Genomic DNA, 57179 nt, shown 5'->3' with positions numbered 1-57179 from the left:
CATCGGCGGCGGCCAGGATCGTGGCACCGCCCATGCCGCTGGTGTCATGGGTGTGGAAGTGGATCGGCAGGCCGACCTCTTCCTTCAGCGCCTTGATCAGGCTGCGCGCGGCGGCGGGCTTCAGCAGGCCCGCCATGTCCTTCAGGCCCAGCACATGCGCACCGGCATCCTTCAGTTCCTGCGCCATGCCGACATAGTATTTCAGGTCGTATTTCGACCGGTCGGGGTCCAGCATGTTGCCGGTATAGCAGACGGTGCCTTCGCAGATCTTGCCGCTGTCGATCACCGCATCCATGGCGACGCGCATGTTCTCGACCCAGTTCAGGCTGTCGAAGACGCGGAACACGTCCACGCCCGTCTCGGCGGCCTGCTTCACGAAGAACTGCACCACGTTGTCGGGATAGTTGGTATAGCCCACCCCGTTCGAGGCCCGCAGCAGCATCTGCGTCATCAGGTTCGGCATCTTCTCGCGGATGTCGCGCAGGCGCTGCCAGGGGCATTCCTGCAAGAAGCGATAGGCCACGTCGAAGGTCGCGCCCCCCCAGCATTCGACGCTGAACAGCTGCGGCAGGTTCGCGGCATAGCTGGGCGCCACGCGGATCATGTCGATCGACCGCATCCGCGTCGCCAGCAGCGACTGGTGACCGTCGCGCATGGTCGTGTCGGTGATCAGCAGCTGCTTCTGCGCGGCCATCCAGTCGGCCACGGCCTGCGCGCCCTGCGATTCGAGCATCTGGCGCGTGCCGGCGGCGGGTTCGGCCCTGGCCTTGGGCGGGACCGGCGGGCGGACCTGCGCCGGCGGCAGCGCACGGCCCGCGGTCTCGGGGTGACCGTTCACGCTGATATCGGCCAGATAGGTCAGGATCTTGGTCGCCCGGTCCTGACGCTTCTTGAAGTCGAACAGGTCATCCGTCGTGTCGATGAACTTGGTCGTATAGGTATCGTCGAGGAAGGTCGGGTGCTTCAGCAGGTTGATGACGAAGTCGATATTCGTGCTGACGCCCCGAACGCGGAACTCGCGCAGGGCGCGGTCCATCCGGCGGATCGCCTGATCGGGCGTCTGCGCCCAGGCCGTCACCTTGACCAGCAGCGAATCGTAGAATCGGGTGATGACGCCGCCCGCATAGGCCGTTCCGCCGTCCAGGCGGATGCCCATGCCCGTCGCCGTGCGATAGGCGGTGATGCGGCCGTAATCGGGAATGAAGTTGTTCTGCGGATCCTCGGTCGTGACGCGGCATTGCAGGGCGTGACCCGACAGGGTGACCTGGTCCTGGCTGGAATGGCCGGTGGCCTCGGCCAGGGTGGCACCCTCGGCGATGCGGATCTGGGCCTGCACGATGTCGATGCCGGTGACCTCCTCGGTCACGGTATGCTCGACCTGGACGCGCGGGTTCACCTCGATGAAGTAGAACTGCTGGCTGTCCATATCCATCAGGAATTCGACGGTGCCTGCGCATTCGTAGCCGACGGCGCGACCGATCTTCAGGGCCAGCGCGCAGACTTCCTCGCGCTGCGCTTCGGTCAGATAGGGCGCGGGCGCGCGCTCCACGACCTTCTGGTTGCGGCGCTGCACGGTACAGTCGCGTTCATACAGATGATACAGCTCGCCATGGGTGTCGCCCAGCAGCTGGACCTCCACGTGGCGGGCGCGCTCGATCATCTTCTCCAGATAGCCCTCGCCATTGCCGAAGGCGGCCTCGGCCTCGCGGCGGCCTTCGCGGACCTTCTCGACCAGCTCCTCGGGGCCGCGGATCGGGCGCATCCCGCGACCGCCCCCGCCCCAGCTGGCCTTCAGCATCAGCGGGTATCCGACCTCGGCGGCCTCGGCCTTGATCGCGTCGAAATCCTCGCCCAGCACTTCGGTCGCGGGGATGACGGGCACACCGGCCTTGATCGCCACGCGCCGCGCGCTGGCCTTGTCGCCAAGCGCGCGCATGGTTTCGGCCTTGGGACCGATGAAGGTGATGCCGGCCTCGACGCAGGCATCGACGAATTCGGGGTTCTCGGACAGCAGGCCGTAACCCGGATGGATCGCGTCGGCGCCGCTTTCCTTGGCGACCCGTATGATCTCGGGGATGGACAGATACGCGGCGACCGGGCCCAGCCCCTCGCCGATCCGGTACGCCTCGTCCGCCTTGAAGCGGTGGAGGCCCAGCTTGTCCTCCTCGGCATAGACGGCGACGGTCTTCTTGCCCAGCTCGTTGGCGGCGCGCATCACGCGGATCGCGATCTCGCCACGGTTGGCAATCAGGATCTTGTTGAACATGGTTATCAGAGCCCCCTTCTCGATTGGCGGCATCCTAGCGGTGCCTGCCCGACACGCAAGCGAGCGCGATAAGATTTCGCATGACGCCTGCCTGACGAACGACTATTGCGCCGCAACGCAGCAGACACAATGCCGCAGGCGCAAAAAGCCCTTCGTTCGCTGATTGTTCGCCCGCAACCTTGCGTTTGGGAACGCTTTGCCTATCTCATGCGCTTGGGCCACCGGGGGTATCAATGGAACAGAAGTTCATATCGGTGCGCGGTGCGCGCGAACATAATCTCAAGGGTGTCGACATGGACATCCCGCGCGACCAGCTGGTGGTGATCACCGGGCTTTCAGGGTCGGGCAAGTCGTCGCTGGCCTTCGACACGATCTATGCCGAAGGGCAGAGACGGTATGTCGAGAGCCTGTCAGCCTATGCGCGGCAGTTCCTCGACATGATGGGCAAGCCCGATGTCGATCACATCAGCGGCCTGTCGCCCGCCATCAGCATCGAACAGAAGACCACGTCCAAGAACCCGCGTTCGACCGTGGGCACCGTGACCGAGATCTATGATTATCTTCGTCTGCTGTTCGCGCGGTCGGGCACGCCCTTCAGCCCCGCGACCGGCCTGCCGATCGAGGCGCAGCAGGTTCAGGACATGGTCGATCAGGTCATGCAGATGCCCGAGGGCACGCGTGCCTACCTGCTGGCCCCCATCGTGCGCGACCGCAAGGGCGAATACCGCAAGGAATTCTTGGAACTGCGCAAGCAGGGCTTCCAGCGCGTCAAGGTCAACGGCGAGTTCCACGAACTGGACGAGCCGCCCACCCTGGACAAGAAGTTCCGCCAGAACATCGACGTGGTCGTGGACCGGATCGTCGTGCGCGAGGGGCTGGAGACGCGGCTGGCCGACAGCTTCCGCACCGCGCTGGACCTTGCCAGCGGCATCGCCGTGCTGGAAACGGCCACGGACGAGCCCGAGCGCATCACCTTCAGCGAAAACTTCGCCTGCCCCGTCAGCGGCTTCACCATCCCCGAGATCGAGCCGCGCCTGTTTTCCTTCAACGCGCCCTTCGGTGCCTGCCCCGTCTGCGACGGCCTTGGGGTCGAGCGGTTCTTCGACGAACGCCTGATCGTGCCCGATCATTCGCTGTCCATGGCCAAGGGGGCCATCGCGCCCTGGGCCAAGTCGAAATCGGCCTATCTGACGCAGACCGTGAACGCGCTGGCCAAGCATTACGGCTTCGACAAGAAGACCGCCTGGCGCGACCTGCCCCAGGAGGTGCGCGACATCTTCATGCACGGTTCCGGCGGAGAGGAGATCAAGTTCCGCTTCGACGATGCCGGCCGCATCTACGAGATCAGCCGCGTCTTCGAAGGCGTCGTCCCGAACATGGAGCGCCGCCTGCGCGAATCCGACAGCGCATGGGTCCGCGAGGAATTCGAGCGTTACCAGAACATGCGCCCCTGCGGTGCCTGCAACGGCTATCGCCTCAAGCCCGAGGCGCTGGCCGTGAAGATCGCGGGCAGCCATATCGGCAACGTGGTCGAGCTGTCGATCAAGGAGGCGCTGGCCTGGGTCGAGGATGCCCCGAACCACCTGTCGCGCCAGAAGAACGAGATCGCCACCGCCATTCTCAAGGAGATCCGCGAGCGGCTGGGCTTCCTCGTGAATGTGGGGCTGGACTATCTGACGCTGTCGCGCGCGGCGGGCACCCTGTCGGGCGGCGAGAGCCAGCGCATCCGCTTGGCCAGCCAGATCGGCAGCGGGCTGACGGGGGTTCTCTATGTCCTCGACGAACCCTCGATCGGGCTGCATCAGCGCGACAACGACCGCCTGCTGGGCACGTTGAAGGGGCTGCGCGATCAGGGCAACTCGGTCCTGGTGGTTGAACATGACGAGGATGCGATCCGCCATGCCGATTACGTCTTCGACATCGGACCGGGCGCGGGTGTCCATGGCGGCTCGGTCGTCAGCCACGGCACGCCCGAACAGATCGCCGCGGATCCGGGCAGCCTGACGGGGCAATACCTGTCCGGCCAACGAGAGATCGCCGTGCCGAACACCCGCCGCAAGGGCAACGGCAAGAAGATCAGCGTGGTCGGGGCCTCGGGGAACAACCTCAAGGACGTCTCGGCCGATTTCCCGCTTGGCAAGTTCGTCTGCGTGACCGGCGTGTCGGGCGGCGGCAAGTCGACCCTGACCATCGAGACGTTGTTCAAGACCGCCAGCATGCGCCTGAACGGCGCGCGCCAGACCCCTGCCCCCTGCGAACAGATCAAGGGGCTGGAGCATCTGGACAAGGTCATCGACATCGACCAGCGCCCGATCGGTCGCACGCCGCGTTCGAACCCGGCAACCTATACCGGGGCCTTCACGCCGATCCGCGACTGGTTCGCGGGCCTGCCCGAAGCCAAGGCCCGCGGCTACAAGCCCGGTCGCTTCAGCTTCAACGTGAAGGGTGGCCGCTGCGAGGCGTGCCAGGGCGACGGCGTCATCAAGATCGAGATGCACTTCCTTCCCGACGTCTATGTCGAATGCGAGACCTGCAAGGGCGCGCGCTACAACCGCGAGACGCTGGAGGTGACCTTCAAGGGCAAATCCATCGCCGATGTGCTGGACATGACCATCGAGGATGCGCAGCAGTTCTTCGGTGCCGTGCCCTCGATCTGCGAAAAGATGGACGCGCTGATGCAGGTGGGCCTCGGCTACATCAAGGTGGGTCAGCAGGCGACGACGCTGTCGGGCGGCGAGGCGCAGCGCGTGAAGCTGTCCAAGGAACTGGCGCGGCGTTCGACGGGCAAGACGCTCTACATCCTCGACGAGCCGACGACCGGTCTGCATTTCGAGGATGTGCGCAAGCTGCTCGAGGTGCTGCACGAGCTGGTGGACCAGGGGAACACCGTGGTGGTGATCGAACACAACCTCGATGTCATCAAGACCGCCGACTGGCTTCTGGATATCGGCCCCGAGGGCGGCGATGGCGGCGGCACCATGGTCGCCGTGGGCACCCCCGAGGATGTGGCCAAGGTCGAGGCCAGCCATACGGGCAGATATCTGCGCCCCATGTTGGAAACCGCCCGCATCAGGGCCGCCGAATAGGCCCTTCGACCGCCGCCCCATCCGGGCGGCGGTTTCGATTCCGGTATCCCTGCGGATCGAGCCGCCGCGATGGTCGTTTTAAATCTAAATAATTTCAGTGCGTTATAAGAAATTACCGAAAAAATCGTCATGCGATGCGATTTTCCTCTTGCAGCCCCCCGCTCAGTTCCGTAAATCCCCTCTCACCGAAGGCGAGACGGTCACCGGAAACGGAAACGGATCGCAGACGGAACGGAGCGGGCGTAGCTCAGGGGTAGAGCATAACCTTGCCAAGGTTAGGGTCGGGCGTTCGAATCGCCTCGCCCGCTCCAAAAACAAAAAGGCCGGGCCTCGTGCTCGGCCTTTTGTATTTGATCCGGTTCCTTTCCATACGAAGCCATTGACCACGAAGAGCCGCAGAAGCGGCCTTGGCAATACGAGGGAAAGCAGGACGAATGAAAACTTACACCAAGGCCGCAAACGGGCCGTCCGCCAGGGGGTACTGGTGTTCCGTCGATTCCGAAGGGTCGATCGGACGCTGCGGCAAACGGCCGCGCGGCTTTAATCTGTCAGTGCGCGTTGACAGTGTCAAGTTGTCGAAAGGGACCGGAAAATGACCGGTGCGGCATCCCGCTCATCACTGCGCGACCGGCTGATCGAGGCCGGATTGGAGATCCTGGACGAAACCGGGATCGAGGAACTGACCCTGCGTCGCGTCGCGGCCCGGGCCGGTGTCTCGCATGCAGCGCCTGCACATCATTTCGGATCGCTGTCGGGCCTTCAGAACGCCATCGCGATCTGCGGCTTCGAACGTCTGCGCGACAAGCTTGGGCTGATCGAGGACGCCTTGCCCGACGACATCGCCCCCTATGACAGGCTGGCACGGATCAACAACGGCTATCTTGAATTCTCGGCCACGCAACCCGGGCTGTTCCAGCTGATGTTCAGCCATGCGCGCCATCTGGATCCGAAACTGCAACGCGCTGCCAGCGACACCTGGGCCGTCCTGGAACGGGCCACGCAGTCCTGTGTCGCCCCCGACCGCCAGGAAACCGTGCGCACCGCCATCTGGGCGATGACGCATGGATATGCGGTTCTGGGCCTGAACCGTCAGCGCCCGAACGCACCGCAGACCGCCGCGCCCTTCGACGAACTGCTGCGCCTGCTGCTGCGCCCGGACGCGGCCTAGCCGTCGATCCTGATGCGGGCGTTCTGCGGGTCGTAGGGGCTGTCCTCGGTCACCTGGGCATCCCACAGCTCGCGGAACATCCGGACCTTCAGCCGCGTGCCGGGCTGGGCCAGGTCGGGGCGGACATATCCCATCCCGATCTGCTTGCCGAACGCCGCAGAATACCCGCCCGAGGTCAGGCGCCCCACCTTTTCGCTGTCGAGGAACAGCGCCTCGCGACCCCATGGGTCGGCATCGGCCGGCCCGTCAATCAGCAGGGTCACGCATCTGCTGCGGATGCCCTTGGCCTCCATCGCGGCCTTGCCCCGGAAATCCTTGGACAGATCGACGAACCGGTCCAGCCCGGCCTCGAGTGGGGTCGCGTCGCGGCCCAGTTCGGTCCCGAAGGCGCGATAGGACTTTTCCTGCCGCAGCCAGTTCTGCGCACGCGCCCCGACCAGCTTCAGGCCAAGCGGTTCGCCGGCCTCCATCAGGCGGTCGAACAGATGGTTCTGCATCTCGATCGGGTGGTGCAGCTCCCAGCCCAGTTCCCCCGTATAGGCGACGCGGATGGCGTTCACGGGCACCATTCCCAGTTCCATCCGGCGCGAGGACAGCCAGGGGAAGCGCTTGTTCGACAACGCGATTTCCGGCTGCGGATCGCGGATCAGCTTCGACAGGATCGCGCGCGATTGCGGCCCCGCGATGGCGAAGACGCCCCATTGCGTGGTCACGTCCTGGATCGACACGAAGCTGCCGCCCGCCTCCATGTAATCCTGCGCCGACTTGATCAGGTTGTCGGCGTCGTAATCCGTCCAGGCGCCTGCCGACACGAGGTAATAATCGGCATCCGCCAATCGGACGATGGTGTATTCGGTGCGCGTCGTGCCGGCCTCGGTCAGGGCATAGGTCAGGTTGATCCGCCCGACCTTCGGCAGCCTGTTCGTCGTCAGCCAGTCGAGGAATGCCGTTGCCCCCGGCCCCGTCACGCGATGCTTGGCGAATGCCGTCGCATCGATCAGACCGGCGGCATTTCGCAGGGCCTCGGCCTCGGATTTCGCGTATTGCCACCAACCGCCGCGCCGGAAGCTGCGGGCCTCGTGGTCGTCGAAGCCCATCGGCGCGAAGTAATTCGGGCGCTCCCACCCGTTCACCTGCCCGAACTGGGCGCCCCGCGCTGCCTGGCGGTCATAGGCGGGCGAGGTACGCAGCGGGCGCGCGGCGGGGCGTTCCTCGTCGGGGTGGTGCAGGATGAAGACGTGGTCATAGGCTTCCTCGTTCTTCTTCACCGCATATTCTGTGGTCATCCACGATCCAAAGCGGCGCGGGTCCAGGGATGCCATGTCGATCTCGGCCTCACCCTCGGTCATCAGCTGCGTCAGGTAATGCCCGACGCCGCCCGCCGCGGTGATGCCGAAGCTGAAGCCCTCGGCCAGCCACATGTTGCGCAGGCCGGGCGCGGGTCCGACCAGCGGGTTGCCATCGGGGGTATAGCAGATCGGCCCGTTGAAATCGTCCTTGAGGCCCACCGTCTCGGATGTCGGGATCCGGTGGATCATCGCCATGTATTCCTCCTCGATCCGGTCCAGATCCAGCGGGAACAGATCGGCGCGGAAGCTGTCGGGCACGCCATAGGGGAAGCGCGCGGGCGCGCCCTTCTCGTATGGTCCAAGGATCCAGCCGCCGCGTTCCTCGCGCACATACCATTTCGCATCGGCATCGCGCAGAACGGGGTGTTCGGGGTTGCCATCCGCACGCCATTTCAGCAGCGCGGGGTCGGGTTCGGTCACGATGAACTGGTGTTCGACCGGGATCGCCGGGATGCGGATGCCCAGCAGCTGCGCGGTGCGCTGCGCGTGGTTGCCAGTGGCGGTCACGACATGCTCGGCCGTGATCTCGACCTCCTCGCCCGAGGGGATCAGGTTGCCGCCCCTTTCGATCATGCGTTCGCAGGTCACCACCCATTCCGATCCGGTCCAGCGATAGGCGTTGACCTGCAGCTTGCGTTCGATGGTGCAGCCGGCCATCCGCGCGCCCTTGGCCATGGCCTGCGTGACGTCGGCGGGGTTGATATAGCCGTCGGTCGGGTGGAACAGCGCGCCCTTCAGATCCTCGGTGCGGACCAGGGGCCAACGCTCGTTGATCTGGGCGGGGGTCAGGAACTCGTGCTCGATCCCGATCGTCTCGGCGGTCGAGGAATAGAGCATGTATTCGTCCATCCGCGCATCGGTCTGTGCCATGCGCAGGTTGCCGCAGCGGGTGAAGCCCGCGTTCAGGCCGGTTTCCGCCTCGAGCCCGGCATAGAGCCTGACGGAATGGTCGTGGATATGGCTGGTCGCATATCCCATGTTGAACAGCGGCAGCAGGCCCGCCGCGTGCCAGGTCGATCCCGCCGTCAGCTCGTCGCGCTCGATCAGCAGCGGTTCCCACCCGGCGCGGGCCAGGTGATAGGCGATCCCGCACCCCACGGCACCTCCGCCGACGATCAGAACCTTCACATGAGATTTCATTGCCGCTGCTCCGTTTGCCCTTGGCCCCTGCGCCCATCGTTGCCCGATCATTCGCACGCAACGTCAAATGGCCCCGACCAAAGGCGGGCCAAAAACGACATGCGGCGACACTTGCCGCGATGGGGCCTCGCAGGTAATTTCCGGGCTTCGGGTTTTCAGGAAGGACCGCCCATATGCAGATCTGCCGCAGCACGGGCGACATCCGCGCCCTGTCCCGCGAATGGCGGCGCGCCGGTCATGCCGTGGCGCTGGTGCCCACGATGGGCGCGCTGCATGCGGGACACATGTCGCTGGTCGCCCGCGCGCGCGACTGGGTGGATGCGCAGGGCGGCGGACGGGTCGTCGCCTCGATCTTCGTGAACCCCACGCAATTCGGCCCGAACGAGGATCTGGACAGGTATCCCCGCGACGAGGAGGGCGACCGCGCCAAGCTGGCGCAGGCGGGATGCGACGCGGTGTTCCTGCCCTCGGTCGGGGATATCTATCGCCCCGGCGCGCAGACCCATGTCGAGGTCGAGGACCTTGGCCGCATGCTGATGGGCCGCCTGCGTCCCGGCCATTTCCGCGGCGTGGCGACCGTGGTGACCAAGCTGTTCAACATCGTGCAGCCCGATGCGGCCGCCTTCGGCGAAAAGGATTACCAGCAGCTGACGCTGATCCGCCGCATGGTGGCCGATCTGGACATCCCCGTGCAGATCCTGCCCGTCCCCACCATGCGAGAGGATGACGGCCTGGCCATGTCGTCGCGCAACCAGCGGCTGACCGCCGAGGATCGCGCCGCCGCCCCCGTCCTGTCGCGTGCGCTGGATGCGGCCGCGGACATGGCCGCGCATGGCGTGACCACCGCCGCGATGCGTGCCCGCATCCGCGGCATCATCGGGGCCGAGCCTCGTGCCGTTATCCGTTCCATCGACATCCGCGACGCGGAAGACCTGACCCGCGTCACGAAAATCGCCAGCCCCGTGGTGATCCTGCTGGCCGTCGCCTTCGGTGACGCGCTGCTGATCGACCAGCGCGTGGCCCAGCCCTGAAGGGGGACGACCATGTCCGCACAAGCACCGCTGACCCGCATCACCGCACCGCAGATCATGGCGATGAAGGGGGGAACGCCCATCGTCGCGCTGACCGCCTACAGCGCGCCGATGGCCCGGATGGTGGACGCCCATGCCGACGTGATCCTGGTGGGCGACAGCCTGGGGATGGTCGTCCATGGCCTGCCCTCGACCGTGGGCGTCACGATGGAGATGATGATCCTGCACGGACAGGCCGTCATGCGCGGCAGCGCGCGGGCGATGGTCGTGGTGGACATGCCCTTCGGCAGCTACGAGGAAGGCCCCGAACAGGCCTTCCGCAACGCGACCCGCATCCTGATGGAGACCGGCTGCGGCGCGGTCAAGCTGGAGGGCGGCGCGCGCATGGCACCCACGATCCGCTTTCTGACCGAACGGGGCGTGCCGGTGATGGGCCATGTCGGGCTGACCCCCCAATCCACGCTGACCATGGGGGGCTTCCGCACGCAGGGCCGCGATCAGGACACATGGCCCGCCCATGTGGCCGACGCGCGGGCCGTGGCCGATGCGGGCGCGTTTTCCATCGTGGCCGAAGGCGTGATGGAGGGGTTGGCCGACCGCATGACCGAGGCCGTGCCGGTGCCGGTGATCGGCATCGGGGCCTCGGCCCGCTGCGACGGGCAGATCCTGGTGGTCGACGACATGCTGGGCCTGACCGAGCGCGTGCCGCGTTTCGTGCGCAAGTTCGGCGATCTGGGCCCCCGCGCCGACCGCGCCATCGCCGATTACGCCGCAGCCGTCCGCGACCGCAGCTTCCCCGAGGCCGCGCAGGTCTATCGCTGAAGCTCAGGGAATGTGATTGCCCAGCCAGTTGCCATGCGCCCAGCCCAGCCGGTTATCCGGCCCGAAGCTGATCGCATACCACGCGCCGCGCTTGTCATAGGTGCCCACGACCGCGCCTTCGGTCAGCTTGGCCAGCATGGGATATGACGCATCCGGCCCCGAACGCACCGCAAGAAACCCGTCGCCATCGGGATTGAGGCCCATGACCTCTGCCCTGCCGAAGCAGGCCGCCTGCGCATCCGGCGGGCAATGGGTATCGAACGTCACATCCAGCCCCTGCGACAGGGCCGCGAAGGGGAATGCGCCAAGGGCAAGGCTGCCCGCGCGCAGCAGGTTCATCGACATGGCATCACCGCCCTGACTGACAAGAACCCGATCAGGGTGCCACGGGCGGGCGATTCCCGCAATCAATCCCTGTGGAAATCGGCCGCCGCCACCAGCCGCGACAGGCCCAATGGCAGCAGAAGCAGCACCCCCAGCCCCAGATAGATCGCGCCAAGGCTTGCATGCTCGGCCAGCCAACCGATCGCGGCGGGGGCCAGCAGGATGCCGGAATAGCCCATCATCGTCACCACCGACAGTCCGACGCCCGCGGCCATGCCGGGCAGGTTCCCGGCGGCGGACAGCGCGATGGGCATCAGGTTGGCGATCCCGATCCCCGCCAGCGCAAAGCCCGTGATCGCCATAGGCGGCGTGCCTGCCAACCCCGCGATGCCAAGGCCCGCCATCGCGATCAGCGCGCTGGCCCGCATGGTGCGGACCGCCCCGAAGCGGTTGCGCAAGCCGTCGCCCGCAAATCGCAGCACGGCCATCGTCGCCGCGCAAGCCGCGAACCCCCACCCCGCCAGCGACAGCGACGCGCCCATCTCGCGCTCCAGATAGACGGCCGCCCAATCAAGAATCGCGCCCTCGGGGATCATCGAGGCCAGTGCCACGATCCCGATCAGATAGGGCAGCGGGCTGCGCGGCAGGCGCAGCGGCGTGCGCGGCTGGTCCGGCGCGGGCGGATCGCGCAACAGGCGCGGCCCGGCCCATACCAAGCCCGCGGCAAAGATCGCGGTCACGACCAGCCCCTGCACCAGTTCCCCCGCCCAGTCGAGGACGATGCCGCCCAGGCCCGCCCCGATCACGCCGCCAAGGCTCCAGAACCCGTGGCAGGACGACATGATCGCGCGGCTGCGCCTGCGTTCCATGGCGACGGCATTGGCGTTCATCGCCACGTCCATGCCACCCATCGTGCCGCCGAACAAGAAGACCGCCAGCGCAGCCGTCCAGAACCCCGGCGCGACCGAGATCCAGATCAGCGACGGCGCCGTCAGGCAGGCCGCCAGCCACGCCGCCTGTCGCGACCCGGACCGCGCCGTCATCGCGCCGAAGAACGGCATGACCGTGATCGACCCCAGCCCGAGACACAGCACCAGCAGCCCGGCCCGCGATTCGGTGATCTGCAACCGCTCCATCAGGGCGGGGATGCGCGGCGACCAGCTGCCGACCAACAGCCCGTTCAGCAGGAACAGGGCCGATACCGCGGCCCTTTCGGACGACAGACGCATCACGTCACAGCATCGAGGGCACGACAAGGTCGGGCGGACGATGTCCGTCGGCGAATGTCTTGATGTTGATCAGAACCTTCTCGCCCATCTCGGCGCGACCCTCGACCGTGGCGCTGCCCATATGGGGCAGCAGCACGACGTTGGGCAGCTCGCGCAGGCGGGGATTGATCTCGTGGCCGTGCTCGAACACGTCCAGCCCCGCGCCCGCGATCTCGTTCGCACGCAGCATCCGGGTCAGCGCGTTCTCGTCGATGACCTCGCCGCGCGAGGTGTTGACCACCACAGCCGAGGGCTTCATCAGCTTCAGCCGGCGCGCGTTCAGCAGGTGAAAGGTCGAGGGCGTGTGCGGTGCATTGATGCTGACGATGTCCATGCGCGCCAGCATCTGATCCAGGCTTTCCCACCATGTGGCCTGCAATTCATCCTCGATCTCGGGTCGCAAACGGTGGCGATTGTGGTAATGGACCTGCATGCCAAAGGCATTGGCGCGGCGGGCGACGGCCTGACCGATCCGGCCCATGCCCAGGATCCCGAGACGCCTGCCCCCCAGCCGTCCGCCAAGATGCGCCGTGGGCGCCCAGCCCTGCCAGCGCCCGGCCTGCATCTCGGCCAGGCCCTCCGGGATGCGGCGCGTGACGGACAGGATCAGCGCCATGGTCATGTCGGCCGTATCCTCTGTCACGACACCCGGCGTGTTGCTGACCAGAACGCCCCGCTGGCGGGCCGACATGACGTCCACATGGTCGATCCCCGCCCCGTAATTCGCGATCAGCTTCAGCCGGTCGCCTGCACGGGCCAGCATGTTCGCCGTGATCTGGTCGGTCACGGTCGGCACCAGCACGTCGGCCCCCTGCATCAGCGCGACCAGCTCGTCCTCGGACAGCTTGCGGTCATCCTCGCGCAGGATCACGTCGAACAGCTCGGACATCCGCGTCTCGACCGCTTCGGGCAGACGGCGGGTCACGGCGACGCGCAACCTCGGACGGACCAAGGACGGGCTTGCGGGCATGGACTGACCTCACTTTCTCGAACTCGTGTCGGGGGCGCACTTCCCTTGCAGGACCGCTTTTGGCAAACTGCCCGCGATACGGGGCATGCACAAGACCCCAGGGCGCAGGCCATCGGGACAGGCAGGACGGGAACCATCAGCATGACGACAGTTCAACGCCAACAGGGCAAGGCGCGGCGCCTGATTCAGGCCGCGGTGATCGGGGCGGCGCTCATGGCGGGCCCTGCCGCCGCGCAGGACCCTGCCCAGCAGGCGCAGGCCGAACAGCTGCGCGGGCCGGTGACGAACCTTCCGCTTCCGCGCTATGTCAGCCTCAAGGGAAACGAGGGCAACGCCCGGCGCGGGCCCAGCCTGTCGCACCGGATCGACTGGGTGTTCCGCCATGCCGGGATGCCCCTGCGCGTCGTGGCCGAGTTCGGCCATTGGCGCCGGGTCGAGGACAAGGACGGTGCGGGCGGCTGGGTGCATTACGCGCTGCTGTCGGGCGTGCGCACCGCGCTGGTCCTGGACGACATGACCGAGCTGCACACGCGGCCGCGCACCGATGCCGACGTGGTCGCCCGGGCCGAGGCCGGGGCGATCCTGCGCCTGAACGAATGCGAACCGCAATGGTGCCGCGTTTCGGGCGGGGGTCAGCGCGGCTGGGTGCCCAAGACGACGATCTGGGGCGTGGACCCGGCCGAGGTCAGGGACTGACCGCGCGCCGCGACAGCGGCGCGCCCCCGGCCTGCCCGGCAGGGCGCAGACCGACGGTCGGCACCCCCTTGCCCCTCAGGCCAGCCCGCGGCCCTTCAGCAGCGGTTCGACCCCGGGCATCCGGCCACGGAAATCCATCCACAGCTGATCCGCAGGCGCCGATCCACCCTTGGACAGGATCGTCTCCTCCAGCCGTTTCGCCGTTGCCGGATCGAAGATGTCGCCCGTCTCCTCGAAGGCCGCGAAGGCGTCCGCGTCCATCACCTCGGACCACATGTAGCTGTAATACCCCGCGGCATAGCTGTCGCCCGCGAAGACATGCGCGAAATGCGGCGTCGCATGGCGCATCGGGATCGCCTCGGGTGCGCCCAGCTCGGTCAGCACCCGCGCCTGCGCGGCCATCGCATCATCGGCCGGGGTGCCGCGATGGAAGGCCAGGTCCACCAGCGCGCTTTCCAGGTATTCCGTCGTCGAGAAACCCGCATCCGCGTTCCCCGCCGCGATCACGCGGTCGCGCAGATCGGCGGGCAGCGGCTCGCCTGTCTCGTGGTGGCGGGCATGGGCGTCCAGCACCTCGGGCTGTTCCAGCCAGTGTTCATACAGCTGGCTTGGCAGTTCGACGAAGTCCTGCGCCACCGAGGTTCCGGAAATCGAGGGCCAGTCCACCTCCGACAGGATGTGGTGCGTCGCGTGGCCGAATTCGTGGAACAGCGTATGCGCATCGTCCCAGGACAGGAAGCAGGGCGCACCCGGCGCCTCGGGCGGGGTGAAGTTGCACACGTTGACGACGATGGCGCGCTGCCCGTCCCCGATCCGATGCTGCGATTGCAGGGACGAACACCAGGCCCCGGACCGCTTGCCCGGACGCGCATAAAAATCGCCCAGGAAGATCGCCATCAGCCGCCCCTCGCGCGTGACACGGAAGGCCCGCACGTCCGGTGACCAGAGCGGCGCCCGGATCGGCGTGAATTCCAGCCCGAATAGCCGGTGTGCAACATCGAACACCGCGCCCAGCATCGCATCCAGCGTTAGATAGGGTGCGACCCGGTCCGCATCGACATCATGTTCCGCCTGCCGCAGCCGTTCCGCATAGAGCCGCCAGTCCCAGCCGCGCAAACGGTCGTTCACGCCGTCGGCCTTCAGCATTTCGGTCAGGCGGGCCTGATCCTGCGCCGCGCGTGCGCTGGCGGCCGTCCAGACCTGACCCAGCAGCTCCTGCACGCGGTCGGGCGTGCCCGCCATCTGGGTCTCCAGCTTCCATGACGCGAAATCGGGATGGCCAAGCAGTTGCGCGCGTTCATGGCGCAGGGCAAAGATCTCGTGGATCAGCGGCAGGTTGTCGGTGGCCTGCCCGCCCGCGCCCTGCCCCGAACCGCGTGCGGCCCAGGCGCGGAAGGCATCCTCGCGCAGGGCGCGGTCGCCGGCATGTTCCAGGAAGGGCACGATCAGCGACCGGTTCAGCGTCACGATCTGACCCTGCAGCCCGCGTTCACGCGCCGCCGCACGCATGGCGCGCAGCAGCCATGCGGGCAGCCCGTCCAGCCGGTCATCCGGCACGGGCATGACAAAGTCGCGTTCATCCGCAAGCACGTTCTGCGTGAACTGCGTCGTCAGCGTGGCCAGCCGCCCGCGGATCGTCGCCATGCGGGCGCGGCCTTCGGGGGCCAGCCCCGCGCCCGCCCGCGTCAGGTCACGCAGCGCCAGCCGGGTGATCCGTGCATCCTGCGGCGGCAGCGCATCGGCGCCCTCGGCCACCGCCTTGACGCGTTCGTAAAGCCGCGGGTCCATGCTGATGCGGCTGCCGTAATCGGCCAGGCGCGGCGCGAAATCGCGGCTCAGCGCCTCTCGGGCGGGGTTCGAATCGACGCCTGCCAGCGTGTAGAAAATCGAGAGCATCCGCCCCAGCCCCTCATCCGCAAGCTCCATCGCGGCGATGGTGTTCTCGAAGCTGGGGGGTTGCGGATTGGCGGCGATCGCCTCGTGTGCGGCTTCGGCGGCGGCCAGTTCGCGGTCGAAGGCCGGGGCGAAATCGGTATCGGCGATCAGGTCGAAACGCGGCAGCCCCTCGGGGCCGGTCCAGCGGGTCAGCTCGGGGTTCATTCAGTGCTCCTTTTCGGTGCGGAGGGGCCGCAAACGGTGCAGGCGGGATCGGCCGAGGTGCGGATCACCCGCGTCTCGGAATAAAGCGCGTCGTGGATCATCAGGCGGCCACGCATGCCCTGCCCCGCGCCGGTCAGTTCCTTGACCGCCTCCAGCGCCATCATCGATCCGATGACGCCCGGCAGCGCGCCGACCACGCCGGCCTCGGCGCAGGGGGCGTCATGGACGGGGGCTTCGGGGAAGATGCAGTTCATGCAGGGGCCGCCACGGGCCGGATCGAACAGGGTCAGCTGGCCTTCCCATCGCCCGATGGCGCCCCAGACCAGCGGCACGCCCGCCGCCACGCAGGCGCGGTTGATCGCGCTGCGGGTGGCGTGGCTGTCGGTGCCGTCGATGACCAGGTCGTGCCCGGCGATCAGCTCGATATCGTCCTGGGTGATGCGGCGTGTCAGGGGCGTCACATCCAGATGCGGGTTCAGCCGCAGCATCGCCTCGGCGGCGGCATAGGCCTTGGGCTCGCCCTGCAGATCGTCGCGGAAGATCACCTGCCGCTGCAGGTTCGACAACGAGACGGTATCGTCATCGGCCAGCGTGATCCGCCCGACCCCCGCCGCCGCAAGATACAGGCAGACCGGCGTGCCCAGGCCGCCCGCGCCCACGATCAGCACCCGCGCGCCGCGCAGCCGCATCTGGCCAGGGCCGCCGATCTCGTGCAGGACCAGATGGCGAGAGTATCGGTCGATCTCGGCATCCGACATCCCGGCATCCGGGGCCGGTTCGGGCCGATCGGGCGCGGCGCGGGCGCGCAGGCGGCGAAGCCCCGCGCGATAGGCCAATGCCAGCGCCACGACGCCGCCCAGCACAAGCCACCCCGCGGCACTGCCGCCCAATGCTCGCCCAAGGCCGCTGTCCGGCGCGGCCAGCTGAACCAGCAGCATCACCGCCCAGACCGCGCCCGTCGCGGCAATCATCACCCGTCCCGGTGCGCGCATCACGCGCCCCAGGATCAGCAGGACGACGATCAGCCACAGGCCGAGCATCACTTCCGCCCCGTTCCGGTGGAACCGAAACCGCCCTGCCCGCGCGCGGTATCGTCCAGCGCCTCGACCAGATCGAATGCGGCCTGCGGGGCCGGGGACATGACCAGCTGCGCGATGCGATCACCATGGTTCACGGTGAAATCCTCGTCGCCCAGGTTGATCAGGATGACGCCCAGGGGACCGCGATAGTCGCTGTCGATGGTGCCCGGGGCATTCGGCAGCGCGATCCCCTTCTTCAGGGCAAGACCGGAGCGCGCGCGGATCTGCGCCTCCCATCCCTGCGGAACGGCGATTGCGAAGCCCGTGGGCACCAGCGCGCGGCCCAGGGGCGGCAGGGTCAGGCCCGTCTGCCGGATGCCCTCGGGCAGGTTGGCGCAGAGGTCGGCCCCTGCGGCGCCCGCGCTTTCATAGGCGGGGGCGGGAATGTCGGGATCGGCATCGGGCAGGCGTTTCAGCCGGATGGCGGGAGGGGGCAGGATTCGGGGATCGTTCATCATGGGCGCATCCTGCAAAAGCAAAGGCCGCGCGGCAATGCCCGCGCGGCCCATATTCGCTGTCGATGTCGCGGCGGTTCAGCGCGGCGAGATCATCATGACCATCTGGCGGCCTTCCAGCTTGGGCATGGATTCGACCTTGCCCAGCTCGTCAACGTCGCTCTTCACGCGGTTCAGCAGCTCGACGCCCAGATCCTGGTGCGCCATCTCGCGGCCGCGGAAACGCAGGGTGACCTTCACCTTGTCGCCGGCTTCGAGGAATTTCAGCACGTTGCGCATCTTGACGTCGTAGTCGTGGGTATCGGTCCCCGGACGGAACTTGATCTCCTTGACCTCGATGACCTTCTGCTTCTTGCGTGCTTCGGCTTCGCGCTTCTGCTGTTCGTACTTGTACTTGCCGAGGTCCATGACCTTGCAGACCGGAGGGGCCGCGTTCGGCGAAATCTCGACCAGATCCAGCCCCGAGTCCTGCGCCATCTGCAACCCGACCGAAGGCGGCACCACGCCGACATTCTCTCCGTCAGGGCCGATCAGGCGGATTTCGGCCACGCGGATGCGTTCGTTCACGCGGGGGCCGGTGTCACGGGTGGGCGGTGCGTTATGCGGTCGACGAGCTATGGCGATACTCCTTATGCAGCCAAGTCGGAAGTGAAGGGAAATTAAGGCGAGCGAGCCGGATTTTCAACCGGATTTGACATGATTGTGGTCTTAAAAACGCGTCATTGGCGCATATCGGCCCCCGAACGGGGCATGCGCGCCTTTTCCGGTCCTGCCGCCTGTGCCATAGGTTGCCCATCGTCAATGAACCGAGCAGGGGCGCCGGATGAAGAAGCTTGTCGCGATCGTCGTGATTCTAATTGCCGCGGCGGGGGGTGCATGGCTCTGGTCGCAGCAGCAGGGCCCCGCCCCGCAGGCCGAACTGCCCCAGCCGCAAGCCGAGCCGCCGGCGGCCGAGGCTCCTGCATCCGGGGGCGACGCCCAGATGGACCCGGAGGAAGCCCGCGCCGAAGAGGCTGCTGATGCTGCCGCCGATGCCGCAGCCGAGGCCGTTCGCGCATCCGAGGATGCGGGCGTGCCCCCGGCATCGGATGCCGCAGCCGAGGCCGAGATCGCCGCCGAAGCCGCCATCGCCGCGGCCGACCGCGCGGCCGAGGCCGCAGCGACCGAGCCCGAGGCCGCAACCGTCGAGGAGGCCGCCGACGCCGCCGAGACCGCCGCGGCCGCAGCCGAGGAGACCGCGACCGCCGCAGCCGTCGCCGCGCGGATCGAGACGCTGCTGACCCCCGAGGGCTTCGATGCCGCACAGATCGAGACGATGATCGAGGAGGCGCAGATCGACGATGCGCAGAAGGCCACGCTCAAGCGCCTCGTCCAATCCGCCAAGGACAATCCGCAGCTGCTTCGCGCCGCGCTCGACCAGGTCAAGGCGGTGATGCGCTGATGCCGGTCCTGCCCGTCACCGACAGGCAGGACTTCTTGTCCCGACCCCGCCCGCAGCTTGCGCGGGGTCCGATCGCGATTATCTTCGTCGAGGATCACATCGCGGTGTCGGAAACCGTCGCCCATCACATGGCCCGCGGTTTCCGCCATATCCTGCTGATGTCGGAACTGACCATCGACCTGCCCGAGGAACTGGCAGCCCGCGTCACGCAGCTGCGCCACGATTCGCGCAGGCCCGATGCCCATGTGGGCGGCGTGAACGCGGTCATCGCGGCCGTTCCTGCCGGGACCTGGCTCTATTACTGCTTCAACGCCGAATTCCTGTTCCACCCTTTCGGCGAATCCCGCAGCGTGGGCGAGATGCTGACCTTCCACACCGAGGAACGTCGCGACGCGATGCTGACCTATGTGGTGGATCTCTATGCCGGGGATCTGGGACGCTTTCCCGATGCGGTCGATCTGGAACAGCCGATGTTCGACCGGACGGGCTATTACGCGCTTGGGCGGAAAGGGGCGGACGGTCGGCCATGCGACAGGCAGCTGGATTTCCACGGCGGCCTGCGCTGGCGCTACGAGGAACTGCTGCCACCCGACCGGCGCCGGATCGACCGCATCGCGCTGTTCAGGGCCGCGCCCGGCCTGCGCGTCACCGCCGATCACCGCTTCAACATCGAGGAATACAACACCTATTCCTGCCCCTGGCATCACAACCTGACGGCCTCCATCGCGTCCTTCCGGGTGGCCAAGGCACTGGCCCGCAACCCCGGGTCGCGCGATCGCCTGGGCCGGATGACATGGCGCAATTCGCAGCCCTTCCGCTGGAGCAGCCAGCAGCTGATGGATCTGGGCCTGATGGAGCCCGGACAGTGGTTCTGACGGGTTTCCGTTACGGCACAGCCTTTCGCTTGCGCCTTTCCGACCCCAGATGATAGACCGTGCGGCAACTTGAAAACGCCCGTTCAGCCTGGACGGGCAGCAATGGAAGGCACGACACGCATGGCGATGACCAAGACCAGCTTCGACCGCGAGGATCTTCTTGCCTGCGCACGCGGAGAGCTGTTCGGCCCCGGCAACGCGCAGCTGCCCGAACCCCCGATGCTGATGATGGACCGCATCACCGAAGTATCCGAGGACGGCGGCGCGCATGGCAAGGGCCATATCGTCGCCGAGTTCGACATCGACCCCGACCTGTGGTTCTTCGGTTGCCATTTCCCCGGCAACCCGATCATGCCGGGCTGCCTCGGCCTCGACGGTCTGTGGCAGCTGACGGGCTTCAACCTGGGCTGGCGTGGCTGGGAAGGCCGCGGCTATGCCCTGGGCGTGGGCGAGGTCAAGCTGACCGGCATGGTCCGCCCCGATCGCAAGATGCTGCGCTATCACGTGGACTTCACGAAAGCCGTGCAGACCCGTCGTCTGACCATGGGCGTGGCCGACGGTCGCGTCGAGGCCGATGGCGAGCTGATCTACCAGGTCAAGGACATGAAGGTCGCCCTGTCGACCAGCTGATGAATTCAATCCGAGGAGGCACCCCAATGCGGCGCGTCGTCATCACCGGCCTGGGCATCGTTTCGCCCATCGGTAACAATGCAGAAGAAGTCACCGAAAGCCTGCGCACCGGGCGCTCGGGCATCGTCTTTGCACCCGAATATGCCGAACACGGCTTCCGCAGCCAGGTTCACGGCATGCCCCAGATCACGCTCGAGGATCACATCGACAAGCGCAACCTGCGCTTCATGGGTCCGGGCGCGGCATACAATTTCATCGCCATGGAACAGGCGATCAAGGACAGCGGGCTGGAAGACGGCGACGTCTCGAACCCGCGCACCGGCCTAATCATGGGGTCGGGCGGTCCGTCCACGTCGAACTTCTTCGATGCGCACCGGATCGTCATCGAAAAGGGCGCGCCCAAGCGCATGGGTCCCTTCATGGTGACGCGCTGCATGTCGTCCACGAATTCGGCCTGCCTGGCCACGCCCTTCAAGATCAAGGGCGTCAACTACTCGATCACCTCGGCCTGCGCGACATCCGCGCATTGCATCGGCAACGGTGTCGAACAGATCCAGATGGGCAAGCAGGACATCGTCTTCGCCGGCGGCGGCGAGGAACTGGACTGGACGCTGTCCTGCCTGTTCGACGCGATGGGCGCGATGTCGTCGAAATACAACGACACCCCCGAAACGGCCTCGCGGCCCTATGACGCGACGCGCGACGGCTTCGTGATCGCGGGTGGCGGCGGCGTCGTCGTCCTCGAGGAGCTGGAGCACGCGAAGGCGCGCGGTGCCAAGATCTATGCCGAGGTCACGGGTTACGGCGCGACCAGCGACGGCTACGACATGGTCGCCCCTTCGGGCGAGGGCGGCGAACGCGCGATGCGGGTGGCGATGGGCACCCTGCCCGAAGGCCGCAAGGTCAGCTATATCAACGCGCATGGCACCTCGACCCCCGTGGGCGATCTGGGCGAGATCCAGGCCGTCCGCCGCATCTTCGGCGAGGGTTCGACCCCGCCGGTCAGTTCGACCAAGTCGCTGACCGGGCACAGCCTGGGTGCGACCGGCGTCCACGAGGCGATCTACAGCCTGCTGATGTTGCAAAATGACTTCATCGCGGCCTCGGCGAATGTCGGCACTCTGGACCCGGAAATCCAGCCGGGCGAGATTGCGACGGATCGCGTGGACGATGCAGGGCTGGATTCGATCCTGTCGAACAGCTTCGGCTTCGGGGGCACCAACGCCTCCCTGCTGATGTCGCGCTTCCACGACTAAGAACAAGAGCAACGAGGACATCATGGGCGATCTTCTGAAGGGCAAGCGCGGGCTTGTGATGGGGGTCGCCAATGAGCGCTCCATCGCGTGGGGGATCGCCAAGGCGGCCGCCGCCGAGGGGGCCGAACTGGCCTTCACCTATCAGGGCGAGGCCTTCGGCAAGCGGGTCGAACCGCTTGCCGCCTCGGTCGGGTCGGACCTGCTGCTGGACGTGGACGTGACCGACGACGCGTCGCTGGACGCGGCCTTCGCGTCCCTGCAGGACAAATGGGGCAAGCTGGATTTCCTGATCCATGCCATCGCCTATTCCAACAAGGACGAATTGACCGGCCGGTTCATCAATACCAGCCGCTCGAACTTCAAGCACAGCCTGGAGATCAGCTGCTATTCGCTGATCGAGGTGGCCCGCCGTGCGCATCCGATGATGACCGAAGGCGGGTCGATCATCACGCTGACCTATGGCGGGTCGAACCGCGTCACGCCCTTCTACAACGTCATGGGCGTCGCCAAGGCCGCGCTGGAAAGCAGCGTGCGTTACCTGGCCAACGATCTGGGCCCCGACGGCATCCGTGTGAACGCGGTCAGCCCCGGCCCGATGAAGACGCTGGCAGGCGCCGCGATCGGCGGCGCGCGCAAGACCTTCCGCCACACCGAAGCCAACGCCCCCATGCGCGCCAATGCGACGCTGGAGGCCATCGGCGGCACCGCCGTCTGGCTGCTGTCGGACTGGGGTGCCTGCACCACGGGCGAGGTCGTGACCGTCGATGGCGGCTATCACGTGCTGGGCATGCCCCAGAGCGAGAACCTGTAACCTAGGGCAAGGGGGCGACCATGCAGCATTTCGTTGCGGATGACGGCGCGAAGATCGCGTTTCGTGGCGAAGGCGAAGGGCTGCCCCTTCTCTGCCTTGCGGGACTGACGCGGAACATGGCGGATTTCGATTACGTCGCTCCGCATCTGTCGGGCGTGCGGATGATCCGCATGGATTACCGCGGGCGGGGCGCGTCGGATTTCACCGGTCAGGACAGCTATACCGTGCCGCGCGAAAGCCGCGATGCGCTGAACCTGCTGGACCATCTGGGCATCGACCGGGCGGCGATCCTCGGCACCTCCCGTGGGGGGCTGAACGGGCTGTTCATGGCAGCGACCGCGCGCGACCGGATGATCGGACTGTGCCTGAACGATGTCGGCCCGGTGATCGAACGCGACGGGCTGCACAAGATCTTCGACTATGTCGGCCGCAACCCTGCTGCCCGCACCCATGCCGAACTGGCGGAACGCCTGCCCGATCTGATGACCGGCTTCGCCAATGTCCCCGAGGGGCGCTGGCTGCAGGATGTCCGCAACCATTACGAAGAGACCCCCGAAGGGTTGCGCATCCGCTACGATCCCGCCCTGCGCCAGGCGTTCCTTGCCGCGTTCGAGGGCGAGGCCCCCGATCTGTGGCCGCTGTGGTCGGCGACCGATGGCATGCCCGTGGCCCTGATCCGAGGTGGAAATTCGGATCTTCTGTCGACGGAAACCGCCGATCGGATGGGCCGGATGCGCCCCGACATGATCATGGCCGACCTGCCCGATCGCGCGCATGTCCCCTGGCTGGACGAACCCGAGGCCCTGACCGTCCTGAACGCCTGGATCGATGCCTGCATGCGGCGTTGAAACCCTACAATTTTGCTGGGCTCATAAATAAAGGTTAGCTTGTTGCACCCTGACCTTAAGCATAGTCTAATGGGGCATTTCTATCCTTTCGGACCCACAGGAGCCTCATGCTGCGCGCCCAGTTTCACGAACCGCCCGAGGCGCTGACCGCCCAGTTCGAGCGGTCGCGCATTCCGCTTGCGCTGGCGCATGGCAGCGGCGACATGCCGCTCTGCCTTGTGAATGACGGTTTCCTCAAACTGACGGGCTATGGCACCGAAGACGTGGTGGGTCACAACTGTCGCTTTCTTCAGGGGGCCGACACGCCGCGGGAACAGATCGGCGCGATATCGACCTTTCTGCACCACAAGGGCAGCGAGGACGGCCGCTTTCCGATCCTGAATTACCGCGCCGATGGATCCGAATTCACCAATCTGGTGTTCATGTCGAAACTGCACGGCAAGGACGGCGAATTGCGTTTCGTCATCGCGTCGCAATTCGACATGGGCAGACACCGGCAATCGCCCGATCTGCTGACCAACGATACGGAGCTGAAGGGCAGCATGGCAGACGTGCGCAGGATCGCGGGCCAGTTCGGCATGATCATGGCCGACAGTTCCGTCATCATCGCCCGGTCCATCTCGACACTTGCGAGGCTCGCGATCCGCGATGAATGACGAGACGCCAAAGCGTGACGAGACACGGCAGGATTTCGCGGTCGTGGCCATCGGTGCATCCGCCGGCGGGCTCGAGGCGCTGCAGGACCTGCTGCGCGATGCCAGCCGCGACGATCCGGCAGCCTATGTCATCATCCAGCATCTGGACCCGACCCATGACAGCGTCCTGGCCGAGCTTCTGGACCGCCGCACGGCGCTGACCGTCCAGCAGGCCCAGCACGGAACGCTGCTGCGTCCCGGTCAGGTCTATACCATCCCCCCCGGTTCGCGCATGCTGATCAAGGAGAACCGGCTGGTCCTGACGGATTTCGAACAGCCGCGCGGGCTGCGCCGTCCCATCGACGACTTCTTCGAGAGCCTTGCACAGGCGCGCGGATCGTCGGCCGCCTGCGTGATCCTGTCGGGCACCGGCGCCGACGGGACGTTGGGCCTGCGCGCGATCAAGGAACATGGCGGCGTCTGCGTCGTGCAGGAGCCGCGCACCGCCCGCTATGACGGGATGCCGCTTTCGGCCGAGGCCACGGGCCTTGTCGATTTCGTGCTGGCCCCCGACCGCATCCTCGCCTCGATCATGCATTTCTTCGAAAGCCGCGACAACGACATGGCCGAAGAGAGCATGCTGGAGGATGCACGCCGCATCTGCGAACTGGTGCATGAACATTGCGGGCATGATTTCAGCGGCTACAAGATGACGACGCTGGTGCGCCGGATCCGCCGCCGCATGCAGGTGCTGGGCATCCAGACCTCGCGGGAATATCTGGCGCAGCTGGAACATGACTGCGACGAATGCGATGCCCTGCAGAACGAATTCCTGATCAACGTCACGCGCTTCTTCCGCGACCCCGAACTGTTCCGCACGCTGCGCGACCGCGCGATCCGGCCCATGGTCCGCGACAGCGACGGAGAGGAGCTGCGCATCTGGGTGCCCGGCTGCTCCTCGGGCGAGGAAGCCTACAGCATCGCCATGCTGGTGGATGCGGAAATGCGCGCCGCCGGGCTGCGACCGCGTTTCACCGTCTTCGCATCCGATATCGACCGCAAGATGATCGAGGTCGCGCGGGCCGGCAGCTATCCCATCAGCGCGTTGGCCGACATCCCCGAGGATCTGCGCGGCGAATACACGACGCATCGCGATTCGCTGATGCAGATCACGCCGCAGCTGCGCGACCGGGTGCGGTTTTCGCTGCACAGCGTGCTGCGCGATCCGCCCTTCGCGCGGGTCGATCTGATTTCCTGCCGCAATCTGCTGATCTATCTGGACGAGGGGCTGCAGGCGCGGGTGCTGCCGCTGTTTCATTACGCGCTGCGTCCGGGCGGTTACCTGTTCCTGGGGCCGTCGGAAGGCGTGCGCCGCGAATCCGCGCATTTCGAGGAACTGGACCGTCCCGCGCGCCTGTTCCTGCGCGACCAGGCGACCGCCCGCCTGCCGCTGTCCCTGCCCTTCCGCAGCACCACGCAGAATGAACGCAACCAGGACCAGCGCCAGTCCGGCGGGTCCGAGCGTCCCTCGGTCACCGCGGCGCAGCGCCGTGTGCTGGACCGCTTCTCGCCCGCGTCGCTGCAGGTGTCCCGCGCCGGAGAGGTGGTCTGGTCCGCAGGCCGCCTGTCGCGTTTCCTGTCGGTCGATCCCACGGCCCGCAAGCCCGTGCTTGCCCAGCAGATCGTCCATCCCGGCCTGAAGGAGGCCGTCACCGCAGCGATCGATCAGGTCACCACCGCGAACCGCGCCGTGATCATCCGCGATCTGGTCGCCCGCTCCGAGATGGGCTCGCAGGCGGTGTCGCTCTTTGCCGAACCCCTGCCCGATCGCAGCATCCTTCTGGTCTTCCAGGAGGCCGCGCATGTCCAGGAATCGGACTCTGATTCTGACACGGACGAACTGAGCATCACCGAATCCCGCGCCGATCTGCTGGAGGAGGAGCTGCGCCTGACCCAGATCGAGCTGCATGGCGCGGTCGAGGAACTGGAGACGGCGAACGAGGAGCTGAAGAGCTCGAACGAAGAAATGATGTCGATGAACGAGGAGCTTCAGTCCACGAACGAGGAACTGAGCACCGTCAACGACGAGCTGAAATCCAAGATCGACGACCTGACCGCGGCGAACAGCGACCTGCAGAACTTTTTCTCGGCCACCAAGATCCCGCTTCTGGTGGTCGATCGCGAGATCCGCGTGCGCAACTTCACCAATGCCGCGCTGCAGATCTTCCCGCTGCGCCGGTCGGACCATGGACGCCCGCTGACCGACGTGTCGAACGTCTTCGCCAGCCCCGAGCTGGAAAGCATGGCCCGAGAGGTCATCCGGACCGGCGAGGCGCAATGGGCCGAGATGACCGAGGCCGCCGAGGATCGCGTCTGGCGGATCGACGCCAAGGCCTATCGCGGCCCCGAGGGGAACCTGGAAGGCGCGATGCTGGTCTTCGAGGATGTGACCGCTCTGCGCGACCTGCGCATCCAGATCGAACGGCAGGAGGACCGGCTGAATTCCGTCCGGCACCTGGCCCGGATCGCGGTCTGGCAGCTGGACCGCAGCGGCCGGACGATCACCGTCGACGACAGTTCGGGCCTCTTGGGCGTGGGACAGACGGCCGAGCTGCCGCTGCAGGCATTCGCCGGGCTGATCGCGCCCGACGACCGGGACGCCCTGCTGGCCGATCTGCGCGGCTGCGCCGAAGGCCGCGGGTTCCGCCGCACGGTGCGGCCCTCGTCGAACGGCCATGCCGATACCCGGCTGGAGGCCGCGGGCGAGATCGTGGGCAGCGGCGCGAATGCCCGCGTGCTGGGCGTGATGGTGGACGTGACCGCCGCGCAATCGGCGGCGGACCTGCGCGAGGCCGTCATCCGCGAGATGGACCACCGGGTGAAGAACCTCTTTACCCAGATCTCGGCCATGCTGCGGATGGCCGCGCGCGAGACCGACGATGTCCGCGAGGTGGTGCAGGAAGTGTCGTCGCGCATTTCCGCACTGGCCAGTTCGCACAGCCTGACGACGGCCAAGGGCGGCACGCGGGAATTGTCGCTGCGCGAATTGATCGAGACGTCGCTCGCGCCCTATCGCGGGGCGAATATCCTGCTCGAGGGTGGCAACGCCCCCGTCCAGCCCGCGAACGTGGTGCCGCTGTCGCTGATCCTGCACGAACTGGCGACGAACGCCTTCAAATACGGCGTTCTCGGCCCGGTCGAGGGGCAGCTGCACGTGACTTGGGCGACCCAAGGCGACGATCTGGTTGTCACTTGGTCCGAGGAATATGCCGGCCCCCGCACCGACATCCGGCCCGAGCGCGGCTTCGGATCCGTTCTGCTGGAAGGTGCCGCGGCCCAGATCGGCGCCGAACTGTCGGTGGATCAGACCGAGACCCATCGCAGCACGCGGCTGGACTGGCGGGGCGGCGCGTCCTGATCATTCCTTGTCCCCGTCCTCAGGTCGAGGACAGGGACTCGCATATCTTGACCAGCTGTTCGTGGACCATCTCGGGGATGCGCTCGATCGGCATGTCGTCATCGGACGCCCATTGCCGGGTCGCGTTGCCGAACGCATGCATCGTCATGTGCGACATGATGTCGGCCTGCCATTGCGATCCCGGCCCCAGCCGCCGCTGAAGATGGTCGCCGATGACCGTGGCGATGGTTTCCAGCGTGTCGCGGAACGAACAGGTCAGGTCCGGCAACTGGTCCAGCATCGTCTCGAGCATGCGCAGCGTGGGCCGGTCCGGGGGGCTTGTCTCGACCAGCTGGCGTGCGACGGCGGTCAGATCGTCCAGCACGGGCCGGTCGGATGTGGCCAGCCATGCGCTGTCTTCGGCGCCCAGCACCGGCAGCGGCCCCAGAAGCGCCGCCTGCTTGTTCGGGAAATAGTTGAAGAACGTCCTGGTGCTGATCCCGGCCCCATGCGCGATCGCATCCGTCGTCACTGCCGCAAGGCCCTGGTCCATCACCAGCTTGAGCGCAGTCGTCTGGATTTCGCGGGCCGTCTGGCGACGGCGCCTGTCACGCAGATCTGTGTTCATAATACCGGCAATTCCGTTTGCGTTTCCGGCAAACATTGCATAGTCGGCAAGGACGTGCAATACGCGCCCGAAGGGCCGACGCAGCGTCCGGCCGCAAGCGGAGACAGTGATGCGCGACTTTATTCAGATGACCGGCGCCGCGCTCGGCGCGTCGATGATGCTGGCCTCCGTTGGCTTCGCGCAGGGGATGCCTCCGAAGACGGTCGGCGTGATGCAAGTCGAGGAACAGGACGTTCCGCGCATCTTCACCCTGCCCGGACGCGCCGTGGCTGCCAATGCCGCCGAAATCCGCCCCCGCGTCAGCGGCATCGTGACGGAGGTGCTGTACGAACCGGGTCAGGAGATCGCCAAGGGAACGCCGATGTTCCGCATCGACGCCACCACCTACGAGGCCGGCGTCGCGGCGGCCCAGGCCGATCTTGCCGCCGCCCAGGCGACGCTGACCGAGGCGGAATCGTCCCTGTCGCGCAACCGCGCATTGCTGGGGTCGGGCGCCACGCAGGCCGCTGTGGACAGCGCGCAGGCCACCCGCGATCAGGCACAGGCGCAGGTCGATGCGGCCGAGGCCGCCCTGGTGCAGGCGCAGGCCGAACTGGACTGGACCACCGTCACAAGCCCGCTGGACGGGATCGCCAGCGTGGCCGACACCTCGATCGGCGATCTGGTCACCGCGAACCAGGCCGACGCGATGGCGACCGTCACCCAGCTCGACCCGGTCGAGGTGGACATGTACGAGCCCTCCTCGCGCTTCCTGACCGTGCTGGACGACATCAGCGACGGCAGCCTGCGCCTGAACGAGGAGCTGCGCGCCACCCTGACGCTGGAGAACGGTCGCACCTATCAGGCCGTGGGCGAACTGATCGCGCCGGGGGTCACTGTCTCGACCTCGACCGGGTCGATCGACACGCGCTTCCGCTTCGACAATCCCGAAAAGCTGATTCTGCCGGGCATGTTCCTGCGCGGGCAGGTGGATCTGGGGGTGACCACCGCGATCCTGGTGCCCCAGACGGCGGCCACGCGCGACAAGATCGGCCAGCTGTCGGCCTGGGTGATCAAGGACGGCAAGGCCACCCGGCGCGACCTGACGACCGAAGGAAGCTATCAGAACCAGTGGATCGTGATCGACGGCCTGGAAGACGGCGAAACGCTGGTGGTGGAAGGGGCCTCGGGCCTGTCCGAAGGGGCAGAGGTTCAGACCGCCCCTGTCGTGATCGACGAGAACGGCGTCATCCGCGACGCCCCCCAGCCCGAAGCGGAGTAAGGCCAGATGGCACGTTTCTTCATCCATCGCCCCGTCTTCGCCTGGGTGCTGGCACTGGTCACGATGCTGGTGGGGGCCATGGGTCTCAACAGCCTCGCGATCGAACAATATCCGCAGATCTCGCCCACGACCGTCCGCATCAGCGCGACCTATACCGGCGCCTCGGCCGAGATCGTGGAAAGTTCGGTCACCACGGTGATCGAGGACGCGATGACGGGCCTCGACGGCCTGACCTACATGACGTCGACATCGACGCCCAGCTCGACCTCGATATCGCTGACCTTCGACGACAGCGTGGACCCCGACATCGCGCAGGTGCAGGTCCAGAACAAGCTGCAGCTGGTCACCTCGCAGCTGCCCGACGTGGTTCAGCAGCAGGGCGTGCAGGTCGAACGCTCGACCAGTTCGATCCTGTTGGTGGGCGCGCTGACCGCGCCCGATGGCGGCTATGACACGGTCGAACTGGGCGACCTGGTCGCGCAGCTGATCGAGGACCCGGTCAAGCGGACCGAGGGCGTCGGCTCGATCAACACCTTCGGGTCGGGCTATGCCATGCGGATCTGGCTGGATCCGATGAAGATGGTCCAGTATCAGGTCACGCCCTCGGACGTGACCTCGGCCGTGTCCGAACAGAACACCAACGTGACCGTCGGCGATCTGGGCGCCCAGCCCAGTGCGCAGGGCCAGCAGATCACGGTGCCCGTCTCGGCGCAGTCGCAACTGTCCACCGTCGAGGAATTCGAGAACATCCTGCTGCGCGTGGCGACCGACGGTTCGACCGTGTTCCTGGGCGATGTCGCCCGGATCGAGATCGGGCAGGAAAGCTATGGCGGCAATTCCCGCCACAACGGCAACCCGGCCGCGGGCTTCGCGGTCAACCTGGCCACCGGGGCGAACGCCGTGGACACGGCCGAACGCGTCCGCCACACGATCAACGGGGTGGCCGACCTGCTGCCTGCCGGCATCGAGATCGTCTATCCCTACGACACCTCGCCCTTCGTCGAACAATCGATCGAGCAGGTCTATCACACCCTTGCCGAAGCCGTGGTGCTGGTCTTCCTGGTGATCCTGGTCTTCCTGCAGAGCTGGCGCGCCACGCTGATCCCGGTGATCGCGATCCCGGTCGTGCTGCTGGGCACCTTCGCGATGCTGGCCTTCGCGGGCTTTTCCATCAACACCCTGACCATGTTCGCCATGGTGCTGGCCATCGGCCTTCTGGTCGACGATGCCATCGTGGTGGTCGAGAACGTCGAGCGCGTGATGGAAGAAGACGGCCTGGGCCCTGTCGAGGCCACCGAGAAGAGCATGAACGAGATCACCTCGGCGCTGGTCGGCATCGTGCTGGTCCTTTCGGCGGTGTTCCTGCCCATGGCCTTCATGACCGGATCGACCGGCGTGATCTATCGCCAGTTCTCGGTCACGATCATCACGGCGATGGTGCTGTCACTGGGCGTGGCGGTCATCCTGACCCCCGCCATGTGCGCCAGCCTGCTGAAGCCGCGCGACCACAAGGGCGGGATCGCGCCCGCCCGCTGGTTCAACCGCAACATGGACCGCACGACCAACGGCTATGTCGGCGTGGTGTCGCGGCTGATCCGCCGCCCCCTGCGCCTGCTGATCGTGTTGGTGGCCATCGGCGGCGGCATTGCCGCGCTCTATGACCGGCTGCCCAGTTCGTTCCTGCCCGACGAGGATCAGGGCGTGGGCCTGGTGCTGATCCAGGGCCCCGACGGATCGACCAGCGAGCAGACCAAGGCATTGGTCGAGAAGGTCGAGAACTACATGCTGACCCAGGAAACCGAGACCGTCGAATCCGTCTTCGCCGCCCTGGGCTTCAGCTTCCAGGGGACCGGGCAGAACAACGCCATGGTCTTCGTGAAGCTCAAGGACTATGCCGACCGCAAGGATGGCATCGCCGATCTGGTGAACCGCGCCAACGGGTTCTTCTTCACGACGAACCGCCAGGGGCAGGTCTTCGCGCTGCAACCGCCCGCGATCCAGGGGCTTGGCACCTCGTCGGGCTTCACCATGTACCTGGTGGATCAGTCCGGCCGGGGCCAGGACGCGCTGTCCGCCGCTGCGGACCAGTTGGTCGCCACCGCGCAGCAGGACGGGCGCGTCACCAGCCTGCGTGGCAACGATGCGGCCACCCAGACCGCGCTGCAGCTGGATATCGACCAGCAGAAGGCCGCGGCCTTCGGGCTGTCGATTTCCGAAGTGAACGCCATGCTGTCGGTGATCTTCGCGGGCAGCGAGGTGAACGATTTCGCGCTCGGGAACGACCTGCGCCCGGTGATCGTGCAGGGCGATTCCGACACGCGCGGCCAGCCCGAGGATATCGACCGCTGGTATGCGCGCAATTCCGATGGCGAAATGGTGTCCTTCGGGGCCTTCTCGACCCGGTCCTGGGATCAGGAACCCCAGTCGCTGGCCCGCTATGGCGGCACCCGCGCGATGGAGCTGAGCGGCGCCGCCAGCCAGGGCCTGTCGTCGGGCGAGGCGATGATCGCGATGGAGGAGATGGTCGCGGACATGGATGGCGGCTACGGTTCGGCCTGGACGGGCCTGTCCTACCAGGAACGGCTGTCCGGCAACCAGGCGCCCATCCTCTTTGCCCTGTCCGCGCTGGTGGTCTTCCTTGCGCTGGCCGCGCTCTATGAAAGCTGGTCGGTGCCGCTGGCGGTCATGCTGACCGTGCCGGTGGGCATCCTGGGTGCATTGGCGGCCGCGCTGTTCTTCGGCCAGTCGAACGACGTCTACTTCAAGGTGGGCCTGCTGACGACCATCGGCCTTGCCGCGCGAAACGCGATCCTGATCGTCGAATTCGCCGAAGCCCAGATCGCCGAGGGCAAGAACATGCTGGAGGCCGCGGCCATCGCCTCGCGCCAGCGACTGCGCCCGATCCTGATGACCACCTTCGCCTTCATGCTGGGCGTGCTGCCCCTGGCCACCGCCTCGGGGGCGGGCGCGGGTGCGCAGAACTCGATCGGCATCGGCGTTCTGGGCGGCATGACCTCATCCGCGGTGATCGGGATCTTCCTGGTGCCGGTCTTCTATGTCGCCGTGCTGACAGTGCGGCGGATGTTCACCCGAAAGGAAAAGACGACGTGACACATCAGGCCATGACCTGCCGCGCCGCGCTCTCGTTGACGGCAATGCTTCTGCTGACGGCCTGTGCGGCCGTGGGCCCCGATCCGATCGATCTGCCCGCCCCCCGGGTCCAAGCCTCGTTCGAGGGCGGCTCGGGCGGAACCGCCGGCAAGGTCGGCACGAACGCCTTCTGGTCGGAATATCGCGACCCGGTCCTGTCCGACCTGATCGCGCAGGGCCTGGACAACAGCATCGACATCCTGATCTCGAACGAGATGCTGCGCGCCGCGCGCGCCGATGTCGAGGGCACGCGCCCCTGGGCATCCCAGGTGACGGGCAGCGGGCCATCCCTCGAGCGCACCCGCAGCGGCGGCGACGGCGCCCCGGTGACGACGACGACCACCTCCAGCCTGTCGGCGGGCTTCGTCTTCGACCTCTTCGGGGGTGCGCGCCGCGAACGCCAGAGCGCCGAGGCCGCCTATGCCTCGCAGGAGGCCGAGGTCGAGGTCACCCGCATCGCCTGGCTGGCCGAGGTGATCAACGCTTATGCCGATGCCCGCTATTATCAGCAGGCGATCGCACTGACGCGCGACACGCTGTCCGCGCGTCGCCAGACCCTGTCCATCACGTCCGAGATGCAGGACCTGGGCCTTGCCACCGATTACGACATCGCGCAGGCGCAGGCACTGGTCCAGACGGCACAGGCGAACCTACCGTCCTACGAGGCCAGCTTCAACAGCCAGGTCTTCGCCCTCTCGACTCTGCTGAACATGCAGGCGACGCCGCTGATGGAGATCATGAAGCGCGGCGCGCAACAGCCGCGCATCCCGGCAGGTCCGGGCACCGGCGTTCCGGCGGAACTGCTGCAGAACCGCCCCGACGTCCGCGCGGCGCGTGCCGATCTGGCGCAGTCCCTGGCCGAAGTGGGGGTGGCCACGGCCGACATGCTGCCGTCGCTCACGCTCAGCGGGACGGTCAGCGACAGCGGCGGCAGCGACGCCTGGAGCTTCGGTCCCAGCATCTCGGTTCCGATCACCTCGCTCGGCTCGTTGAACGCGGTCCGCAAGCGGCGCGTGTCCGAGGCCCGTCAGGCCGACCTGGAATGGCGTTCGCAGGTCGCTTCCGCGATCGAGGACGTGCAGACCGGGCAGTCGGATCTGCGGCTCTATCGTCAGCAGGTCGATGCGTTGGATGCGGCCGCCGCGTCCTATGACCGCGCCTACGATCTGGCGCGCCAGAATTTCGAGGCGGGCGCCCTGCCCCTCGTGGACCTGCTGGATGCCGACCGCGAACGCCTGTCGGCACGTCTGTCGGCCGCCAGCGCACGCAACACCGCAGCCCAGGCATGGACAGCGCTGCAGATCGCCATCGGTGCGGGTGGTGCGGTGACCGCGATCGCGGAATGACGAACAGGGGCCGGGCCGCAAGGCCCGGTTCCCCGTCAGTTCCGTTCCGATTTTCAGGAAGGTGATGGTGCGGTCGAGAAGACTCGAACTTCCACTCCGGTTAAGGAACAGCGACCTCAACGCTGCGCGTCTACCAATTCCGCCACGACCGCATCCGGGCAGTGGCCGCGTCTTAGCCGAGCCTTTCGACCTTGAAAAGAGCAATAATGCAAAAATCCGTTCCTTTCGGCATGCGCTTGGCGATTGACGAAGCCGTCGACACGCGCCACATCGCCCCCATGGTGGAATGGATCGAAAGCACCGGCCTGACCGGATACGAGGATGCGGTGGCATTCATGGAGGCGCGCGTCGCCGCCATTCATCGGAACGAGGCCCCCGAGGCCGTCTGGCTGGTGGAACATCCGCCGCTCTATACCGCCGGGACCAGCGCGCAGGCGCAGGACCTGCTCGAGGCGCGCTTTCCGGTCCATCAGACGGGACGCGGCGGTCAGTTCACCTATCACGGGCCGGGGCAGCGCATCGTCTATGTCATGCTGGACCTGAACCGTCGCGGACGCGACGTGCGCGCCTTCGTGGCCAATCTCGAAACATGGGTCATCGCCGCGTTGGACGAGTTCGGCGTCCGAGGAGAGATCCGCGACGGCCGCGTGGGCGTCTGGGTGCCCCGCCCCGACCGCCCGCCCCTGCCCGACGGAACCATGCGCGAGGACAAGATCGCGGCCATCGGCGTCAAGCTGCGCCGTTGGGTCAGCTTCCACGGCATCTCGATCAACCTTGACCCGGACCTGTCGCATTACGGCGGCATCGTGCCCTGCGGGATCAGCGGTCATGGCGTCACCAGCCTTGTCGATCTGGGCCTGCCGGTCGAGATGGGCGATCTGGACGTCGCGCTGCGCAAGGGCTTCGACCAGGTCTTCGGCTGAGCTGCGACGAAGCGGCCGCTGGACGTCCGCCCCCGCCGCGCTACTGTCGCCGCGAACGACCCGGAGGATTCACATGATCAGAGCAGCCGCAGCCATTCTTGTCGCGTTCGCAGGCGCCGCCCATGCCCAGGCGGGCGACCCCGAACAGGGCGAATCCGAGTTTCGAAAATGCCGGTCCTGCCACATGATCCAGGATGACGAAGGCCGCGACATCGTCCGCGGTGGACGGGTCGGGCCGAACCTGTGGAACATCGTCGGCAGCCCGGTCGCCCATCAGGACGATTACCGTTACGGCGACGGGCTGCTTGCCGTGCGCGAGGCCATGCCGGACTTCGTCTGGACCGAGGAGGAGCTGGTCGCCTATGTCACCGATCCGACCGCATGGGTGCGCGAGAAGACGGGCGACGACCGGGCGCGCAGCAAGATGACCTTCAAGCTGAACCGCAACCAGGCCGACCTTGCAGCATTCCTGGCCGCGAACAGCCCCGATGCCCCCTGACGGCACATGCGCCCCTGCGGCCAAGCGTCTCTTGGCGGATCGCATTCGCGTGATAGAGTGAGGCGACAGGTCCACCTCACGCATGCGTGACGCATTGCCCGAAGCGCGAGGCTGGTCTAAAGAATGCGTGATATGCCGGCTGCCGCGCCGGACTGACGACATCTTGAGGGAGTTCGGGTATGGCAGACGCAGCCTCGCACGGCCACGAAGACCATCATGACACCCGCGGATTCTTCACCCGCTGGTTCATGTCCACCAATCACAAGGATATCGGTATCCTGTACCTGTTCACCGCGGGCCTTGCCGGCCTGATCTCGGTGACGTTCACCGTCTACATGCGGATGGAACTGCAGGATCCCGGCGTCCAGTACATGTGCACCGAAGGCGCGCGCTTCCTGGCGGACGCATCGCGCGAATGCACCCCGAACGGCCATCTGTGGAACGTCATGATCACCTATCATGGCGTGCTGATGATGTTCTTCGTCGTGATCCCGGCACTGTTCGGCGGCTTCGGCAACTACTTCATGCCGCTGCAGCTGGGCGCCCCGGACATGAGCTTCCCGCGCATGAACAACCTCAGCTACTGGCTCTATGTGGCCGGTCTCTGCCTCGGGATCGCGTCGCTTCTGGCACCGGGTGGCAGCCAGCAATCCGGTTCGGGCGTCGGCTGGGTGCTCTATCCGCCGCTCTCGACCAGCGAGCAGGGATACTCGATGGACCTGGCGATCTTCGCCGTCCACGTCTCGGGTGCCAGCTCGATCGTCGGTGCGATCAACATCATCACCACCTTCCTGAACATGCGCGCCCCCGGCATGACGCTGTTCAAGGTGCCGCTGTTCGCCTGGTCGGTCTTCATCACCGCCTGGCTGATCCTGCTGGCCCTGCCCGTCCTGGCCGGCGCGATCACCATGCTGCTGATGGATCGCAACTTCGGCACCAACTTCTTCAACCCGGCCGGCGGCGGCGATCCGGTGCTGTACCAGCACATCCTGTGGTTCTTCGGTCACCCCGAGGTCTACATCATCGTGCTTCCGGGCTTCGGCATCATCAGCCACGTCATCTCGACCTTCGCAAGAAAGCCGATCTTCGGCTATCTGCCGATGGTGCTGGCCATGGCCGCGATCGGGATCCTGGGCTTCGTCGTCTGGGCGCACCACATGTACACCGTCGGCATGTCGCTGACCCAGCAGAGCTACTTCATGCTGGCGACCATGACGATCGCGGTGCCCACGGGCATCAAGGTCTTCAGCTGGATCGCGACGATGTGGGGCGGCTCGATCGAGTTCAAGACGCCGATGCTCTGGGCCTTCGGCTTCCTGTTCCTGTTCACCGTGGGCGGCGTCACCGGCGTGGTCCTGAGCCAGGCTCCGCTGGACCGGGTGTATCACGACACCTACTATGTCGTGGCGCATTTCCATTACGTGATGTCGCTCGGGGCGGTCTTCGCGATCTTCGCGGGCGTCTATTACTGGATCGGCAAGATGTCGGGCCGCCAGTATCCGGAATGGGCAGGCAAGCTGCACTTCTGGGCGATGTTCATCGGCGCCAACCTGACCTTCTTCCCGCAGCACTTCCTGGGCCGCCAGGGCATGCCGCGCCGCTATATCGACTATCCGGTCGAATACGCGTTCTGGAACAACATCAGCTCGATCGGTGCCTATATCTCGTTCGCGTCCTTCCTGTTCTTCATCGGGATCGTGTTCTACACCCTGTTCGCAGGCAAGCGCGTGACCCAGAACAACTACTGGAACGAATATGCCGACACGCTGGAATGGACGCTGACCTGCCCCCCGCCCGAGCATACCTTCGAGCAGCTGCCGAAGCGCGAGGACTGGGATCACCGTCACGCCCACTGAGCGGGAAGCCATGCCTTATCGCTGGACAGAAACGGCCCCGGAGCAATCCGGGGCCGTTTGCCATGAGCTGACCCTCTGGCCGCATCGGTCGCTGCCGCGGCGCGGCTTCGTGTGGTTCATCGGGGCGACGGTGACGATGGTCGCCCTGCCGCTGATCGCGGTGATCGGAACGACGGCGCTGTGGCCGCTTCTGATCTTCGTGGCACTTGCGGTCGCGGGGGTGTGGTTCGCGCTGCACCTAACCTATCGCAGCGGCCAGACGCATGAGCGGCTGCGATTCGACGGCCGGCGGCTGGACTTGGTCAGGGCGGATCCCGGACGGCCCGATCGCGAATGGCGCACGAACAGCTTCTGGGTCCGTGCAACGCTGCGGCCGGGTCCGGTCGAAAGCTATCTCGTGCTGACGGATGGCAGACGAGAGCTGGAGCTGGGGGCGTTCCTCACCCCCGAGGAACGCCGCGCCCTGTCGGATGACATCGCGCGGCGCCTTGCATCGCTGCGATGATCAGTCGTCATCCACCTTGTCGGGCAGATCGTCGTGATCGGTCGAGGCGAAATCCTCCAGCTCGTCCTCGGACATGCTGTCATACATGTCCTTCGACGCGCCTTGCAGGTCCTTGACCTTGGTTTCGCCCCGTTTCGCCGAAAGCGCCGCACCGGCGGCGCGCTGCTGAGCCTTGGATCTTGCGGGCATGAGTCACCTCCTGCCCGCTTGAACGCACCGACAGGCGCGTCAGTTCATCAGGCGTGCCTTGACCAGACCGCCCGCGGCGCCGAAATCCATCTGACCGGCGTGACGTTCCTTGAGGACGCCCATGACGCGCCCCATGTCGCGCAGCCCTTCGGCCCCGGTCTCGGATACGGCGGCATCGATCGCGGCGCGGGTTTCCTCTTCGGTCATCTGGCGCGGCAGGAATTCCTGGATGATCGCGATTTCCTGTTCTTCCTTCGCGGCCAGTTCCAGGCGGCCACCCTCTTCGTAGGCGCGCGCCGATTCCTGGCGCTGCTTGACCATCTTGGACAGGATCTGGATCAGATCGGCCTCGGTCAGGGTGCCGTCGCCATCGCCGGTCCGGGCCGCGATCTCGCGGTCCTTGACGGCGGCGCCGATCAGGCGAAGGGTGGACAGACGGTCGCTGTCGCGTGCTTTCATCGCATCCTTGGTCGCGGCTTGCAGCTTGGCTCGCAGATCCATCTTGCTCTCCATCGGGGCGGGCGACGGAAGGGTCGCACCGGAAAGCTGACCTTCTAGGCCGGGGCGTGGTGCAATACAAGCTTGCCAAGCCGCTTGACCTTGCCGCCCCAGCCCCCTAATTACCGGCTGATTTCAGACCAGAGGTGCCAAATGGCCAAGAAACCGACCGCCTGCCTGGCGCTAGCCGACGGAACGATCTTCTATGGCCATGGGTTCGGGTCACCCGGCGAAGTGGTGTCCGAGCTGGTCTTCAACACCGCGATGACCGGCTATCAGGAGATCATGACCGATCCCTCCTATGCGAGCCAGATCGTCACCTTCACCTTCCCCCATATCGGCAATACCGGCGTCACCGCCGAGGATGACGAGGCGCAGGATCCTGTCGCCAGCGGCATCGTCGTGCGGTGGGACCCGACCGATCCGTCGAACTGGCGCGCCACCGACGAGCTGTCGGAGTGGATGGCCCGTCGCGGCCGCATCGGCATCGGCGGCATCGATACCCGCCGCCTGACCCGCGCGATCCGCCAGCAGGGCGCGCCGCATGTCGTGCTGTCCTACGACCCCGAGGGGAATTTCGACATCGAGGCGCTGGTCGCCAAGGCGCGCGACTGGACCGGCCTCGTCGGGCTGGACCTGGCCAAGACCGTCAGCTGCGCCCAGACCTATCGTTGGGAAGAAGGCGGTTGGGAATGGGGCCAGGGCTTCGGCACCTCGCCCGAACCCAAGCCCTTCAAGGTCGTGGCGCTGGATTACGGTGCCAAGCGCAACATCCTGCGTTCGCTGGTCGCGTCGGGCGCCGAGGTCACCGTGCTGCCCGCCACCGCCACCGCGGCCGAGGTTCTGGCGCATGAGCCCGAGGGCGTGTTCCTGTCGAACGGTCCCGGCGATCCGGCAGCCACCGGCGAATATGCCGTTCCGATGATCCGGGAACTGCTGGGCCACGATCTGCCGATGTTCGGGATCTGCCTTGGACACCAGATGCTGGCGCTGGCGCTTGGGGCCAAGACCGTCAAGATGAGCCACGGCCATCACGGCGCGAACCATCCCGTGCGTGACAACGAGACCGGCAAGGTCGAGATCACCTCGATGAACCATGGTTTCGCGGTGGACAGCCAATCCCTGCCCGAGGGCGTGATGGAAACGCATATCAGCCTGTTCGACGGCAGCAATTGCGGCATCCGGATGACCGAACGGCCGGTCTTCTCGGTCCAGCACCACCCCGAGGCATCGCCCGGCCCGCAGGACAGCCTGTATCTGTTCAAGCGGTTCACCGAATCGATGCGCGATCGTCGCGAAAAGGCGTGAACGCCCGTCAGGGTTAACCCTGCATTAACCAAGGCGTGTCAGGAAAGGGCGTTCCACAAGGGGAATGCCCATGGCCCTGACCGCTTTGATGCCCAAGCCCGCCAATCTGCCGCCCGGCGAAATGGGCGTCGTCCTGCGTGGTCCATCGGCGGCCCCGCAGGAGAAGCGGACCCTTGGGCAGATATTGCTGGAAGACGGGGCACTGAACCCCGCGCAGCTTCTGCGGGCCCATGCCCTGCAGAAGCGCCACGGGACCGGGCTGCCGCAGGTGCTACTGTCGGAAAACCTGGTCGCGCCTGCCGATCTGGCCCGGGCCCTGTCGCGGCGCTGGCGCACCAGCTCGATCGATCCGCGCCAGACGCCCCCCGACCCCCGGCTGATCGACAGGCTGGGCGCGGGCCTGTGCCTGACGCATTCCATCCTGCCATGGCGTCGAATCGGGGGCGTGACCTGGATCGCGGCCGCCCATCCCGAACGCTTCGACGCGGTGCTGCCGCATCTGCCGCCCGATTTTGGCCATGTTCGCATGCTTCTGTGCAGCGAGGATCAGATCCACGAAAGCATCCTGTCGCTGCGGGGCACCCGCCTGGTCCGCCAGGCCGAAGCAACGGTTCCCGCATCCGAAAGCTGCCGCACCCAGGATCAGGCCCGCATGGGCCGGCTTGCCATCGGGGCGATGGCGTTGCTGGCGGCCGGACTGTGGCTTGCCCCCGTGCTGATCGCCACGCTTCTGACCATCTGGGCCACGTTGACACTGCTCAGCCAGAGCGGGCTGAAGCTGCTGTCGTTCCTGGCCGCACGTCGGCATCGGGTGCCCGATCTGCCGGATGACGTGCCCCTGCCCGTCATCTCGGTGATGGTGCCGCTGTTCAAGGAAAGCGATGTCGCGGGCAAATTGGTCGCGCGGCTGGCGCGGCTGGAATATCCGCGCCACCTGACCGATCTGCTGCTGGTGATCGAAGCCAGCGACGACGTGACCGAGACCGCGCTGAAGGGCGCCACCCTGCCCCATTGGATCCGCGTGGTGCGCGTCCCCGACGGGCCGATCAAGACCAAGCCCCACGCGCTGAACTATGCGCTGAACTTCTGCCGGGGCGATATCGTGGGCATCTGGGACGCCGAGGACCGCCCCGACCCCGATCAACTGCACAAGGTCGCGCGGCGCTTCCACGTGGCACCGGCGGATGTCGCCTGCCTTCAGGGGGCGCTCGATTTCTACAATCCGAGAACGAACTGGCTGGCGCGCTGCTTCACCATCGAATACGCCGCCTGGTTCCGCGTGCTGCTGCCGGGCGTGGCCCGGCTGGGCCTGGTCGTGCCGCTTGGGGGGACCACGCTGTTCTTCCGCCGCAGGATGCTGGAAGAGGTCGGGGCCTGGGACGCCTGGAACGTGACCGAGGATGCCGATCTGGGCGTCCGCCTTGCGCGCCGCGGCTACCGGACCGAAATCATCGACACCACCACCGACGAGGAGGCCAACTGCCGCGCCCTGCCTTGGGTCAAGCAGCGGTCGAGATGGCTCAAGGGCTATGCGATGACATGGGGGGTGCATATGCGCGACCCGGTCGCGCTGTGGCGCGATCTGGGCCCGCGCAGGTTCTGGGGCTTTCAGGTGCAGTTCTTCGGCGCGCTGTCGCAATACCTGCTGGCCCCCGTTCTCTGGAGCTTCTGGCTGCTGAGCGCAGGCCTGCCCCATCCCATGCGCGGCCCGCTGGAAGGCTTTGTCGGCGGCTGGGTCATGCCCGCGCTGTTCGTGCTGTTCCTTGCCTCCGAGGCATTGTCGATCTTCGTCGGCATGCGCGCGGTCCGGGGCGCCAAGCACCGCCACCTGATGGCCTGGGTGCCGACGCTGCACCTCTATTTCCCGCTTGGCTGCCTTGCCGGTTGGAAGGCCATCTACGAGGTGGTCACCAAGCCGTTCTATTGGGACAAGACCGCCCATGGCCTGTTCGTCGAGCCGCAGGAGCCCGAGATCCCCGCCCTGCCCGAGGGGCTGGTCCAGATCCCCGTCATGGGCAAGATCGGCGGGCGTTCCCTGTCCGAGGTCGCAGCCGAGATGCAGGCCCAGGCCCAACGCGCGGCCAAGGTCGCAAGCTAGGGCAGCCGGGCCCCGATCAGGGTCGCGGCATGCGCGCTGCGATCCGTCATGTCGGACTGCAGCGCGTCCATGTCGGCCGCGCCCGTTTCCCGCAGCAGGAAGCCCTGTCCGCCCTTGCCGATCGCCTCGGCGTTCAGGGGGGCATCGGTCAGCAGCCGACCGGCAGCATGAAGCCGCCACAGCCTGCGCCACGCCGATGACAGCTCCTCGGCCGTCTGCGCATCAATCAGCCCCGCCCGCTTGCCCGCGCGCAGCTGCGCCAGCGTGCCCCGCGCCGGATCGCCCGCCCGCAAGGCGCAGGATTGCGCGAACAGGTCGATATCCTGCAACCGCCCCGCCCCGCGCTTGGCATCCAATGGCCCGGTGGGCTGCTTGGCCGCGAACAGGCGGTCGCGCATCTCGGACAGGTCGGCCATCACGTTTGGCGCATCGCCCCGTTCGCGCAGCACCTGCATGCGCAATTCCTCGACCCGGTCGGCCAGCGCGCTGTCCGTTCCGCTGCGGGCCACGACGCGTGCCCGCGTCAGGGCCAGGTGTTCCCAGGTCCATGCCTCGGACAGCTGATAGCTCTCGAAGCTCTGGACCGAGGTCGCGACCGGCCCCTGCCGCCCCGAGGGGCGCAGCCGCATGTCCACCTCGTAGAGGCGTCCCTCGGCGGTGGGCGCGGTCAAGGCGGTGATCATCGCCTGCGTCAACCGCGCGTAATAGGGGCGCGCCGACAGGGGCCGCGGTCCGTCCGATGCCTCGACCCCATCCGCGTCGTAGATCACGATCAGGTCCAGGTCGGACCCCGCGTTCAGCACCCGCGCGCCAAGCGATCCCATCCCCACGACGACCGCCCCCCGCCCCGGGGGCGGCCCATGCCTGCGCGAGAAATCCTGCACCGTGACCGGGAACAGCGCCGAAACGCAGGCGCCTGCCAGATCGGCATATTGGACGGCGGCCTCGTCCGCGTCGATCAGGCCGCGCAGATGGTGGACCCCGATGCGGAATTCCCATTCATGTGCCCAACGCCGCGCGGCATCCAGCGCGCGTTCATATCCGCCGCCGGGGGCATTCAGCGCATTCTGCAACGCGCGCGTCAGTTCGCCCTGCAGCGCGGCCTCGCCCGGCCAGGCGGCAAAGAAGCTGCCCCCCAGAACCGCGTCCAGCACGGCCGGGTGCTGCGCAAGATAGGCCGCAAGCCCCGGCGCCGTCCCGCAGATATCCACGATCAGGTCGATCAGCTGGGGATTGGCCTCGAACAGCGAAAACAGCTGCACCCCGGCGGGCAGGACCGACAGGAAGCTGTCGAAACGGGCCAGCGCCTCGGTCGGGTGGCCCGATTGCGCCATGCGGTCCAGAAGCTGCGCCTCGATCCGGCGGAAGATCTGCTGGGCGCGGTCCGATCGCAGCGCGGCATAGCCGTGCCAGCGGTCGATGATGGCGCGCGCCTCGTCCGAAAGGTCGGGGGCGGGCGTCGCGGGTTCGGCAGGGGCGAAGAACTCCTCGGTCAGTTCATGCACGCGGGCAAGCCGTGCGCGCAGATCCTTGCAGAATCCGTCCGGATCGGTCCGCCCTGACAGGGCCGCGATCACGCGCAGCCCGTCCTCATCCCTGGGCAGCGAATGGGTCTGCGCGTCGTTCACCATCTGGATGCGGTGTTCGATGTCGCGGTGCTGGCAGTAATGGTCGATCAGTTCCTCGGCCACGTCGGTGGGCACCCAGCCCTTGGCAGCCAGCGCGCGCAGACCGCCCACGGTGTCGCGCTGGCGCAGCTCGCGGTCGCGCCCGCCCGCGATCAGCTGGCGCGTCTGGGTGAAGAACTCGATTTCGCGGATGCCGCCGCGGCCCAGTTTCAGGTTGTGGCCGGCCACTTCCAGCTTGCCACCCAGGCCCTTGTGATCGCGGATGCGCAGCCGCATGTCATGGGCGTCCTGAATGGCCGCGAAATCCAGATGCTTGCGCCAGACGAAGGGCCGCAATTCGCGAAGGAAACGTTCGCCCGCCGCGACGTCGCCTGCACAGGCGCGCGCCTTGATGAAGGCCGCGCGTTCCCATGTGCGGCCCTCGGCCTCGTAATAGGCCAGCGCCGCGGCGGTCGAGATGCAGACCGGCGTGACCGAGGCATCGGGACGCAGCCGCAGATCGGTGCGAAAGACATAGCCATGCTGCGTCACGTCGGACAGCGTCGCGGCCATGCGCCGGGTCGCCCGGATCAACGCGGCGCGGGCCTCCATCTGGTCGCCTTCGGCATAGGCGGTTTCGTCGAACAGCACGATCAGGTCGATATCCGAGCTGTAGTTCAGCTCTCCCGCTCCGCCCTTGCCCATGGCCAGGGCGAAGATCCCGCCTGCATCGGCATCGGTCGCGGGCAGCTTGCCGCGCCGGATCTCGGTCGCGACATGGGCGCGCAGGGCCAGATCCACCGCGCGGTCGGCCAGGTCCGACAATGCGCCGGTGACCTTCTCCAGCGGCCAGACGCCGCCCAGATCGGCCAGGGCGACCAGCAGTGCCACGCGTCGCTTGGCCTGGCGCAGCGCGGGGCCAAGGGCGTCCGTGTCCAGAGTTGCAAAACCCTCGGTTTCCCGCCCGACGATGCCATCGGGATCGGGCTGTTCGCGCAGCCAATCGGCCTCGGCCCGGATCAGCCCCGCCAGATAGGGGCTGGACCCGGCCGTCCCCGCGATCAGGTCGCGCAGGCCCCCCGGCAGGTCGGGAAACAGCGCGGCCGCATCCTCGGCGCGGGTGCGGTCGATCGGGATGGGTGTGCGGGTGATGCGATCGGCAAGGGTCATGCCCGGCATGTTTACGAGGCCACGCCGGACAGTCAACGCATCGCCCGTCACGCAGGGTTGCACGAAGGGATACGCCGCTATCCTTTTTCGGTGCTTGGCCTGTGATGCAAAGGTTGCTAGGCTTTGCAGGATTTTTCGATGTCGCTTATCCGGATTGTCACGGCAGCCGCATGAAACGACCCCCGTTCAACCGCCCAGAACCCGAGGTGGCATGATGCGCCACACCGTCCCGCATGCGCCGCAGTTCTATGTCACCGCGCCCCAGCCGTGCCCCTATCTGCATGGCCGCGCGGAACGCAAGCTGTTCACCGCATTGCAGGGCGACAATGCCGCCGCGCTGAACAACGCGCTGTCGCGGCAGGGCTTCCGGCGGTCGCAGAACGTCCTTTACCGTCCCAGCTGCGAAGGCTGCGTGGCCTGCATGTCCGCGCGCATCCGGGTTGCTGATTTCAACCCGTCGCGCACGCAGCGCCGGGTGGCGCGTCGCGATGGCGGGCTGCGCCGCGTGGCGACCAGCGCCTGGGCCACCGAGGAACAGTTCGAGCTGTTCCGCCGGTATCTGGACAGCCGCCACGCCGATGGCGGCATGGCCGACATGGACATCTTCGAATTCGCCGCGATGATCGAGGAAACCCCGATCAAGACGCGGGTGATCGAATATCGCGGCCGCCAGTCCGACCTGTCCACCCCGCATGACGGTGACGAGGACCTGATCGCGGTCTGCCTGACCGACGTGCTGGATGACGGGCTGAGCCTCGTCTACAGCTTCTACGAGCCGACGCTGCATCACGCGAGCCTCGGGACCTACATGATCCTCGACCATATCGAGATCGCGCGGGCGGCGGGGCTGCCCTATGTCTATCTGGGATATTGGGTGCCGGGCAGCCGCAAGATGGATTACAAGGCGCGCTTCTCGGCGCTGGAGATCTACAAGGGCGGCGTCTGGCAGGATATCGGCGACCCCGAGGCGCATGGCGACGAGGCCCATCCCCTGTCGGTCGATCCCATCGTCGAGCAGGTGGCGCGCATATCTCTGCCGCAATCGAACCGCTGACGACCCCAGCCCGCGAAACATAATTTCAAATCACGGCCGGGATGCGTCATTTTATCCGCATGGACCCATTGACCCCGTTCTGAAGCCCAAATAGTTTGCGCCGACGCCGTGGCGGGATTTCCCCGCCTGCGGCCTTATCTGGACGAGAGTGGAGCAAGAACATGTCCCGAATGATGACGGGTGCAAGAATGGTTGTCGAAGCGCTGCGCGATCAGGGCGTCGATACCGTATTCGGCTATCCGGGCGGGGCGGTGCTACCCATCTACGACGAGATCTTCCAGCAGAACGACATCACCCATATCCTGGTGCGCCACGAGCAGGGCGCGGTCCACATGGCCGAAGGCTATGCCCGTGCCACCGGCAAGCCGGGCGTCGTGCTGGTCACCTCGGGGCCGGGTGCCACGAATGCCGTCACCGGGCTGACCGATGCACTGCTGGACAGCATCCCGCTGGTCGTCCTGTCGGGGCAGGTTCCGACCTTCATGATCGGCACCGACGGCTTCCAGGAAGCCGATACCGTCGGCATCACGCGGCCCTGCACCAAGCACAACTGGCTGGTCAAGGATACAGATGCGCTGGCGCAGACGATCCACAAGGGTTTCCATGTCGCGACCTCGGGGCGTCCCGGGCCCGTTCTGATCGACATCCCCAAGGACGTCCAGTTCGCGACCGGCACCTATGTCGGGCCGAAGCAGGTCGATAACGGGTCCTACAACCCCGGCCGCAAGGGCGATATCGAACAGATCACCCGTCTGGTCGAGATGATCGAGCAGGCCGAACGTCCCGTCTTCTATACCGGCGGCGGCGTCATCAATTCCGGCCCCGCCGCCAGCCAGCTTCTGCGCGAACTGGCCGATGCGACGGGCTTTCCGGTCACCTCGACGCTGATGGGTCTTGGCGCCTATCCGGCATCGGGCAAGGGCTGGCTGGGAATGCTGGGGATGCACGGCCTCTACGAGGCGAACCTGGCGATGCATGGCTGCGACCTGATGATCAATGTGGGCGCGCGCTTCGACGACCGGATCACCGGGCGCGTGGCCGATTTCAGCCCCGGTTCGGTCAAGGCGCATATCGACATCGATCCCAGCAGCATCAACAAGGTCATCCGCGCCGACATCCCGATCGTGGGCGATGTGGGCCATGTTCTGGAAGACGTGCTGAAGGTCTGGAAGGCGCGCGGCCGCAAGCTGAACACCGCCGGCCTGAAGCGCTGGTGGGCCGAGATCGACGGCTGGAAGGCCAAGAACTGCCTGTTCTATCGCCCGAGCGAGGCGATCATCAAGCCGCAGCACGCGCTGCAGCGCCTCGAGGCACTGACCAAGGGTCGCGACCGCTATGTCACGACCGAGGTCGGTCAGCACCAGATGTGGGCCGCGCAGTATCTGGGCTTCGACGAACCGAACCGTTGGATGACGTCGGGTGGGCTTGGCACGATGGGCTACGGTCTGCCGGCATCCATCGGCGTCCAGGCCGCCCATCCCGAGGCGCTGGTCATCAACGTCGCGGGCGATGCCAGCTGGCTGATGAACATGCAGGAGATGGGCACGGCGGTCCAGTTCCGCCTGCCGGTCAAGCAGTTCATCCTGAACAACGAACGTCTGGGCATGGTCCGCCAGTGGCAGCAGCTGCTGCATGGCGAACGCTACAGCCAATCGTGGTCCGACAGCCTGCCCGATTTCGTCAAGCTGGCCGATGCCTTCGGCTGCAAGGGTGCCCAGGTGCAGGACCCCGGGGATCTGGACGACGCGATCCAGCAGATGCTGGATTACGACGGCCCCTTCATCCTGGACGTCCTGGTCGAGAAGCACGAGAACTGCTTCCCCATGATCCCGTCGGGCAAACCCCATAACGAGATGCTGCTGGGCGAGGCCGAGACGCAGGGCGTCATCGAGACCGAAGGCGCGGTGCTGGTCTGAGACCGGCACCCGTCCCCGCAGACAATTGCAACAGGGCAGTCAAATGAACGCACTGAACATCCAGAAGGGCATGTCGAGCCATTCGGCATACGACCTGCGCGACCCGCATGCCCAGACCGAGGAAAGCCATACGCTTGCCATCATGGTCGAGAACGAACCGGGCGTCCTTGCCCGCGTGATCGGCCTGTTCTCGGGTCGCGGCTATAACATCGACAGCCTGACCGTGGCCGAGGTGGACCATGCCGGCCACATGTCGCGCATCACGGTCGTCACGCGCGGCACCCCTTCGGTGATCGAACAGATCAAGGCGCAGCTGGGCCGCATCGTCGTCGTGCATGGCGTCCACGACCTGACGGTCGAGGGTCCGTCGGTGGAACGGGAACTGGGGCTGTTCAAGGTGCAGGGTCAGGGCGACAAGCGGGTCGAGGCGCTTCGCATCGCCGAGATCTTCCGCGCGAATGTGGTCGATTCCACGCTAGAAAGCTTTGTCTTCGAATTGTCCGGCGCGCCCAGCAAGCTGGATGCCTTCGCGGATCTGATGCGCCCCTTGGGGCTCATGGACATGGCACGGACGGGTGTGGCTGCGCTGGCGCGCGGCACCTGATCGGATCGCGGCGCCGCCTTTTCAGCAGGCGGTGCCGCTGCGCGGCCAGGATGCGGTCGTGGCACGCTGAGGCGCGCGCGCTTCGAGTTGCGACGACACGACGCGCAGATGCGGCGGGCGCGCGACGGGACGCTCGGCTTCGCTCAGCATGCGCGGCAGTTCGGGGCAGCTTTTCTCGGACAGCATGGTGACGCCGAAGGCTTGGCGCAGGTTGCCCACCGCCTCGGTCTCAAGCTCGACCAGATCTCCGGCCTCGGGCCATTGGATCGGTTGCGCAAGCCCGGTGGTTCCCTTGAGATAGGCCAGGTTGTCCTGATCCTCGCACCAGATGATCGCCTTTTCCAGCGACGCGCAGCTCCATACGACAACCCCGATCATGGGTGCCCCTTTCCTTTCCCACCCACCGGGTTCCAAAGGCGCCAGCAGGGGTATATTTGTGCAATTCTTTGCCGAATAAAGCAGAATTTCGCCGATTATCCAGCTTTATCTCAACTTCCCGGGAGTTTTTTTCCTCCGGTGGTTGCACTGTCGCCCGTGCACCACAACCGCCTGTTATTGCCTTGTCAATTGTCGCGCGAGGGACGCGATACGCGCCTTTTCCACCGGATTCTCGATTTTCCCGTCGCTGTAGGTGACAATTTCCTGCGCCAGATCCTGGGAAATTCTTCCAAAGATTCGGTCATTCTGAAGCGTCAGCATGATCAGCATGCGCAGCATCGCCACATGCACGGCCTCGACCCCCGCCGCGTCGCGCATGATGGGCCGCAGGCTGTCGCCCAGCAGCAGTTCGGCATCCAGCCCGGGCGCATAGAGCCGGGGAAAGCCGACATTGGGCCGTGCCTCTTCGGTCCAGCAGGACAGGATGCGCAACATCCGGGTCAGCACCACCTCGGCGGTGCCGGGGTCGTTCACGGCAGGCGACAGGGCCCGCTGCGCGATCTCGGACAGGACGCGGAAGCCGAACCCCGGGTCCTGATCGAAGCTGCGATCGGGGGCCAGGGTAAAGCAGGCAAGGATCCCATCGCGGATGGTGTCGTCCAGATCACCCGTCACGTGGCACACCGCCTGCGAGGGGTGCAGCAGATCGCCCGGCAGCGCCGCAAGGTAGATCTGCAGCCGGGCCGATTCGGCCAGATCCGACAGCGCCTCCATGTCGCAGTTCTGGACATGTCCGACCTCGGTCGGATGCACGGCGATCGCACCCTTGGGCGGCGTTCCGCGCAGGGGATTCGCCCCCAGCCAGGGCGAAGCAAGGCGCCGTGACAATGCGCGTTCGGTCACGGTCTCGATCCGCGCGACCGTATCGCCGACCAGTCCCAGCGTGGCCAGCCGGTCGATCCAGCGCAGAAGCGACACGATCACGATCAGGATGACCAGCAGCGTCACCAGGAACAGGATGACCCGCCCGCCTTCGCCGTAAAGCTCGGTCTGCAGCATGATCAGCCCGACAAGGCTGAAGACGAAGGCCCCGATGAAGGTCGCCAGAACCGTCTGGCTGACGCCGTCCTGTGCCAGCAGCCGGACCGCGCGGGGCGTCGTCCCCCCGCTGGCCGTGGCATAGGCCGCGGTCAGGATCGACAGCGAGAACGTCGTCACCGTCAGCATCGAGGAGGCGATGATCTGCAGGATGGTCCCGATGGCATCCGCCCCGATCCAGCCCGCCAGTTCGTCGGGGATGACGATCCTCAGCGCCCAGCCGGCGACGGCGGTGGCGAAACCCAGGATCGCGAAGCAGGTGACGCGCACCCACAGCTTGCGCAGCAGCTGGCCCAACCTGAACTGCAATCGCCCGATGCTGCCGTGTTCTGCCATCCGATCAGCGCGCGCGCCCGGCCTGCACGTCCGACACGGCGCGCTGGACCTGGGCGATGCGCTGTGCGCGCGAGGGATGCGTGCCGAGGACGTGATTGCCCGGATCGGGAATGCGGGAGAACAGCCCCGCCCCCGTGATCGGGTTGTAGCCCGCGTTCATCGTCACGATTGCACCGAGATAATCGGCCTCCAGTTCCCAATCCTTGCTGTAGTAACGCGCGCCGACCGAGGCACCGATGGATTGCGCCCGTTCGACCGCGGCCGTGTCCCCGCCATAGGCCGATGCGATCGACCCCAGCACCACGGCCGCCGCCGTCGCGGCCCCGCTCTTGCGGTCGAGATGGTCGAGGATGTGGTGCGCGGCCTCGTGGCCCACGACGAAGGCGATCTCGTCGGGGTTGCGCGTCTGGGCGATCAGCGAAAGCGTGAAGCCCACGATGGGGCGGCCGTTGTTGTCCACCGTCTGATAGGCGTTCGGCTCCAACCCCGGCCGGTCGTCCACGACGAAGGCAAAATCGCAGTTGATCGCCCGGCTGCGGCGCTCGATGCATTCCCGCTCGACCGCGGGCTCCATCCGCGACATGACCTGCACGAAGCTGCGTGCGGCACCCTGCGGGCTGCCGTCATGCGGGGCGCTTGGGGATGGAAGGCCCTTCGGGGCGGTTGGGGCCGGGGCGGCCTGGGGCGCCTGCGTGATCGTCGGACCCGCAGGCCCCTGGGCGCAACCCGCGACGGTCAGCGCCGCCGTCACCAGCCCGGCGCGCAGCCAACCCCTTGCCCAAGCCTTGCCCATGCCAGCCCTGTCCTTCATGTCCGAATGCATCCTTTGGCCCAACCTACCGCGCGGGGGCAAGGGTCAGCAAGACCGCCCGCTTGTGGCCGACGCCCCGACGCGCAATTGTCGCAGTCGGGCCATCCAGCCGGCCCAGAGGAGAATCGGATGTTCACCATCGAGCACGACTTCGACGCCACCGTCATCACCCTGATCGACGAGGCCGAACCGAATACCCGCCCCCTGAACGAGGATGTCGTCATCCTGAATTTCGACGACCGCGTCGTGGTCGAACAGATGAGCGATGACGGAACCGAAGTGGTCCGCATCACCTTCACCATGCAGCAGCTGTCGGAACTGCGCCTTGCGCTGAATCTGCCCGAGGGGAATTACCGGCTGGAACGCGAATAGCGCCCCTTGCGGCCCCATCCGCGATGCGCGACAGGTCCGGCAAAGGAGAACGCCATGCCCGAACGCGACGATGCCGTGCTGAGCTTCCTGGCCACGCGCAGGTCCCATCCCCCCAAGCTTTTGTCCGCCCCCGGTCCCGATCGCGCCGAGCTGACCGATCTTCTGACCATGGCCGCCCGCGCGCCAGATCACGGCAAGCTGGAGCCCTGGCGCTTCGTCGTCCTGACCCGCGGGGCGCTGGACACCATCGCCCCCCTGCTGCACCAGGCCGTGCTGGATGACGGCCAGGACGAGGCGCAGGCCCAGAAGGCCGCATCGGCCATGGCCTCGCCCGTGGTGGTCGCGGTGCTCTTCTGCCCCAAGGACAGCCCCAAGGTGCCGTTGTGGGAACAGGAACTGTCGGCCGGGGCGGTCTGCCTGGGGCTGGTGAACGCAGCGCTGGCATCGGGTTGGGGCGCGTCATGGCTGACGGGCTTCGCCGCGCTGAACCGCGAATTCGGGCAGGCGCATCTGGGGCTGCAGCCCGACGAGCGCGTGGCCGGGCTGATCCATTTGGGCACCCGCGGGGCGACGCCGCCGGAACGTCCCCGCCCCGATATCGACGCGATCACGACATGGCTGTGATGCTGCCCGTCCGCGCGATCATCCGGGGCTGGACGGACCTGCTGCGCCCTTCCGTGCTGAAGCTGGTCCTGATCGGCCTCGGGCTGACGGTGCTGCTGTTCGTGGCGCTGCAGGCCGCGATCTTCTGGGCGATCCGCATCTGGTTGCCGGGCGGCGTCGCCCTGCCCTGGATCGGCACGCTGGATCTGGGGCAGACCCTTTCCTGGACCTCGCTCGCGCTGTTTCCGGTGATGGGCATCTTCCTGATGGCGCCGGTGGCTGCGGGCTTTTCAGGTCTGTTCGCCGAACGCGTGGCCGAGGCGGTCGAGGAGATGCATTACCCGACCCGGCGCGGCATCTCGCCCGATTTCCTGGACGGGGTGCTGGAATCGCTGGCCGTCATCGCGGCGGTGCTGGGGGTGACGATCCTGTCGCTGATCCTGACGCCGTTCCTGGGGCCGCTCGCCCCGGTGCTGTTCTTCGGCGCGAACGGCTGGCTTCTGGGCCGAGAGTTCTTCCAGATGGCCGCCAGACGGCACCTGCCCGAAGGCTCGGCCCATGATCTGCGCCGCAGCCGCAGCGTGGCGGTCACGCTGACCGGGGTGATGGTGGCGGTGGCGCTGGCCATTCCCTTCGTGAACATCGCCGTGCCCCTGCTGGCGGCGGCGTCCTTCACGCATCTCTTTCACATGGTCAGCGGATCAGCGCGTCGAGGTTAGAGATATCGGCACGGCTGATGAAGCCGCCCAGGATGATCGTGGCGATCACCGCCCAGATCGCCCCCGAGATCAGCGTCGTCTGGATCAGCTTGCGCCGCCAGGGCGTGCCCGAGGGCGCGCCCGCATGGGTGCCCGGCACGATATTCCCGTCATCGGCCTGGCTGCGGTGGCCGATGGGCATGACGACGAACAGCGTCAGGAACCACAGGACGGCGAACAGCACGATGCCCCCGGTCAGGTTCATCAGACCTGCTCCAGTTCGATCAGGCAGCCGTTGAAATCCTTGGGGTGCAGGAACAGGACCGGCTTGCCATGGGCGCCGATCTTCGGCTCTCCGGTGCCCAGGACCCGCGCCCCTTCGGATTTCAGCCGGTCGCGGGCCTCGATGATGTCCTCGACCTCGAAGCACATGTGGTGGATCCCGCCCGAGGGGTTCTTCTCCAGAAAGCCCGCGATGGGGCTGTCGGTGCCCAGGGGATAGAGCAGCTCGATCTTGGTGTTCGGCAGCTCGATGAAGACAACCGTCACCCCGTGATCGGGTTCGTCCTGCGGCGCGCCGACCTTGGCACCAAGCGTCGTTTCGTATTGCGCGGCGGCTGCGGCAAGGTCCGGCACCGCGATGGCGACATGGTTCAGGCGTCCGATCATCTCATCCTCCGTTTCCCCGATTACTAGGGCGATCCGCAGCGCGGTAAAAGGAAAAGCTTCGCGATTAACCCGGCGTTAGCGATTCGCGCGCTAGCAGGGATGAACCGCTGAAACGGGGAACGCGACATGCTGACGGAACAGAAGGCCGACACTGCCCAACCCTTGCCGAAATGGCGCCTCTCGCTGCCGGACAGGCCGCTGACCGGCATGACCGTGCTGGTGATCGAGGATTCGAGATTCGCGAGCGAGGCCGTGCGCCTTCTGTGCCTGCGATCGGGTGCCCGGATCAGGCGGGCCGATTGCCTGCGATCCGCCGCGCGTCATCTGCGCAGCTACAGCCCGATGGTCGCCATCGTCGATCTGGGCCTGCCCGACGGGAACGGCGCCGACCTGATCGCCACCCTGACCGAGGGAGAGCCGCGCGTTCCCGTCGTTCTGGGCATGTCCGGCGATCCCGATGGTCGCGACGTCGCGATGGATGCGGGCGCCGACAGTTTCCTTGCCAAGCCTGTGGAAAGCCTTGCGGTCTTCCAGCAGACGATCCTGCAGGCCATGCCCCGCGACATGGTCCGTACGCCCCCCCGCGCCATGCCGACCGATGTGATCCATCCCGACGAATCCGGCCTGCGCGACGATCTGAACCACGTGGCCGAGGTGCTGTCGGACGCGCGCGATACCGGGCAGATCGACTATATCGCGCGCTTCCTGGCCTCGGTCGCGCGATCCGCGCGCGATCCCGCCCTGGAAGAGGCTGCGACCGCCCTTGCGCGCGATCACGTCGCCGGAAATGCGGTGGCGACCGATCTGGCGCGGATCAGCGGCATGGTCCAGGACCGGCTGGCCCGCGTGGCGGGGTTCTAGGCCAGAAGCCGCGGGTCCGGCCCCATGTCCAGGCCGGGGAAGATCGCCCCCTCCAGCCGGGACCGGTCGATGCCGAACTTCTGGTGCATCGCCCACGCGGCATAGGCACGAATGTCGCGCACCGGCATCAGGTCGCGCCCGTCATAGAGATCGCCCTCCCCCAGCCCCGGCCATGCGCCCAGGGCACGCCCCCCGCGGATCGCCCCGCCCGCGACCAGCATCGCCCCGCCGGTGCCATGATCGGTCCCGCCCGATCCGTTCTCTCGGGCGGTGCGGCCGAATTCGGTCATCGCCATCACCGTGGTCGTGTCCCAGTTCCGCCCCAGATCGTCCTTCAGCGCGACGATCGCCGCCGCCAGCCGCTTCAGCGAACGGTCGAGCGTATTCGCCTGCCCCGCATGCGTGTCCCACCCCGAGATCGAGAAGGTCGCGATCCGCGTATCCCGGTTCAGCCGGTCCGCCGTGAAGCGCGCAAGCTCCAGATGCTCGGCCCCATTGGCGTCGTCCAGCAGGTCGGGCGACAGCCCCTCGGCGATAGCGATGGCCTGCACACTGGCCGGATGCAGCAGCGGATCGTCGTGATAGACATGTTCCAGAAGCCGCTCGGCCTGGGGCGACAGCGTCAGCGTCGAACGCGGCGCCCAGCTCAGGCTGTCGGCCGGACCGTCCAGAATGCGCATCTTTTCGGCCCCCACGGCATAGGCCGTCTCCGAGGTCATGTCGGGCATCACCTGCAGCATCCGGTTCAGCCAGCCGTCGCGCTGGTCGCGCAGCGCCGCATCCGTGCCGGTCCCGGCCTCCAGCATGTCCTGTCCGTCGAAATGGCTGCGCTTGTCGCGATAGGGGGTCGAGACAGCAGGCGCGAAGGCCAGCTGCCCCGCATTCCACAGCGGCATCAGCGCGGACAGGCCCGGATGCAGCGCGAAGAACCCGTCCAGATCCAGCGCCCCGTGATCGGGCCCCCGCGACAATGTCCGGCGCAGCCCGCGCAGGTTCCCGTCGCCATAGGGCTGGAAGGCGTCGATCCCGTCCATCGCACCGCGCAGGATGATCACGACAAGACGGTTCTCGCCCGGCGCGCTGGCAAAGGCCATGGGCGTCATCAGCGGATGGGCCGCGGCGGAACAGCCGATCAGCGCGGCATGTCGCAGAAACAAACGGCGGTTCAGCATCGCATCATCTCCGGTTGAAATCGCCCGAGGCGAGGACGATCCCCACGCCCTCGACCCGGCTTTCGGCCTTTGGCACCGCCCATCTCAGCGCGTCGGACGCGGTATCGCCAAGCGCCACGGGCAGGAAGGCGCGGGGATCGGGCAGTTCCTTCAACAGCAGCTGCGGCACCTGCATCGACCAGTTGATCCGCGCGGCCAGGCCCTGCGGACTGCCCCAGGCGGCGCCCTCCTCGGGCCAGCCATCCGGCCCGCCCGCCATGACCCAGGGCTGGCCCATCAGCGCCATCGGTTCGGTCAGCACAAGGCGCGTCATGCGACCGTTCAGGTTCCGCACCCGCTTACCCGTCACGCCGATCCCGCGCAGCCCCGCCACGATGTAATCGAAGGGCTGGCGCATCTTGGCGCGCATGTGATCCGCCAGCTCGGGGGCCTCGGCCAGAACGCGGTTCATTGCGCCCAGATCGCCCCCGCCATCGACGAAGGCGGCCTGCAGCCTTGCGACTAGGGCCTCGGGCGGATCATCCGCCACGAAATGCACGGCCATCTTGCGGGCCAGATGCGCGCCGGTCGCCGGATGGGCGGACAGATCGCGGATGACGGCGCGGATATCCTGCAGCCTGCCTTGACCATCGGCGCCGTATTCGACCCCCAGAACCGTCTCGGGGCCGGGTTCGGACCTTGCGGGAAAGAAGACGCGATCGCGGCGCGGCGCATAGAGCAGACCCGCAAGCAATTCGGCCAGCTGCTCGATGTCGCGCTGGTCGTAATCGGCGCCCACGCCCAGGCTGTGCAGTTCGATCATCTCTCGTGCGAGGTTCTCGTTCAGGCCGAAGCCCTTCTTGGGTCGACGCTGTGCAAGGGCGCTGCCCGGTCCCACGGATCGCGACTGATCGAGGTATCGCAGCATGGCGGGATGGGTTTCGGCGGCGAACATCATGTCGGCAAAGCGCCCGTTCAGATGCGGGCGGATGGCCTCGTCCACGAAGGTCTCGCAGAGCAGGTTCTGATAGACGTCCGCCCCCTCGACCGTGAAGTGGTCGGCCCAGAACCATGCAAGCCTCTCGCCGAAACCCGCGCGGGCATCGACGCCGCGGGCAAAGCGTTCGCGCATCGCCCGAAGGCGCGTCCTCGTGGCGTCGCGACGGTGCTGTTGCAGGGGTTCGCGCGCATCGGCATCACCCGCGCGCAGCTTCTGGCGGATGTCCTGCCCCTCGCGCAGGATGGCGCTGACCCGATCGGTGGTCAGATCGCCCGGTCGCGTCGACTGCGCGATCTCGGACAGAAGCTCGGAAGGGTCTTGCGGCAGCCTGCGGCGTGGGGACAGGCCGAAGCCCAGCCGGATCGCGGCAAGCTGATCGTAGGGTATCATGCGGCGGGCCTCGTGGTGACATGCTGCCTTGCGGCACCATGCCATGCGCGGGGCCCGCCTGTCAGATCACTCTTTCGGCAGGGCGCGCAGGCGAAGCTCGCGCATCTGCTCGTTCGTGGGTTCGGACGGGGCACCCATCATCAGGTCCTCGGCGCGTTGGTTCATCGGGAACATGATGACCTCGCGGATGTTCTGTTCGTCCGCCAGCAGCATCACGATGCGGTCGATGCCCGCAGCACAGCCACCGTGCGGGGGCGCGCCATAGCGGAACGCCTTGACCATGCCGCCAAAGCGCTTCTCGACCTCGTCGGCGCCATAGCCGGCCAGTTCGAACGCCTTGAACATGATTTCCGGCTTGTGGTTCCGGATCGCGCCCGAGATCAGCTCGTAGCCGTTGCAGGCCAGGTCGTACTGGTAACCCTTGACCGCCAGCGGATCGCCGTTCAGCGCGTCCAGTCCGCCCTGCGGCATGCTGAACGGGTTGTGGCTGAAGTCGATCTTGCCCTCGTCGTCCTTCTCGTACATCGGGAAATCGACGATCCAGGCGAACTTG

Annotated in this window: 50 protein-coding genes and 2 tRNA genes (2 of these 52 cut by a window edge); 30 read left to right on the top strand and 22 right to left on the bottom strand. The window is 66.6% G+C overall.

Going from position 1 to position 57179, the window contains the following annotated elements; all coding sequences use genetic code 11:
* Positions 1-2272 carry the 5' portion of a pyruvate carboxylase gene (locus KO490_RS11130; protein ID WP_216019617.1) on the bottom strand. 1169 nt of this gene lie to the left of the window's left edge, so only the first 2272 of its 3441 coding nucleotides appear in the window; the start codon lies at positions 2270-2272; the stop codon falls past the left edge of the window.
* Between the two features lie 227 nt (positions 2273-2499).
* Between KO490_RS11130 and uvrA the strand changes: the two genes are divergently transcribed.
* The 3 genes from uvrA (at position 2500) to KO490_RS11115 (ending at position 6520) form a co-directional block, all read left to right on the top strand.
* Positions 2500-5352 (top strand): excinuclease ABC subunit UvrA, encoded by a 2853-nt coding sequence (gene uvrA, locus KO490_RS11125; protein WP_216019480.1) that lies wholly within the window; start codon positions 2500-2502, stop codon positions 5350-5352.
* A gap of 236 nt (positions 5353-5588) precedes the next feature.
* Positions 5589-5663 (top strand) — tRNA-Gly (locus tag KO490_RS11120).
* Positions 5664-5944: 281 nt separating this feature from the next.
* A complete protein-coding gene (locus KO490_RS11115) occupies positions 5945-6520 on the top strand; it encodes a TetR/AcrR family transcriptional regulator (RefSeq protein ID WP_216019479.1) in 576 nt (191 codons plus the stop codon).
* Here the strand turns inward: KO490_RS11115 and KO490_RS11110 are convergent.
* Positions 6517-9009 (bottom strand): FAD-dependent oxidoreductase, encoded by a 2493-nt coding sequence (locus KO490_RS11110; protein ID WP_216019478.1) that lies wholly within the window; start codon positions 9007-9009, stop codon positions 6517-6519. The two genes, KO490_RS11115 and KO490_RS11110, sit on opposite strands and share 4 nt — an antisense overlap.
* A 173-nt stretch (positions 9010-9182) precedes the next feature.
* Here KO490_RS11110 and panC point away from each other — a divergent pair, with 173 nt between their 5' ends.
* Together panC and panB are read left to right on the top strand one after the other, a co-directional pair.
* Positions 9183-10040, top strand: a complete 858-nt coding sequence (panC, locus tag KO490_RS11105) for a pantoate--beta-alanine ligase (protein WP_216019477.1) — start codon at positions 9183-9185, stop codon at positions 10038-10040.
* A gap of 12 nt (positions 10041-10052) precedes the next feature.
* Positions 10053-10862 (top strand): 3-methyl-2-oxobutanoate hydroxymethyltransferase, encoded by an 810-nt coding sequence (gene panB, locus KO490_RS11100; RefSeq protein ID WP_216019476.1) that lies wholly within the window; start codon positions 10053-10055, stop codon positions 10860-10862.
* A 3-nt stretch (positions 10863-10865) separates the two neighbouring features.
* Here the strand turns inward: panB and KO490_RS11095 are convergent, their stop codons facing one another.
* The 3 genes from KO490_RS11095 to KO490_RS11085 form a co-directional block, all read right to left on the bottom strand.
* On the bottom strand, positions 10866-11207 hold the full coding sequence (locus KO490_RS11095; RefSeq protein WP_216019475.1) for an SH3 domain-containing protein: 342 nt from the start codon (positions 11205-11207) through the stop codon (positions 10866-10868).
* Positions 11208-11269: 62 nt separating this feature from the next.
* Entirely contained in the window at positions 11270-12415 is a 1146-nt protein-coding gene (locus KO490_RS11090) for an MFS transporter (RefSeq protein WP_216019616.1), read from the bottom strand.
* 4 nt (positions 12416-12419) lie between these two features.
* Positions 12420-13424, bottom strand: coding sequence for a 2-hydroxyacid dehydrogenase (locus KO490_RS11085; protein ID WP_371822305.1), 1005 nt, complete (start codon positions 13422-13424; stop codon positions 12420-12422).
* Positions 13425-13565: 141 nt separating this feature from the next.
* Between KO490_RS11085 and KO490_RS11080 the strand changes: the two genes are divergently transcribed.
* Positions 13566-14120 carry an SH3 domain-containing protein gene (locus KO490_RS11080; RefSeq protein WP_216019474.1) on the top strand — a complete coding sequence of 185 codons (555 nt, stop codon included), beginning with the start codon at positions 13566-13568 and terminating at the stop codon, positions 14118-14120.
* A 75-nt stretch (positions 14121-14195) separates the two neighbouring features.
* Here KO490_RS11080 and KO490_RS11075 read toward each other — a convergent pair whose 3' ends face one another.
* From KO490_RS11075 to infC, 4 genes are all read right to left on the bottom strand, one after another.
* Positions 14196-16220, bottom strand: a complete 2025-nt coding sequence (locus KO490_RS11075) for a M3 family metallopeptidase (protein ID WP_216019473.1) — start codon at positions 16218-16220, stop codon at positions 14196-14198.
* Positions 16217-17260, bottom strand: coding sequence for a HesA/MoeB/ThiF family protein (locus KO490_RS11070; RefSeq protein WP_216019472.1), 1044 nt, complete (start codon positions 17258-17260; stop codon positions 16217-16219). The genes KO490_RS11075 and KO490_RS11070 overlap by 4 nt, the downstream gene beginning before the upstream one ends.
* Positions 17260-17754: a dUTP diphosphatase gene (gene dut, locus KO490_RS11065; RefSeq protein WP_216019614.1), complete on the bottom strand. Its 495-nt coding sequence runs from the start codon at positions 17752-17754 to the stop codon at positions 17260-17262. Before dut ends, KO490_RS11070 begins: the two co-directional genes overlap by 1 nt.
* Positions 17755-17832: 78 nt before the next feature.
* The gene (infC, locus tag KO490_RS11060; RefSeq protein ID WP_216019613.1) at positions 17833-18372 is read right to left on the bottom strand and encodes a translation initiation factor IF-3; all 540 of its coding nucleotides are present in this window, start codon (positions 18370-18372) and stop codon (positions 17833-17835) included.
* Positions 18373-18577: 205 nt separating this feature from the next.
* On the opposite strand from infC, the gene KO490_RS11055 reads away from it, so the two are divergent.
* The 8 genes from KO490_RS11055 to KO490_RS11020 all read left to right on the top strand — a co-directional run bounded on the left by KO490_RS11055 (position 18578) and on the right by KO490_RS11020 (position 27668).
* The gene (locus KO490_RS11055) at positions 18578-19195 is read left to right on the top strand and encodes a hypothetical protein (protein ID WP_216019471.1); all 618 of its coding nucleotides are present in this window, start codon (positions 18578-18580) and stop codon (positions 19193-19195) included.
* A complete protein-coding gene (locus tag KO490_RS11050) occupies positions 19195-20070 on the top strand; it encodes a glycosyltransferase family 2 protein (RefSeq protein WP_216019470.1) in 876 nt (291 codons plus the stop codon). The genes KO490_RS11055 and KO490_RS11050 overlap by 1 nt, the downstream gene beginning before the upstream one ends.
* A 120-nt stretch (positions 20071-20190) precedes the next feature.
* Positions 20191-20700, top strand: a complete 510-nt coding sequence (gene fabA / locus KO490_RS11045; RefSeq protein ID WP_216019469.1) for a bifunctional 3-hydroxydecanoyl-ACP dehydratase/trans-2-decenoyl-ACP isomerase — start codon at positions 20191-20193, stop codon at positions 20698-20700.
* A 26-nt stretch (positions 20701-20726) separates the two neighbouring features.
* On the top strand, positions 20727-21956 hold the full coding sequence (gene fabB / locus KO490_RS11040) for a beta-ketoacyl-ACP synthase I (protein ID WP_216019468.1): 1230 nt from the start codon (positions 20727-20729) through the stop codon (positions 21954-21956).
* 22 nt (positions 21957-21978) lie between these two features.
* The gene (locus tag KO490_RS11035; RefSeq protein ID WP_216019467.1) at positions 21979-22767 is read left to right on the top strand and encodes an enoyl-ACP reductase; all 789 of its coding nucleotides are present in this window, start codon (positions 21979-21981) and stop codon (positions 22765-22767) included.
* A gap of 20 nt (positions 22768-22787) precedes the next feature.
* The gene (locus KO490_RS11030; RefSeq protein ID WP_216019466.1) at positions 22788-23615 is read left to right on the top strand and encodes an alpha/beta fold hydrolase; all 828 of its coding nucleotides are present in this window, start codon (positions 22788-22790) and stop codon (positions 23613-23615) included.
* Positions 23616-23722: 107 nt separating this feature from the next.
* Positions 23723-24271, top strand: coding sequence for a PAS domain-containing protein (locus KO490_RS11025; RefSeq protein ID WP_216019465.1), 549 nt, complete (start codon positions 23723-23725; stop codon positions 24269-24271).
* Positions 24264-27668 (top strand): chemotaxis protein CheB, encoded by a 3405-nt coding sequence (locus KO490_RS11020; RefSeq protein WP_216019464.1) that lies wholly within the window; start codon positions 24264-24266, stop codon positions 27666-27668. Before KO490_RS11025 ends, KO490_RS11020 begins: the two co-directional genes overlap by 8 nt.
* Before the next feature lie 19 nt (positions 27669-27687).
* On the opposite strand, the gene KO490_RS11015 is transcribed toward KO490_RS11020, so the two are convergent.
* Positions 27688-28275 carry a TetR family transcriptional regulator gene (locus tag KO490_RS11015; RefSeq protein WP_216019463.1) on the bottom strand — a complete coding sequence of 196 codons (588 nt, stop codon included), beginning with the start codon at positions 28273-28275 and terminating at the stop codon, positions 27688-27690.
* Positions 28276-28384: 109 nt separating this feature from the next.
* Between KO490_RS11015 and KO490_RS11010 the strand changes: the two genes are divergently transcribed.
* Genes KO490_RS11010 through KO490_RS11000 form a run of 3 tightly spaced genes read left to right on the top strand, consistent with a single transcriptional unit; the run spans position 28385 to position 34032 of the window.
* Complete coding sequence (locus tag KO490_RS11010; protein ID WP_216019462.1) at positions 28385-29536, top strand: efflux RND transporter periplasmic adaptor subunit; 1152 nt, start codon at positions 28385-28387, stop codon at positions 29534-29536.
* A 6-nt stretch (positions 29537-29542) separates the two neighbouring features.
* The gene (locus KO490_RS11005) at positions 29543-32647 is read left to right on the top strand and encodes an efflux RND transporter permease subunit (protein ID WP_216019461.1); all 3105 of its coding nucleotides are present in this window, start codon (positions 29543-29545) and stop codon (positions 32645-32647) included.
* On the top strand, positions 32644-34032 hold the full coding sequence (locus tag KO490_RS11000) for an efflux transporter outer membrane subunit (RefSeq protein WP_303462943.1): 1389 nt from the start codon (positions 32644-32646) through the stop codon (positions 34030-34032). Before KO490_RS11005 ends, KO490_RS11000 begins: the two co-directional genes overlap by 4 nt.
* Positions 34033-34097: 65 nt before the next feature.
* On the opposite strand, the gene KO490_RS10995 is transcribed toward KO490_RS11000, so the two are convergent.
* Positions 34098-34184 (bottom strand) — tRNA-Leu (locus KO490_RS10995).
* Between the two features lie 78 nt (positions 34185-34262).
* Here KO490_RS10995 and lipB point away from each other — a divergent pair.
* The 4 genes from lipB (at position 34263) to KO490_RS10975 (ending at position 37815) form a co-directional block, all read left to right on the top strand.
* Positions 34263-34955: a lipoyl(octanoyl) transferase LipB gene (lipB, locus tag KO490_RS10990; RefSeq protein WP_216019611.1), complete on the top strand. Its 693-nt coding sequence runs from the start codon at positions 34263-34265 to the stop codon at positions 34953-34955.
* 73 nt (positions 34956-35028) lie between these two features.
* The gene (locus KO490_RS10985; protein ID WP_216019460.1) at positions 35029-35454 is read left to right on the top strand and encodes a cytochrome c family protein; all 426 of its coding nucleotides are present in this window, start codon (positions 35029-35031) and stop codon (positions 35452-35454) included.
* Between the two features lie 179 nt (positions 35455-35633).
* Positions 35634-37310, top strand: coding sequence for a cytochrome c oxidase subunit I (ctaD, locus tag KO490_RS10980; protein ID WP_216019459.1), 1677 nt, complete (start codon positions 35634-35636; stop codon positions 37308-37310).
* A gap of 10 nt (positions 37311-37320) precedes the next feature.
* A complete protein-coding gene (locus tag KO490_RS10975) occupies positions 37321-37815 on the top strand; it encodes a DUF2244 domain-containing protein (protein ID WP_216019458.1) in 495 nt (164 codons plus the stop codon).
* Here the strand turns inward: KO490_RS10975 and KO490_RS10970 are convergent, their stop codons facing one another.
* Together KO490_RS10970 and KO490_RS10965 are read right to left on the bottom strand one after the other, a co-directional pair.
* Positions 37816-38004: a DUF3008 family protein gene (locus KO490_RS10970; protein WP_022706518.1), complete on the bottom strand. Its 189-nt coding sequence runs from the start codon at positions 38002-38004 to the stop codon at positions 37816-37818.
* Positions 38005-38043: 39 nt separating this feature from the next.
* Entirely contained in the window at positions 38044-38505 is a 462-nt protein-coding gene (locus tag KO490_RS10965) for a GatB/YqeY domain-containing protein (protein ID WP_216019457.1), read from the bottom strand.
* Between the two features lie 150 nt (positions 38506-38655).
* On the opposite strand from KO490_RS10965, the gene carA reads away from it, so the two are divergent.
* Both carA and KO490_RS10955 read left to right on the top strand, forming a co-directional pair.
* On the top strand, positions 38656-39810 hold the full coding sequence (gene carA / locus KO490_RS10960; protein ID WP_216019456.1) for a glutamine-hydrolyzing carbamoyl-phosphate synthase small subunit: 1155 nt from the start codon (positions 38656-38658) through the stop codon (positions 39808-39810).
* Positions 39811-39880: 70 nt separating this feature from the next.
* Positions 39881-41908: a glycosyltransferase gene (locus KO490_RS10955; protein ID WP_252727133.1), complete on the top strand. Its 2028-nt coding sequence runs from the start codon at positions 39881-39883 to the stop codon at positions 41906-41908.
* Here KO490_RS10955 and KO490_RS10950 read toward each other — a convergent pair.
* Positions 41905-44685, bottom strand: a complete 2781-nt coding sequence (locus tag KO490_RS10950) for a glutamine-synthetase adenylyltransferase (protein WP_216019455.1) — start codon at positions 44683-44685, stop codon at positions 41905-41907. The genes KO490_RS10955 and KO490_RS10950 overlap by 4 nt on opposite strands.
* A gap of 214 nt (positions 44686-44899) precedes the next feature.
* On the opposite strand from KO490_RS10950, the gene KO490_RS10945 reads away from it, so the two are divergent.
* The 3 genes from KO490_RS10945 to ilvN all read left to right on the top strand — a co-directional run bounded on the left by KO490_RS10945 (position 44900) and on the right by ilvN (position 48259).
* On the top strand, positions 44900-45739 hold the full coding sequence (locus KO490_RS10945; RefSeq protein ID WP_216019609.1) for an arginyltransferase: 840 nt from the start codon (positions 44900-44902) through the stop codon (positions 45737-45739).
* Positions 45740-45900: 161 nt separating this feature from the next.
* Positions 45901-47655 (top strand): acetolactate synthase 3 large subunit, encoded by a 1755-nt coding sequence (locus KO490_RS10940; RefSeq protein ID WP_216019454.1) that lies wholly within the window; start codon positions 45901-45903, stop codon positions 47653-47655.
* A gap of 43 nt (positions 47656-47698) precedes the next feature.
* Positions 47699-48259: an acetolactate synthase small subunit gene (gene ilvN / locus KO490_RS10935; protein ID WP_216019453.1), complete on the top strand. Its 561-nt coding sequence runs from the start codon at positions 47699-47701 to the stop codon at positions 48257-48259.
* 21 nt (positions 48260-48280) lie between these two features.
* Here ilvN and KO490_RS10930 read toward each other — a convergent pair whose 3' ends face one another.
* The 3 genes from KO490_RS10930 to KO490_RS10920 all read right to left on the bottom strand — a co-directional run bounded on the left by KO490_RS10930 (position 48281) and on the right by KO490_RS10920 (position 50882).
* Complete coding sequence (locus tag KO490_RS10930; RefSeq protein ID WP_216019452.1) at positions 48281-48637, bottom strand: hypothetical protein; 357 nt, start codon at positions 48635-48637, stop codon at positions 48281-48283.
* Positions 48638-48811: 174 nt separating this feature from the next.
* Positions 48812-50071 carry a DUF2254 domain-containing protein gene (locus tag KO490_RS10925; protein ID WP_216019451.1) on the bottom strand — a complete coding sequence of 420 codons (1260 nt, stop codon included), beginning with the start codon at positions 50069-50071 and terminating at the stop codon, positions 48812-48814.
* Positions 50072-50075: 4 nt separating this feature from the next.
* Positions 50076-50882: a M48 family metalloprotease gene (locus KO490_RS10920; RefSeq protein ID WP_252727132.1), complete on the bottom strand. Its 807-nt coding sequence runs from the start codon at positions 50880-50882 to the stop codon at positions 50076-50078.
* A gap of 129 nt (positions 50883-51011) precedes the next feature.
* On the opposite strand from KO490_RS10920, the gene KO490_RS10915 reads away from it, so the two are divergent.
* From KO490_RS10915 to KO490_RS10905, 3 genes are read left to right on the top strand one after another with little or no spacing between them, the layout of a single operon-like run.
* A complete protein-coding gene (locus KO490_RS10915) occupies positions 51012-51254 on the top strand; it encodes a hypothetical protein (protein ID WP_216019450.1) in 243 nt (80 codons plus the stop codon).
* Between the two features lie 54 nt (positions 51255-51308).
* The gene (locus KO490_RS10910; RefSeq protein WP_216019449.1) at positions 51309-51878 is read left to right on the top strand and encodes a nitroreductase; all 570 of its coding nucleotides are present in this window, start codon (positions 51309-51311) and stop codon (positions 51876-51878) included.
* Positions 51869-52576, top strand: coding sequence for an EI24 domain-containing protein (locus tag KO490_RS10905; protein ID WP_252727131.1), 708 nt, complete (start codon positions 51869-51871; stop codon positions 52574-52576). Before KO490_RS10910 ends, KO490_RS10905 begins: the two co-directional genes overlap by 10 nt.
* Here the strand turns inward: KO490_RS10905 and KO490_RS10900 are convergent.
* Positions 52551-52820 (bottom strand): DUF1467 family protein, encoded by a 270-nt coding sequence (locus KO490_RS10900; protein ID WP_216019448.1) that lies wholly within the window; start codon positions 52818-52820, stop codon positions 52551-52553. The two genes, KO490_RS10905 and KO490_RS10900, sit on opposite strands and share 26 nt — an antisense overlap.
* Entirely contained in the window at positions 52820-53224 is a 405-nt protein-coding gene (gene mce / locus KO490_RS10895) for a methylmalonyl-CoA epimerase (protein WP_216019447.1), read from the bottom strand. The genes KO490_RS10900 and mce overlap by 1 nt, the downstream gene beginning before the upstream one ends.
* Before the next feature lie 126 nt (positions 53225-53350).
* Between mce and KO490_RS10890 the strand changes: the two genes are divergently transcribed.
* The gene (locus KO490_RS10890; RefSeq protein ID WP_216019446.1) at positions 53351-54085 is read left to right on the top strand and encodes a response regulator; all 735 of its coding nucleotides are present in this window, start codon (positions 53351-53353) and stop codon (positions 54083-54085) included.
* Here KO490_RS10890 and KO490_RS10885 read toward each other — a convergent pair.
* The 3 genes from KO490_RS10885 to aspS form a co-directional block, all read right to left on the bottom strand.
* On the bottom strand, positions 54082-55257 hold the full coding sequence (locus KO490_RS10885) for a DUF1501 domain-containing protein (protein ID WP_216019445.1): 1176 nt from the start codon (positions 55255-55257) through the stop codon (positions 54082-54084). The two genes, KO490_RS10890 and KO490_RS10885, sit on opposite strands and share 4 nt — an antisense overlap.
* Positions 55258-55261: 4 nt before the next feature.
* On the bottom strand, positions 55262-56626 hold the full coding sequence (locus tag KO490_RS10880; RefSeq protein ID WP_216019444.1) for a DUF1800 family protein: 1365 nt from the start codon (positions 56624-56626) through the stop codon (positions 55262-55264).
* Positions 56627-56692: 66 nt separating this feature from the next.
* Positions 56693-57179: the end of an aspartate--tRNA ligase gene (gene aspS, locus KO490_RS10875; RefSeq protein ID WP_216019443.1), read on the bottom strand. It continues 1289 nt past the right edge of the window; only the last 487 of its 1776 coding nucleotides appear in the window; the start codon falls outside the window, past its right edge; its stop codon occupies positions 56693-56695.

The sequence above is a fragment of the Paracoccus sp. C2R09 genome, assembly GCF_018860625.1.
Taxonomy (GTDB): domain Bacteria; phylum Pseudomonadota; class Alphaproteobacteria; order Rhodobacterales; family Rhodobacteraceae; genus Paracoccus.
This window is presented reverse-complemented; position numbering and strand designations above follow the sequence as displayed.

Excerpts from the sequence above, each read along its gene's own strand:
- uvrA (WP_216019480.1), top strand. The coding sequence starts at position 2,500 with ATGGAACAGAAGTTCATATCGGTGCGCGGTGCGCGCGAACATAATCTC.
- KO490_RS11115 (WP_216019479.1), top strand. The coding sequence starts at position 5,945 with ATGACCGGTGCGGCATCCCGCTCATCACTGCGCGACCGGCTGATCGAG.
- KO490_RS11110 (WP_216019478.1), bottom strand. The coding sequence starts at position 9,009 with ATGAAATCTCATGTGAAGGTTCTGATCGTCGGCGGAGGTGCCGTGGGG.
- panC (WP_216019477.1), top strand. The coding sequence starts at position 9,183 with ATGCAGATCTGCCGCAGCACGGGCGACATCCGCGCCCTGTCCCGCGAA.
- panB (WP_216019476.1), top strand. The coding sequence starts at position 10,053 with ATGTCCGCACAAGCACCGCTGACCCGCATCACCGCACCGCAGATCATG.
- KO490_RS11095 (WP_216019475.1), bottom strand. The coding sequence starts at position 11,207 with ATGTCGATGAACCTGCTGCGCGCGGGCAGCCTTGCCCTTGGCGCATTC.
- KO490_RS11090 (WP_216019616.1), bottom strand. The coding sequence starts at position 12,415 with ATGCGTCTGTCGTCCGAAAGGGCCGCGGTATCGGCCCTGTTCCTGCTG.
- KO490_RS11085 (WP_371822305.1), bottom strand. The coding sequence starts at position 13,424 with ATGCCCGCAAGCCCGTCCTTGGTCCGTCCGAGGTTGCGCGTCGCCGTG.
- KO490_RS11080 (WP_216019474.1), top strand. The coding sequence starts at position 13,566 with ATGACGACAGTTCAACGCCAACAGGGCAAGGCGCGGCGCCTGATTCAG.
- KO490_RS11075 (WP_216019473.1), bottom strand. The coding sequence starts at position 16,220 with ATGAACCCCGAGCTGACCCGCTGGACCGGCCCCGAGGGGCTGCCGCGT.
- KO490_RS11070 (WP_216019472.1), bottom strand. The coding sequence starts at position 17,260 with ATGCTCGGCCTGTGGCTGATCGTCGTCCTGCTGATCCTGGGGCGCGTG.
- dut (WP_216019614.1), bottom strand. The coding sequence starts at position 17,754 with ATGAACGATCCCCGAATCCTGCCCCCTCCCGCCATCCGGCTGAAACGC.
- KO490_RS11055 (WP_216019471.1), top strand. The coding sequence starts at position 18,578 with ATGAAGAAGCTTGTCGCGATCGTCGTGATTCTAATTGCCGCGGCGGGG.
- KO490_RS11050 (WP_216019470.1), top strand. The coding sequence starts at position 19,195 with ATGCCGGTCCTGCCCGTCACCGACAGGCAGGACTTCTTGTCCCGACCC.
- fabA (WP_216019469.1), top strand. The coding sequence starts at position 20,191 with ATGGCGATGACCAAGACCAGCTTCGACCGCGAGGATCTTCTTGCCTGC.
- fabB (WP_216019468.1), top strand. The coding sequence starts at position 20,727 with ATGCGGCGCGTCGTCATCACCGGCCTGGGCATCGTTTCGCCCATCGGT.
- KO490_RS11035 (WP_216019467.1), top strand. The coding sequence starts at position 21,979 with ATGGGCGATCTTCTGAAGGGCAAGCGCGGGCTTGTGATGGGGGTCGCC.
- KO490_RS11030 (WP_216019466.1), top strand. The coding sequence starts at position 22,788 with ATGCAGCATTTCGTTGCGGATGACGGCGCGAAGATCGCGTTTCGTGGC.
- KO490_RS11025 (WP_216019465.1), top strand. The coding sequence starts at position 23,723 with ATGCTGCGCGCCCAGTTTCACGAACCGCCCGAGGCGCTGACCGCCCAG.
- KO490_RS11020 (WP_216019464.1), top strand. The coding sequence starts at position 24,264 with ATGAATGACGAGACGCCAAAGCGTGACGAGACACGGCAGGATTTCGCG.
- KO490_RS11015 (WP_216019463.1), bottom strand. The coding sequence starts at position 28,275 with ATGAACACAGATCTGCGTGACAGGCGCCGTCGCCAGACGGCCCGCGAA.
- KO490_RS11010 (WP_216019462.1), top strand. The coding sequence starts at position 28,385 with ATGCGCGACTTTATTCAGATGACCGGCGCCGCGCTCGGCGCGTCGATG.
- KO490_RS11005 (WP_216019461.1), top strand. The coding sequence starts at position 29,543 with ATGGCACGTTTCTTCATCCATCGCCCCGTCTTCGCCTGGGTGCTGGCA.
- lipB (WP_216019611.1), top strand. The coding sequence starts at position 34,263 with ATGCGCTTGGCGATTGACGAAGCCGTCGACACGCGCCACATCGCCCCC.
- KO490_RS10985 (WP_216019460.1), top strand. The coding sequence starts at position 35,029 with ATGATCAGAGCAGCCGCAGCCATTCTTGTCGCGTTCGCAGGCGCCGCC.
- ctaD (WP_216019459.1), top strand. The coding sequence starts at position 35,634 with ATGGCAGACGCAGCCTCGCACGGCCACGAAGACCATCATGACACCCGC.
- KO490_RS10975 (WP_216019458.1), top strand. The coding sequence starts at position 37,321 with ATGCCTTATCGCTGGACAGAAACGGCCCCGGAGCAATCCGGGGCCGTT.
- KO490_RS10970 (WP_022706518.1), bottom strand. The coding sequence starts at position 38,004 with ATGCCCGCAAGATCCAAGGCTCAGCAGCGCGCCGCCGGTGCGGCGCTT.
- KO490_RS10965 (WP_216019457.1), bottom strand. The coding sequence starts at position 38,505 with ATGGATCTGCGAGCCAAGCTGCAAGCCGCGACCAAGGATGCGATGAAA.
- carA (WP_216019456.1), top strand. The coding sequence starts at position 38,656 with ATGGCCAAGAAACCGACCGCCTGCCTGGCGCTAGCCGACGGAACGATC.
- KO490_RS10955 (WP_252727133.1), top strand. The coding sequence starts at position 39,881 with ATGGCCCTGACCGCTTTGATGCCCAAGCCCGCCAATCTGCCGCCCGGC.
- KO490_RS10950 (WP_216019455.1), bottom strand. The coding sequence starts at position 44,685 with ATGACCCTTGCCGATCGCATCACCCGCACACCCATCCCGATCGACCGC.
- KO490_RS10945 (WP_216019609.1), top strand. The coding sequence starts at position 44,900 with ATGCGCCACACCGTCCCGCATGCGCCGCAGTTCTATGTCACCGCGCCC.
- KO490_RS10940 (WP_216019454.1), top strand. The coding sequence starts at position 45,901 with ATGTCCCGAATGATGACGGGTGCAAGAATGGTTGTCGAAGCGCTGCGC.
- ilvN (WP_216019453.1), top strand. The coding sequence starts at position 47,699 with ATGAACGCACTGAACATCCAGAAGGGCATGTCGAGCCATTCGGCATAC.
- KO490_RS10930 (WP_216019452.1), bottom strand. The coding sequence starts at position 48,637 with ATGATCGGGGTTGTCGTATGGAGCTGCGCGTCGCTGGAAAAGGCGATC.
- KO490_RS10925 (WP_216019451.1), bottom strand. The coding sequence starts at position 50,071 with ATGGCAGAACACGGCAGCATCGGGCGATTGCAGTTCAGGTTGGGCCAG.
- KO490_RS10920 (WP_252727132.1), bottom strand. The coding sequence starts at position 50,882 with ATGAAGGACAGGGCTGGCATGGGCAAGGCTTGGGCAAGGGGTTGGCTG.
- KO490_RS10915 (WP_216019450.1), top strand. The coding sequence starts at position 51,012 with ATGTTCACCATCGAGCACGACTTCGACGCCACCGTCATCACCCTGATC.
- KO490_RS10910 (WP_216019449.1), top strand. The coding sequence starts at position 51,309 with ATGCCCGAACGCGACGATGCCGTGCTGAGCTTCCTGGCCACGCGCAGG.
- KO490_RS10905 (WP_252727131.1), top strand. The coding sequence starts at position 51,869 with ATGGCTGTGATGCTGCCCGTCCGCGCGATCATCCGGGGCTGGACGGAC.
- KO490_RS10900 (WP_216019448.1), bottom strand. The coding sequence starts at position 52,820 with ATGAACCTGACCGGGGGCATCGTGCTGTTCGCCGTCCTGTGGTTCCTG.
- mce (WP_216019447.1), bottom strand. The coding sequence starts at position 53,224 with ATGATCGGACGCCTGAACCATGTCGCCATCGCGGTGCCGGACCTTGCC.
- KO490_RS10890 (WP_216019446.1), top strand. The coding sequence starts at position 53,351 with ATGCTGACGGAACAGAAGGCCGACACTGCCCAACCCTTGCCGAAATGG.
- KO490_RS10885 (WP_216019445.1), bottom strand. The coding sequence starts at position 55,257 with ATGCTGAACCGCCGTTTGTTTCTGCGACATGCCGCGCTGATCGGCTGT.
- KO490_RS10880 (WP_216019444.1), bottom strand. The coding sequence starts at position 56,626 with ATGATACCCTACGATCAGCTTGCCGCGATCCGGCTGGGCTTCGGCCTG.